Origin of the sequence: Ferrovibrio xuzhouensis, assembly GCF_042648965.1 — a bacterium.
GTDB classification, from domain to species: domain Bacteria; phylum Pseudomonadota; class Alphaproteobacteria; order Ferrovibrionales; family Ferrovibrionaceae; genus Ferrovibrio; species Ferrovibrio xuzhouensis.
Map to the genome: position 1 here is coordinate 57,129 of NZ_JBHRYJ010000009.1, position 52,153 is coordinate 109,281.

Below are 52,153 nucleotides of genomic sequence, written 5' to 3' on the forward strand. Positions count from 1 at the left end.
CCCTTCCCATCGAAGGCATTCAGACTACCCCGCCGCCTTTCAGTTGCTCAATGGCCGCCTTGTCATATCCGAGCTCCATCAGTATCTCATCGGTATGCTGCCCCTTGGCGGGTGTGGGGGTCTCTATGGCGCTCTTGGAGCGAGACATGATAATGGGCTGCCCGACCAGATGTATCTCGCCAAGATCAGGGTGCATGACCGGCTGCGCAAGCTTGAGGTGCTGTACCTGCGGGTCGGCGAAGACTTCGTCTACAGCGTAAATGGGACCGCTAGGCACACCCGCCGCCGCAAATATTTTCATCCAATCCGCTGAAGACTTACCCTTCGTCTGCTCGCTTATAGCATCGTTCAGCGCCTTGCGGTTTTCCGACCGCGATTTGCTATCGGAAAACCTCGGCTCTTCGGCCAGGTGCTTAGCATCAATTGCCTTGCAGAACTTCTTCCACATCGGCTGGCCCGCCACAGCGATATTGATGTAGCCGTTTGCCGTCTGGAAGACGCCCGTCGGAATAGCAGTCGGATGGTCGTTTCCGGCCTGTTGCGGGACCTCCTTGTCCATCAGCCAGCGGGTCGCCTGGAAATCCAGCAGCGCCACCTGTGCCTGAAGCAAAGACGTCTGCACCCACTGGCCTTCACCCGACACTTCTCGCTCCAGAAGCGCCGTCAAAATGCCAAGGGCGCAATACAGTCCCGCCCCCAGGTCGGCGATCGGAATGCCAACCCGGACCGGCCCCTGACCCGGAAGGCCGGTTACCGACATAAGCCCGCCCATGCCCTGAGCGACCTGGTCGAAACCCGGAAGCTTCGCGTAAGGACCAGTTTGCCCGAAACCGGAGATGCTCGCATAGACAAGGCGGGGATTTATCGCTCGTGCCGCCTCATATCCGATACCAAGGCGCTCCTTCACGTCCGGCCGGAAATTCTCGACGAGAACATCGGCCTTTTCGATCAGGCGCCGCATGATGTCAGCTGCCTTCGGGTCCTTCAGATTGAGGGTCAGGCTCCGCTTGTTCCGGTGCAGGTTCTGGAAATCCGAGCTAACCCGGGACCCGAACATCCCGTCCTCTTCAATCGCCTCGACCTTGATAACTTTGGCGCCCCAATCCGCCAGCTGCCGTACAGCCGTCGGCCCTGACCGAATCCGACTCAGGTCGATAACGGTAAAACGCTCCAGAGCTTTTGCATGCATTCTGCTCACCCAATCAATTCGGAATTGGCACAATTCTGCTCGGCTGGATTGCCAGCCAGACAGATTCATTGACATTGAAGACTTTGACGGCCGGGGCCGACACCCTCAGCTTCAGACAGCTTCCCCTGGGCTTGATGACATAGTCCCAGCTCTCACCAAGGAAGCAGCGGCTGATAACATCGCTCTCAAGAACAAGGTCCCCGGTTCCGGTTGGGGCCGCCTTCATGACATCGATATTCTGCGGCCGCAGAGATGCTGTGAATTCCACGGCGACAGGCCGGTCGGCAAGTGCGCAGACCGGCAACGAAAAGCCGTCAAATGTCGCCTGTTCCCCCTCGAGCCGCCCGTCGACCATGTTTGTTCGACCAATGAAATTGGCCACGAACTTGGTCTGTGGTTTCGTATAAACCGTAAACGGATCGGCTACCTGCTCAATGCGCCCCTGGTTCATCACGGCCACCCTGTCGGAAATTGCCATCGCCTCCGACTGGTCATGAGTGACATAGACGGTGGTCATATGGAATTCGTCGTGCAGGCGGCGAATCTCATTCCGCATCTCCTCCCGGAGATTCGCATCAAGATTGGACAGTGGCTCATCCAGAAGCAGGACCTCCGGCTCCACGACGATAGAGCGGGCGAGCGCAACCCGCTGCTGCTGGCCACCCGAAAGCTCGTTCGGATACCGGTCCGCCAGCTTCTCCAGATGCACAATATCAAGGATTTTCCCGATCCGGCCCTTCATCGAAGTGGCGTCAATCTTTCGCATCTTCAAGCCGAAGGCGACATTCTCGTAAACCGTCATATTCGGCCAGATGGCATAGCTCTGGAATATCATCGACATGCCACGATGTTCAGGCGGCACAATTTTGCTACCTGCCGACAAGACGCGGCCGTTCATGACAATCTCACCAGCCGTCGGCTCGATGAACCCCGCAATCATCCGGAGCGTCGTCGTCTTGCCACAGCCGGAAGGCCCCAGTAATGAGACGAACTCGCCCTTTTGCAGATGAAGGTCTATGCCATTTACTGCCGTGAACGAAGCGTACGACTTCGTCAGCTTGTTCAGCGCAAGCTTTTCCATCAGTTTCTCCGAAGCATAAAATCACGGCCCAGCAGCTTCATACCCACACCAACGACAGCGGTAGTGACAATCAGCAGGACGACACCCATCGCCGCCAGAATTTCGTAGTGACCTTGTTCGCTGAGGTCGAGGGTGAGTACCGAGATGACCCGGCTCTCTGGACCAGACAGGAATATCGCCGTCGATAGCTCGCGGGTGCAGATTATGAAGACAAGAATCCAGGCCCCCAGAAGCGTCTTTTTCAGTAGCGGCAGAACCACCTTGGTAACAACGGTAAACCGGCCACCACCGAGAATTCGGACGGCTTCTTCAAGCTCCGGGTGCAGGCCCCGCACGCCAGATGCCGCGGTCGCGAATGCAATCGGCATGAAGCGGGTGATAAACGCCACAACGATAAGCGTTCCCGTCCCGTAGAGCTGAAATGGCGGCCCCGCATATGCGGCGTAGAAGCAGATGGCCAGAACAATGCCGGGGACTGCAAATGGCGCCATCGTCAGGCCTGTCAGGATTGCCCCACCCGGCAACAGGCGGCGATGGACGATGTATGCGATGGAGAAGCCGAGCGCGCAGCACGCCGTCGCAGTCACGCCCGAGTAGCTGAAGGTGTTCCAGATGGACTGCCTGACAGTCATCTGCTCGAACAGGATGTAGTGAAAATTCGCCAGCGTCAGGTTGTCCAGGGACAAGCCCTGGCCCCAGGCCCGTGCAAACGATGTCTGGACGAGGACGAATAGCGGCAGGATGACCGAGACAAGGGATATGAAGGACGCATACGCGAATATCGGCCAGCGCCAGAAGCCGAGGCGAACCCGGCGCCGCTCTCCGCCTTTGCCGCTGACGGAGACATATCCGCGGCGTGCCAGCATGAGACGCTGAAGCACAAGAAGAACCACCGTGATGCCGACCAGTGGCATTGAGAACGCGGCAGCGACCTCAATGCGGAGCGGGTATTGGAAGAATACGCTGAGCTGGGTTGTGACTACGTTGAAGCGGGCCGGAATGGCAATCAGCGCGGGCGTCCCGTAGAGCGCCATCGCCTCCAGAAACACGATAATCAGCGCGCCGAGTATTGCGGGAAGAGCCAAAGGCAACGTCACCTGGAGGGTTGTGCGCAAGGTCCCGGCGCCGTGGATGGCAGCGGCTTCTTCCATCTCTGAAGAAATGAGGTCCAACGCCGACGACGTGAAAATGTAGACCAGCGGATAAACATAGATGGCAATAACGAATGCGAGACCCCAGAAGCTGAAGACATTGAAGGGACCGGCATCCATTCCGGTGACCAGCATCCACGCTCGGTTCAGCCAGCCCGCGTTAGGCCCGGCAAGCAAAATCCAGCCGATGGCGCCGAGAAACGGGGGAATGATGAAGGCCGCCAGGACATTCACATGCATGAAGCCACGCCATGGCATGTCCGTTCGGGAAACCGCCCAAGCCAAGGGCACCCCCATTGCGCCGGAGATTACCGCGACCGCCGTGGCGAGCTGAAGTGTGTTGGTGAACGCCTGGATATGCCGCGCCCGCCCGAAAGCGGCGACGAAATTGGCGAATGTCCACCCACCGGTCCGGGGAACCTGGAAACTGTCGATTAAAAGTCGCGCCAGGGGATTTGCAACGAGCGCGACCAGGACGACCGCAACGGCAATCCACACCAGGACCATCGGGTCCAGGAAGAAGCGCCGCGCTTTGGGCGCGGCGCTTCTCATACCATCTACGCCAAGTTCGGTGGCCATTTGGCGATCTCAGATGCCGAACAGGTCGCGCCAGTCTTCGGTGACCTCCGGAATGCCGGTAACCACCTCCTCAACTGAAGGTCGAATGGTCTTCATCTGGTCGAGCGGCAGGACACCTGGCCGTACCTTCGTGTCGGGCCGTAGCGGCGTTCCGAATTCGGCAGCTGTGATGTCTGCCACTTCTGAACCCCACAGGAATTCCAGAAACAGCTTTGATGCGTTGGGATGCGGCGCGTTCGCCATGATGGACGACGGCGATGCCATCAGGACGGACCCTTCGGACGGGTACGAGACTCCAATCGGATTCCCTCGGGAGGCCTGATATTGCGCCAAAGCGCCCGGACCTGCCGCAACGCTACGCTCACCGGAGGCGGTGGCCGTGACCGTATCGATGATGGATCGGCCAACCTGCGGTTTGATGGCCGCCAGCTTCTTGAAATAATCCCAGCCGTAGAGCTTCTTCATCTGCACGACCCAGGTGCCGACGAAGCCGGAGAAGCCGGGATGGCCGACCGACACCTGATTGGTCCATTTCGGATCGATCAGTTCCTTCCACGACTTCGGGGCGTCTGCAGCCTTCACTTTATCGGTGTTGTAGAGGATCGCGATGAAGGTTGCGGATGTAATGATAAACTGGTTGTCCGGATCCACATTCCGGAACCGCGGATCGATTTCGCTGGCGTTCGATGGCTCGTAGGACATCAGAAGCTTGCGCTTCTTCAGATCGACATAGTGCCCCAAGTCTGTTGACGCAAAGACGTCGCAGTTCGCCACCTTCGACTGCAGGTCCTGGTTTAGGCGCTGGAAGGCCACCTGCGCCGTGGTCCGGACAACATTCACCTTCACGCCCGGGTATTTCTCGGTAAAGGCCCTTCCAATTTTCTCGGCGGTCTCCGAGGTGATGTGAACGATGTACCAGGTCAGCTCACCTTCCTTTTTTGCGGCTTCATAGAGCACGCCGGAAGCTTTGCCTTGCGCAAGCGCCAGGCTCGGCAGGAAAATGCCGACGGCGGTCGTCCCCAGGAACTGGCGGCGGTCGAGTTTCATTGTGTTTCCTCCATTTATCCGGCGACCTTTTGTGGCCACTCGGTGATTTTTATCGTCCGGTAAAAGTCGGTTTCCGCTTGTCGAAGAAGGCCGACACCCCCTCCTTGATGTCTTCACTGGTCAGGCTGAGACGGAACCTCTCGGCCACCGCTGCGAGCTCGGTCGCATCGCGCGCAATTTCGTTGACGCTTTTCTTCATGTTCTGGGTTGCCACCGGCGCCTGAGCCACCAGGATTTTGCTGAGCTCGGAAACCCTGGTATCCAGCTGGTCCGGAGCGACGACATCGGTCAGGTATCCGATGCGCAACATCTCGTCGGATTTGATGGTTTGCGCGGTGAGAAACAGCTTCTTCGCGGCATTGACGCCAAGTCGGGTTACGTAACGCACCATGCCGGACGGGTAATAATGCAGGCCAAGGCGGCTGGCGGGCATGAACATCTCGCAGCCATCGGTCCCGATGCGGAAATCACAGCACAGCGCGAGGTCGGTCGCACCGCCATATACCGGCCCGTTCAGTCGACAGATTGTCGGGCGGGACAGGTTCTCAAGCCGATTGGTCAGTTGCTCAAAGGGGCTCTGGTCTTCGACGCCGGGGGCACCCTTGCCGCGGCGGCCTGCCGCAATGTCTCCAAGATTGTACCCGGCACTGAAGACCCGGCCGGTGCCGGTCAGGACAGCAACCCGAACGCTCTGGTCGGCTTCCGCCCGGTCGAGATAGCCCAGCAAGATTTCCAGATCGTCCGCCTGGATACGGTTCAGGTGCTTTGGACGGTTCAACCTGATCGTCGCGCAGCCATCATTGACCGTATAGAGGGGCTCGGTCCCCAGATCGTCGACATCAGCAGGCTTCGCAGCCTTCACCGCGGCATCGCTCATTCGTTTCTCTCCCGAACCGGAGACGTAAGGGCTTGACCTTCGTTCCGTATTGTGGAACATTAAGTTCCGTATAGTGGTCCATGCTATCTGCATATCGCATGGGCTGTAAACCCGTTTTTGGGGTCCCGGCCGTGGAAAGCGTCAAAACTGCCCTGCGTGTTCTGGAAGCTGTCGTTGAGAGCCAGCTGATTGGCGTCAGCGAGCTTGCTCGCAAACTGCAGGAGCCGAAAACCACAATTCAACGATGCCTGACGACGCTGCACGATGCCGGATATGTCCGCCCGGTGGACGGCACTCGCCGTCGATGGGCCGTCACAAATCGTCTGCTGCTCCTCAGCAAGTCCGCAGATCCGGAGCCGCGGCTACGCGAGATTGCCCTGCCGGTCATGCGATGGCTGCGCGACGAAACGCGCGAGACCATTCATCTCATGGTGCCGGAAGGCGGTGAGGTCGTTCTCATCGACCGCCTTGATTCACCTCAGCCGGTTCGAACCGTTCGCCAGCTGGGCGCGCATGCGCCGCTGCATGTCGCATCCAACGGCAAGGCTGCGCTGGCGGCCATGAACGAGGCTGAGCGCGAAGCATATATCCGCAATCCGCTGGTCTCTTGGACCAAGCGAACCATCACAGACGCCGACCGCCTGCGGCAGGAAATCGCCAAAGTCAGGGAACTCGGATATGCGGTCAGTTTTGGCGAACTGGATCCGGAAGTTCATGCCGTTGCGGCGGCCATTCTGAATTCCGAAGGCAAACCGATAGCCACGATGTCGGTATCCTGCCCTGCGTCCCGGCTGCCGATTGAGCTGATTCCGAAATACGGAGTGATGGTCGCCAAGGCAGCCGCCGAAATCAGCCGCAACCTGAAGTCAGCCAATGCCGAGGTCTCACAGGCAGCGGCATAGCTGACCCGCAACACACTCAGACAATCGGCGACTGGCCAGCGATAAGACCAGGGCCTGCAGTGTCCCTGGGGAGGGACTATGACAATTGTTCTCTACCACTCACCAAAATCGAGTGCGTCGCGTCGCGTCCGCCTCTTTCTCGAAGAGAAAGGCCTGACCTACGAGGCTCACGAGCTAGACCTGTCACGACAACAGCAGCACCAGCCAGAGTATCTCGCCATCAACCCGCTGGGCGTGGTTCCGACAATCCTGCATGACGGGCGGCCGTTGCATGAGAGCGGCACCATTTGCGAATACCTCGACGCCATCTACCCGGAGCCTCAGCTCTGCCCGGACAACCCTTACGATCTCGCCTTGATGCGCAACTGGGTTCGCCATGTCGATGGTCTCATCGGCAACCTCATCCGTTTCAACTGGCGGCATCATCTCCAGAAGAAGGCTGAGAAGATGTCGGAAGACGAACTTCAGGCCATGTTGACGAAGATTCCAAGCGCGGAACGCCGGGAAGCCTGGATGCGAGTGGCCCGAAATCCATATACCGAGGAGGAACTCAGCGAGTCCCGGTCCAAGCTCATTGGCCTTCTCGATCAGATGGAAAGCATGATCTCCAACGGCTGGCTAATCGGCGGCTGCTATTCACTGGCCGATATCGCGGTCGCGCCGTTCGTGCGGCGCATTGACGAAGAAATCGCACCTGACGCCCTGTCGCCGGTTCAACGGCCAAAAGTTGCCGCCTGGTGGACTGCCCTTCAGGCACGCCCTGCATATGCACGGGCCGACTTCGGAGCCTTCATGGATGCTTAGTCGGCAACCCAGAGGCTTGGCTGAACGCTGTTTCCTGTCGCACCTGTCGTCGGTATTACGCATATTTGCGATCGAAGAGCGGGGATTAACCTGATCACCGCTTGGCCTTGTCGGGAACGACCTCTATCACGGTCGGCTTACGCGCGCTGGTGACGAACGCTGGAACATTCCAATGGAGATCCGCCTGTTCCGCCCGCGGAGCCGCCAAGACACGATGGCGGAGCGATTCTGGGCGTACCTGATTGAGCAGAATCGGCAAAACCAGTAAGTTCAGGGACCCGCTTTGCTGAGCATTGAAGACGCGAAGCACCCCCGACCCAAGGGATGGAAGCGATGAATCCTATTATCACCGCCTTCGAACGATCGCCAGACGGCGGCAAGGGGCTGGCACGCGATACGCGTGTACGCTGGGCATTGGAAGAAGTGGGGCAACCGTATGATGTCCGCCTCGTCTCGTTCCAAGCATTGAAAGAGCCCGCACATCTTGCTCTTACCCCCTTCGGTCAGATTCCGACCTTCGAGAACGGCAATTTCACACTGTTTGAATCCGGCGCCATCGTGCTCCACATCGCGGAACATTATGAAGGGCTGTTGCCGAAAGACTCTGTTGCGCGGACGCGGGCGATTACGTGGATGTTCGCTGCGCTCAATACGGTCGAACCACCCATCCTTGACCTCGTGACCGCAAATATATTCGAGGGAGATAAGCCCTGGGCTCAGGAACGCACCCCGCTGGTCAAAGACCGCATTCGCGTCCGGTTGAGGCAATTGTCCTCTTACCTGGAAGGCGCCGACTGGCTCGATGGAGCGTTCAGCGCAGGTGATCTGATGATGGTGTCGGTGCTGCTCCGGTTGCGGATGTCCGGCATGCTAGATGAGTACCCAAGCCTGGCTGCCTATGTCTCCCGCGGCGAGGCACGACCGGCATATCGCCGAGCGTTCGCAGCGCAATTGGCAGTCAATGCGCCAGCCAGCTGAAGGTTGGCCCGTCAGCCGGTCCCGTCATAACTCATGGAACAGCGTAAAGTGAGTCAGAATCTACCCATCAGGGCGGGCTTGCCGAAGATAATGAGATTGCCACTGGATTTCGCGAAATAGGACTGCCAAAAAGTCTCCAGGGCATCCATGGTCTTCGGATCTCTATATGTCTCGATCTGCTTCTTGCCAGACACTGATATGGTTCCCGCGCCCGCAACATAGATGCTGGCCCCTCCAAAGTCCCCAAAGCCATCGACTTTGGCCAGCTCGGCCGTCGGGTCAACACGCCGCACGGCGTTCTTGGCATAGAACGACGTAATGCTGGAGTTCTCCAACATGTCGGAAATGAGCAATACGTCCTTCTGACTAGCCGGAGATATCTTTACGACGTTGACCGACACATCCTTCAGGGTGCTGAAAATGTCGGACCGAGCAATATCCTGATTCGGATTCCCAAAGCCTTCGGTCATAACTTTGGTGACATACATCCGGCCATACTGAGCTTGCTCAGTCAGGCATCGGTCCAGGTCGCGCAATTTCCGCTTGGGCAAATCATCCCGTTCGTCCTGAGTGGGAGCTCGATCCAGTACGCCCGAGAACTGCAGGCTCGCGTAATGATTGCTGATGAAGGCCGAAAAAGTCATCACGGTGATGGCCGTCCCACCGGTGAATTTCTTGACGACATCCTCGGTCAGGCTTGCCTTTCGTTCATCATCGACGGCCGTCGTCTGGTCGATCAGGACGAATACCTCCCGCTTCAAACCACCTTTCGGCTTTTCTAGCGTCAGTTTGTCGTAACAGCTGGGAATCATGTCGCGCTGACCAGCAAAGGCAGAACCCGCCGCCATCAACCCGAGATAGGCGATTCCAACAAGCTTCCCGGCCACCAAGCACATCGAGCGAGCATCAGGCATTGCCAGAGGTCCGTTCCGCGAGAATCTTGGCACGAATGGCATCTTCCCGCTCTTTCCGGCGTTGCTCGGCGTCCACCCCTTTCTTCCGCTCTTCCTCGACCAATTCCGCACGGATGCGGGCTTCCATTTGCTCTTCAGTCTCCTCGATTCCCGCAGCCTCGGCAGCAGGTGCTGGAGCCTGCACAGGTGCCGGTGCAGGTCGGGCGGGTTCCCTGGCAGCCTGGCGATGAGCGGTGCGAGAAGCCTCACGCGACCTCTCTAGGGCATCGACGCCATCTTGCCGCTTCAGATGCCGTTCCAGAAACGTGTAGATGTCACGACCTTCAGAGGAATCGGCAGCCGTCCGTTGTGCAGCTTCGGATCCATGCTTCTGGACCGTCTGCGTCAGCCGTCGCTGCAGCTCGATGAGCCGACGACTACCCATGGCCAGAATATGCGCCTTGATAGCTTTATATGCCGCTTCATACTCGGCCCGCGTTTTATACTTGAAGACCGTCTCGTACGCTTTCTGACTCTCGCGTCCGGCAAGCCCATACATGAAGCCGAACAAAACGCCGAGGATCTGCAGGAAGACGAAGATGATGGCGAGGACGATGAAAGTGCCCCAGCCGCCCTTACGGTCAAGGTCGGCACCTTCCTCGATGCTCTTGGCGTCAGCCTTTGCCTGCGGCTCGGTCAATGTCGTGGGGAAAAAGGAATTTGTGCTTCCCTGCTGAACTTGCTCGATAGCGCCTGTGGTTTCCGCGCGGAGTTCACGTTCCAACACGATGCCGCGGACCACCGTTGCAAGGATGGCAACCGTGATGACGAAGACTATCGTGCCGCCGGTGATAAAATGGCTCTTCTCCACATTCCCTTTGAACGCGACCCGATTGATGATTTGCCGATACTTCGGCTCAGCATCATCCGCGTTGTTGGTTTCAATCCTGATTTCGTGATCGCTACCGGCGAGCGGCTTGCCGTCGTTGGCATTCTTCCAGATAGCGCGCACTTTGCCGACCAGCGAGTTGATATACAGCTCATGGCCAGTCAAGTGGGTAAACCAGACGAGCAACATGGCTATCAGGAACGAGATGCCTACGGCTCCAATCTTCAGAAGATTCTCGCTGGCACCAGGAATGGTGAAGCCCGCGAGCACATACGAGAAGCCCATCGCCTCTACGGCCATCATGAGGAAAATCAGGAACCACATGAGCGGAGTGAGGGGCTTCCGCCCGGTGTCCCACGCTCGCGCAAGATAGGACGAGCATTTGTCGTAATACTCCGGGTCAAAGTGTTCTCTCTGGTAATAGCTGAGGTAAGCGTCCGCTAGCGTTTCCTCGGAGCCAAAGCACTTGGAGTGAGTATTGTAGTCGATATTCTTCGACAGTCGACGAATCTTGCCAATCAGCGGCAGGCCATACCACAGGTCCATGAGCCAGAAGCTAATCGTGTCCCAGTACGTCTTGATGACGACTACCGACAGGAACAGGGCGACGCCGAGGGCTATCAGTTCCCGGTAGGTGTGAAGAATGTCCATTGCGGTCTCGAGCATGGAGCCCCCGTTACTTGTCTTTTGCTGGGATTGGTTTGAAGTCGGCAGCGAAATCGTGGCCGACGTGTTCGTAATAGACCTTGCCGTATTTTGCGCCGAAAGGCGGTGCATTCGGGAACACGAGGTCAATGCACTTGATTGGCGCTTCGCCCTTATCAATGAACACCCGGTACAGCAACGCATCGTTACCTGGGTAGACATTGACCAGCGTATCGAGGCTGACGTCCGGCGCCTTGTTTCGGTCTGTTGGCTTGTAACGCTTATAGACCACGACTTTCGGCTTGCCGACGGGGGTGGTCTCGTTCTTGAGCACCGCGACGTGCGACAGCCCGATCAGATGCCCATTTGCCATACCGCCATATGAGGTGTCGTATAGGCCTGGAGCATAGTCAGTCGTCTTGTAATCGAACTCCTTGCCGTCGGAGAGGCGCTTGACCTCTCCACTGACGCGCGGCTTGTCAGCCAGACATGAGGCCTGAAACACGCTGTCGCTTGCGAAAGCGGATGAAATTCCAAGATTGCTGGCGATGGACTGGGTGAAGCCTTTGTGCTGCCCACCCAGCATTGCCACAGTGACGCCCGCTGATTGATCGGCGGCGACGCCGCCGAAGTCGATTTCATAGGCCTTTGGTCGGGCGACCGGCTTGGACGGCAATTCCACCTGTGTGACCGGCTTGAGCGGAGCAGCTTCTGGCTTCTCGTCACCCTTGCTCGCTGAGCCCGGGATGGCGCCGGTCTGGGCGGATGCGGTCTCGATGGAGTTGTCCACCCGGTAGAAATCGGCATTGGGCTTGCGGTTCTGCAGATAGGTGGAGAGATCTGCCTCACTCTGGATTTCCACGATCTCGACGCGCCGGTTCTTGGCACGGCCATCGTCGGTCCTGTTGTCGGCGATTGGGTATTTTTCTCCGGCCCCCTGATAGTAGAGGCGGTTCGGATTGAACCCCTGGCGACGGAAGACCTCACCAACAGCGCGGGCGCGGGCTTCGGACAGCTCTGCGTTCGCTTCGGACGAGCCGGTATCATCTGAATGGCCAACGAGCAGAATGCGCTGGTCGCGATGCTGCTCCATCCATTTCTGCCTGTCCTGGGGGGACAGGTTTTGCGGAGGATTGGTATTGACGTAGGTTTCGGCGACTGCCCGGAAGTATTGCTCGGCCTGCGGGGTCAGCTTGGCTGAACCAGGTTCGAAGTGCTCCACGCCCTCCCAAGTCGAAACCTGGCCGATACGGACATTCTGTTCCTGACCCTGGCTGTTTGTTGACTGGACAACGACATCGTCGAATTTGACGGTGACCCTATTTGCCTGAGCAATTTTCCATTGCTGGCAGCGGCGATCATCTATGTCTTTGCCAATGACATAGCCTGCCGCGCCGCCGCCTACCGCAGCCACCGCTGCCGGGGCTGCCTTACGACCGCTCAAGAAGTACGCCAACGTGCCGACCGCAATGGCACCGACGGCCGCTCCGATGTATTTGCTGCTGGATACTGAGCAGGGGTTGTCGTCACCGCCGTCGGCCGATGAAGTGCCATTTCCCGTCGTCACGCACCCGGAAACGGTTCCAGCGATCGCCAGCGCCGCGACCAGCCCGTAGCCACGGCTTCGCTTCGCGCGGTAAGTCACGCTAATTCCAAGAATATCGGCCAACTTATTCCCCCAAATAGATACCCGCCCATGACAACTATACCGCTTTTCGTTATCCCCTCAACTGCATACATATGTATTAGAGGTGGTACTCAGTTGGGCCCCGGTAATTTGCCCTTGCCGCCAAGCGGTCAATTTTTCTCAATAAATTAAGCGTTTACGCGGTCGTATATCCCGCGCGGCCTAAGTGAAGAGCGCCCTAGGAATAAGAACAAATAGAAAACACATAGCTTTCGCACTAAGAGTCAGGCCAGTTGCAGAGAGAGACGTTCAATCTTGTCCGCCTACGCCGAACTCCATGCCTTCAGCAACTTCACCTTCCTGGAGGGTGCGAGCCATGCCGAGGAACTGGTCCAGCAGGCCGCTTTCCTGGGCCTGAAGGCCATCGCAATCACCGACCGCAACACGTTCGCCGGTGTGGTCCGCGCCCATGTGGCTGCCAGGAATGCCGCCATCCAGATCATCATTGGCGCCCGGCTGGATTTCCGCGATGCCCCGAGCGTCATCTGCCTGCCAACGAATCTGGCCGCCTATAGCCGCCTCAGCCAGCTCATCTCGCTCAGCCGTCGTCGCGCCCCCAAGGGCGAGGCCGAGCTCTACTGGGCCGACCTGGTCGAGCGGCTGGACGGCCAGCAGATCATCCTGCTGGCCTCCAAACGGCTGGAGCAGGCCTTCATCAGCCAGATCGAAGCCCTGCGCGACCTGATTGGCGACAGCCTGTCTCTTGGGGTCTCCAACCTGATGCGCGGCCGCGACCGCCAGCGCATTGACCGCTGGGCCAAGGTGGCGGCCAAGGCTGGCGTCGCCATGGTCGCCGTCAATGATGTCATCTACCATCACCCGAGCCGCGCCCGCCTGCAGGATGTGCTCACGGCGACCCGGCACAGATGCACGGTCGACGAACTGGGCCTGCGCGCCGAGCCCAATGCCGAGCGATACCTGAAATCGTCTGCGCAGATGGCCAAGCTGTTCCGGGACTATCCAGAGGCACTGGCCCGCAGTGTCGAAATCGCCAGCCGCTGTCAGTTCTCCCTGTCCGAGCTCGCTTACGTCTACCCCGAGGAAAGCCGGGGCGAGAGCGCGACACCCCAGGCGGAACTCGAGCGTCTGACCTGGCTGGGCGCCAAGACCCGCTACCCGGATGGCGTACCGGCCAAGGTGCAGGCCCAGCTCGAGCATGAACTGCGGCTCATCGAACAGCTCAACTACCCGGCCTATTTCCTGACCGTCCACGAGATGGTCAAGTTCGCCCGCGACCGGGGCATCCTGTGCCAGGGGCGTGGCTCGGCCGCCAACTCAGCCGTCTGCTTCTGCCTTGGCGTCACCTCGGTCGACCCGGCCACACAGGACGTGCTGTTCGAGCGCTTCATCTCGGCCGAGCGAGCCGAGCCGCCCGACATCGACGTCGACTTCGAGCATGAGCGCCGCGAGGAGGTCATCCAGCATATCTATGAGAAGTACGGCCGCGACCGGGCGGGCATTGCCGCCACCGTCATCAGCTTTCGCTCCAAGCTCGCCATCCGCACCGTCGGCCGGGCGCTCGGCCTGTCCATGGATTCCATCAGCCGCATCTCCCGGACCATGCACTGGTGGTCCAAGGAGCGGTATTCGGCGGACTCGCTGCGGGATGCCGGTATCGACCCGGATTCCGCGCTCATCCGGACCGTGGTCGAGCTCGCCAACGAGCTGATCGGCTTCCCGCGCCATATCAGCCAGCATGTCGGCGGCTTCGTCATCACCAACGGGCCGCTGGCCGACCTGGTGCCGGTCGAGAATGCCCGCATGGCCGACCGGACCATCGTCCAGTGGGACAAGGATGACCTGGATGCGCTCGGGCTCCTGAAGATCGACGTGCTGGCGCTTGGGATGCTGACCTGCATCGCCAAATGCTTCGGCCTGCTGGAGCGGCATTACGGCAAGGCCTACGACCTGGCCTCTATCCCGCAGGACGACCCGGCCACCTATGACATGATCTGCCAGGCCGACACGGTGGGGGTTTTCCAGATCGAAAGCCGGGCGCAGATGACCATGCTGCCACGGCTGAAGCCCCGGACCTTCTATGACCTGGTCATCGAGGTCGCCATAGTCCGGCCCGGCCCCATCCAAGGCGGCATGGTGCATCCGTTCCTGAAGCGCCGTCAGGGGCTGGAGCCGGTATCCTACCCATCGGAAGCCCTGAGAGAGGTGCTCGGCAAGACCATGGGCGTGCCGCTCTTCCAGGAGCAGGCCATGAAGATTGCCATGGTCAGCGCAGGCTTCAGCGCCGGTGAGGCCGACCAGCTGCGGCGCGCCATGGCAACCTTCAAACGGACCGGCACCATCGGCAATTTCCGGGACAAGCTCATCAACGGCATGACCGAGCGTGGCTACCGGACCGAGTTCGCCGAGCAGGTCTTCAGCCAGATCGAGGGCTTCGGCGAATACGGCTTCCCGGAAAGCCATGCCGCCAGCTTTGCCCTGCTGGCCTATGCATCGAGCTGGCTGAAATGCCATTACCCGGCTGCCTTCACCGCTGCCATCCTGAATGCCCAGCCGATGGGCTTCTATTCGCCCAGCCGCCTGGTCATCGATGCCAGGGACCATGGCGTCGAAGTGCGGCCCATCGACGTCAACTACAGCTGTTGGGACAACACCCTGGAGCCGACCGCCGGGCGCCATGGGCATGCCCTGCGGCTCGGCTTCCGCCAGATCAAGGGCTTCCGGCAGGACGATGCCGAGCGGCTGACCGATGCCCGCAATGATGGCTACAGCGCCATCCGGGACATCTGGCGGCAGGCGGGCCTGATACCGGCCGTGCTGGAGCGGCTGGCCCGGGCAGACGCCTTCGGTTCGCTGGGCCTCGACCGCCGGTCGGCGCTCTGGGCCATCAAGGGCCTGAGCGATGCCCCTCTGCCACTGTTCGACTTCGCAGAGACCGTCATCCCGGCCAGCAGCAACCTGCCGCCGGTCGAGACCGGGCCAGAGCCGGAGATCCAGCTGCCGCGGCTGACTACCGGCGAGAATGTCATCCAGGATTACCGCGAGACGTCGCTAACGCTCCGGCCGCATCCGCTCGGCCTGCTACGGCCTCAGCTGAAGGAGCAGAAGCTCGCTCAGGCGCGCGACCTGATGACTTTGCCCGACGGCAAGAAGGTCCGCGTCGGCGGCCTGGTGCTGGTACGTCAGCGGCCAGGCACGGCATCCGGCGTCATCTTCGCCACCATCGAAGACGAGACCGGCACGGCCAATATCATCATCTGGCCGCGGACCTTTGAGGCCTACCGCAAGCAGGTTTTGGCGGCCCGGCTGATGATTGTCGAGGGCAAGCTGCAGCGTGAAGGCATCGTCATCCATGTCGTGGCCGACAGAATTATGGACGGGACGAAGCTGCTCAGCGGGCTCGGCGACATTGACCTGGATGAGGATTTCAATGGTGTGCTGTCGCGGGCGGATGAGATGAAGAACCCATCGAGAGAGCTGAAGCCGGTGAAAGATGTGGCGGGGAGCTTTCCAGAAGGACGGAATTTTAGGTAATAAAGAGCACCCCACTTAGGAAAACGCCCGTCAAAAAACAAATCCGACGGTCAAAAATACTCCTATCTATGAAATCTTGGCGTCCACTTATCAATCAGCTCGTCTTCATCATCTTCGCCTTCATCTTCTCGCCCAATCGCCGCTGACGAAAGAACTGTGAGGGTTTTGCCGTAGCGCCCCAAGCCCACTACTTCTTCGGTCACAATTGCAGATCGCTGACCACCCAACCAATCCAACACATCGATTTCAATGGTGGCACGGTCTCCAATCAAAATCCGACTAGGGTCTGCATTAAAACGGGCCGTTTCCGTATTTCGCGGAACCGGCGCACCCTTTTTCAACCACGATAGCTGAGGCAACGACTTCATCGTGTCGGACATAAAGCAAAAATCAATCAACTGGCCAGTGCTAATAATAACAGCAACGGCATATTCCGTTAGATCAGCATATCGAATAGCAGCCGCCGTCAATGACGTTTTACACTGAGCCCCTGCATTCTCGATAACCGATAAGCCCGGGTCTCGCCCCTTAATAATCTGCTTGAAGAGCCTTTCTGGCATTAGTAGGCCAGCCGCAAAATGGTCCGCTTCCATTTCATATGGGTCATTGGAAACATACCCTGCTTGGGAAAGGCGAACTCCGGACCATGAGAGATACATGGCTCGGTCTCCAGGGAGATCAGGTAGGCATGGAGGTTCGATCGCTGATGACCGAGGTGTTCCACGAGGTGGAGGCCCGCAGAGCAGTTGGCAATTTGATGGCCGCGTAGGTGTTACGGGCCCGAAAAAATGGCAGAATTCCAATAGCTTGTGAGAGTCCCTCATTTCTTCTGGGAAACAGCGAGCTTTCCCTCATTTCTTTCGACACTCCCCCTCACTTCTTCTGGAAATCCGTCTAGGATGCTGTCAAACTTTTCAATGAGTTACGGCAGCATAGTCCCTCACTTTTTGTGGGAATTCCCATCCATCCGGGGCTAAGCTGCCAACCGCACAACGAAAAAACAGCCGTCTCCGATGCACCCCGATTCCCGTCCCGCCGCCCGAAGTTCCCGTTCTGTTTCACGTGAAACACCCCTGCCGCCGACGCGGCGGGAGGTGCAGCCATGATGGGGCTGCTGGATTATGTCGGCCGCCATGCCACCAAGTTCCTGTTCGGCGGCGTGCTGGTCGGCCTGGCCGTGCCGCCGCTGGCCGCCCTGCTGCGGCCGGGCCTCGTGGTCTTCCTGCTGCTGCCGCTGACCCTGGCGCTGATGCGGCTCGACTGGAGCGCCTTCCACGCCTATGCGAAACGCCCGCTGCTGACCCTGCCCGCCGTCGCCTTCCTGCTGCTGGTCTGCCCGCTGCTGGTCTTTGCCATCCTGCTGCCGGTGAACCTGTATCTCGGCTTCCCCCGGCCGCTGACCGAGGCGATCGTGCTGATGGCCGCCGGCCCGCCGATCACCGGCACGGTGGCGATCGCGCTGATCCTCGGGCTCGATGCCGCGCTCGCCGTCATCGTTATGGTGATCGCCACCGCCATCGTGCCGTTTACCCTGCCGCCGCTGGCACTCTGGCTGCTCGACATCCAGGTCGACATGTCGCTGCTGGAATTCATGGGCCGGCTGGCGCTGATGGTCGGCGTTGCCTTCGGCGGCGCCATCCTGGCGCAGAAGCTGTCGCCGCCGGGCTGGCTGAAAAAGAACAGCCGGCTGGTCGACGGCGCCTCGGTCGTCGCCCTGGTGCTGTTCGCCATCGCCATCATGGATGGCGTCGAGGCCAAGTTGGTGGCGCAGCCGGGCTACGTCATGCTCGCCACTGCCTCGGCCTTCGTCGCCAACCTGCTGTTGCAGGTGCTGGGCTACGCGGTTGGCCGCTGGATCTTCCGGCTCGGCCAGCCGGCGGCGCTGACCATGGGGATTCTGACCGGCAACTGCAACATGGGCCTGATCATGGTGGCGCTGGCCGACCGGGCGGTGTTTGATATGGTGATCTTCTTCGCCATGGGGCAGCTGCCGATGTACATGCTGCCCGGCCTGCTGCAGCCGCTGTATCGCCGCATGGCGGCCCGGCCGGCCTGACAACAAAAAACGGGGGAATGCATGCCGACCCTGCTGATCACCGGCGCCAACCGCGGCATCGGCTTCGAACTCACCAAGCGCTATCTGGCCGATGGCTGGGACGTGATCGCCTGCTGCCGCGATCCGAAGGCGGCGACCGCGCTGGCAGCGCTGAAGGGCAACATCACGCTGGAGGCACTGGAGGTCACCGACGATGCCGCCATCGATACGCTGGCGGCAAAATACCGCGACCGGCCGATCGACCTGCTGCTCAACAATGCCGGCATCTACGGCAATCGCGACGGTGCGAAGACGATCAGCGCTTTCGACAGCTTCCGGCAGGTGCTTGCCGTCAACACCGTGGCGCCGATGAAAATGGCGCTGGCCTTCCTGCCCAGCCTGCAGAAAGCCAAGGCCGCCAAGATCGCCACCATCTCGAGCCGTATGGGCTCGATTTCCGAAGGCCCCGGCGGTTCCTACGTCTACCGCACGTCGAAGGCGGCGGTGAATGCCGCCATGCACAACCTCGCCATGGACATCAAGGGCGACGGCATCACGGTCATCGTGCTGCATCCGGGCTGGGTGCAGACCGACATGGGCGGACCGTCGGCCGCCATCGACGTCGCCACCAGCGGCGCCGGCCTGAAAAAGGTGATCGACGGCGTGACCATCAAGGATACCGGCGGCTTCTTCAACTACGACGGCGGGACCATCCCATGGTGAAACATATCCTGGTCACCGGCGGCAGCCGCGGCATCGGCCGCGCCGTCGCCATCCTCGCCGGCGAGCATGGCTGGTCGGTCGGTGTCAACTATGCCGGCAACGACAAGGCGGCGGCCGAAACCGTGGCCGCGGTGAAGGCCGCCGGCGGCAACGCCATCGCCATCCGGGGCGACGTGGCGAAAGAGGCCGACGTGATTGCCATGTTCGATGCGACGCAGCAGGCCTTCGGTCCGCTCGACGGGCTGGTCAACAATGCCGGCGTGGTGGCGCCGACCGCCGACCTCGCCGACATGTCGCTGGAGCGCCTGAAAACGGTGTTCGACACCAATATCCTCGGCAGCGTGCTGTGCGCCCGCGAGGCGGCGCGGCGCATGTCGACCCGGCGCGGCGGCCAGTATGAAGGCCGGGGCGGCGCCATCGTCAACCTGTCCTCGGCGGCGGCGCGGCTGGGTTCGCCCAACCTGTTCGTCGATTATGCCACCTCGAAAGGCGCCATCGACGTGCTGACCCTCGGCCTGTCGAAGGAACTCGGCCCCGAGGGCATCCGCGTCAATGCCGTGCGGCCGGGCATCATCGAAACCGACATCCATGCCAGTGCCGGCGAGCCGGATCGTGCCGCCCGCCTCGGCCCGACCGTACCGCTGGGCCGTTCGGGCACAGCCACGGAGGTGGCGGAAGCGATTATCTGGCTGCTGGGCGACGAGGCATCCTACGTCACCGGCGCCCTGCTGGATGTCGCCGGCGGGCGGTGAACCCTCCGGAGGCTGCCCTGAACGCGGATCAAAGCATGCCCCGTCATCCCGGCCAAGCGGCGTTGTTCACGCCGCGCGAGCCGGGATCCCATTAAGGCTGCTGAAACGGGGCCCCGGCTCTCAGCCGGCGAAAAGCCGGGCTCGGCCGGGGTGACGAATGGCCGGAAGAACCACCAGCGCTTCCATGTGAAGCGCAAACTCCCCGGCTATTTCAGCTCCAGCTTCATGCCGAGATGGCTGCCCTTGAAGCCGAGCTTCTCATAGAAGCGATGGGCGTCGGTACGCGCCTTGTCGGAGGTCAGCTGCACCACGCCGCAGCCCTTGTCCTTCGCCCGCGCCACCGCCCAGCGGATCATCTCGCTGCCGAGCCCACTGCCACGCAACGGTGAATCGACGCGGACCGCCTCGATGATCGCGCGCTTCATGCCGATCTTGGAAATGCCGGGGATATAGCTCAGCTGCATCGAGCCGATGATGACGCCATCGCGTTCGGCGACGATCTGCTCGGTGCCGGTCATGGCTTCTATTTCAGCGAAGGCATCGTAATAGGCCTGCGGCAGCGGGTCGGCATAGGCCTCGCGGCCGGCGCCCAGAATGTCATCGGCCAGCATGCGCACGATGGCAGGCACATCGGCGCGGGTGGCGACGCGGATGGTCAGGGTCATGGATGTCTGCATCCTTGCAGGGGTTATTCGGCGGCCTCGGCATCGGCCGCGGCCTTGGCCGGATCATAGGCGAGGTTGGGCGCAAGCCAGCGCTCCATCCGGGCCAGATCCATGTCCTTGCGGCGGGCATAATCGGCAACCTGGTCGCGCTGGATACGGCCGATGCCGAAATACTGCGCCTCCGGATGGCTGAAATACCAGCCCGACACCGCCGCCGAGGGCCACATGGCGAAACTCTCGGTCAGCGTGATGCCGGCCTTGTTGGTGGCGTCCAACAGGCTGAACAGCGTCGCCTTTTCGGTATGGTCCGGGCAGGCCGGATAGCCGGGCGCGGGGCGGATGCCGCGGTATGTCTCGGCGATCAGCTCGTCGTTCGACAGCGTCTCGCCGGCGGCATAGCCCCAGAACTCCTTGCGCACGCGCTCGTGCATATGCTCGGCGAAGGCCTCGGCGAGACGGTCAGCCAGCGCCTGGGCAAGGATGCCCGAATAATCGTCGTGCTTCGCGGTGAACTCGCGCTTGATCCACTCGTCCAGCCCGATGCCAGCGGTGACCGCGAAGGCGCCGATATAGTCCGGCGGACCGCCGGCCGGGGCGGTGAAATCAGCCAGGCAGTAATTGGCGCGGTCGTTGCTGCGCTTCATCTGCTGGCGCAGCATATGCAGCCGCGTGGCTTCGGTCTTGCGGCTCTCGTCGGCATAGACGGCGATATCGTCGTCACCGACCTGGGCGGCCGGCCAGAAGCCGATCACCGCCGAGGCCCGCACCGGCTTTTCCTCGATCATGCGCTTCAGCATGGCCTGGGCGTCGCGGAACAGGTTGCTGGCCGCCTCGCCGACCACCGGATCGGTCAGGATGGCGGGATACTTGCCGCGCAGCTCCCAGGACTGGAAGAACGGCGTCCAGTCGATGCGCTCGACCACCTTCTCCAGCGGATAATCCTCGAACACCTTCAGGCCGAGGAATTTCGGCTGCGGCGGCTGGTAGCCGGCCCAGTCGATCTTCGCCTTGTTGGCGCGCGCTTCGGCAATGCTCTGGCGCGGCCCGGTGTTGCGCTCGCGGGAATGGATCTCGCGGATGTTTTCGTATTCCTGCGCAACCTCCGCCGTATAGACCGGGTTGTCGTTGCTGGAGACCAGCTTGCCGGCCACGCCGACGGCGCGCGAAGCATCGGTGACATAGACCACCGGTCCCTTGTAGTTCGGCGCGATCTTGACCGCGGTATGCACCTTGGACGTGGTGGCGCCACCGATCAGCAGCGGCAGCGCAAAGCCCTCGCGCTGCATCTCGGAGGCGACATAGCACATCTCGTCGAGGCTCGGCGTGATCAGGCCCGAAAGACCGATGATGTCGACCTTCTGCTTCTTCGCCTCCTCGAGGATACGGGCGCAGGGCACCATGACGCCGAGGTCGATCACCTCGTAGTTGTTGCACTGGAGCACGACGCCAACGATGTTCTTGCCGATATCGTGCACGTCGCCCTTCACCGTGGCCATCAGGATCTTGCCGTTGGTCTGCACCGGGCCGCCGGCCTTCTCGGCCTCGATGAAGGGCAGCAGGTAGGCGACCGCCTTTTTCATCACGCGGGCGGATTTCACCACCTGGGGCAGGAACATCTTGCCCGAACCGAACAGGTCGCCGACCACATTCATGCCGTCCATCAGCGGGCCTTCGATCACCTCGAGCGGCTTGGCGGCTTGCAGCCGCGCCTCCTCGGTATCGGCGTCGATATAGTCGGTGATGCCATGCACCAGCGCATGGGCGAGGCGCTCGTTGACCGGCTTTTCGCGCCAGCGCAGGTCCTGTTCCTGCACCCTACCCTTACCGCGAAAGCGCTCGGCGATTTCCAGCATGCGCTCGGTGGCATCCTCGCGGCGGTTCAGCAGCACGTCCTCGACGCGCTCGCGCAGGTCCGGGTCGATATCCTCGTAGACCGGCAGCTGGCCGGCATTGACGATGCCCATATCCATGCCGGCCTTCATGCCGTGATACAGGAAGGCCGCGTGCATCGCCTCGCGCACCGGCTCGTTGCCGCGGAACGAGAAGGAGACGTTGGAGACGCCACCCGAGATATGGCAGTGCGGCAGGTTCTCGCGGATCATCCGCGCACCCTCGAAGAACTCGACGGCGTAGTTGTTGTGTTCCTCGATACCGGTCGCCACCGCGAAGATGTTGGGATCGAAGATGATGTCTTCCGGCGGGAAGCCGATCTTCTCGGTCAGCAGCCTGTAGGCGCGGGCGCAGATTTCGTATTTCCGGGCGGCGGTATCAGCCTGGCCCTGCTCGTCGAAGGCCATCACCACCGCGGCGGCACCGTAGCGGCGCACCTTGCGGGCCTGCTGCAGGAAAGCCTCCTCGCCCTCCTTCATGCTGATCGAATTGACGATCGCCTTGCCCTGCACGCATTTCAGGCCGGCCTCGATCACCTCCCACTTGGAGGAATCGATCATGATCGGCACCCTGGCGATGTCGGGCTCGGACGCGATCAGGTTGAGGAACTTCACCATCGCCGCCTTGGAGTCGAGCATGCCCTCGTCCATGTTGACGTCGATCACCTGGGCGCCGTTCTCGACCTGCTGGCGCGCGACGGCCAGCGCCGCCTCGTAATCGCCGTTGACGATCAGCTTGCGGAACCTGGCCGAGCCGGTGACGTTGGTGCGTTCGCCGATGTTGATGAAGACCGGGCCGTTGAAGCCGCGGCCGGCGGTGCCGGGAATGTCGTCTTGCTGGGTCATGCTGCGGGTACTGCAAAGGGTTCGAGGCCGCTGAGCCGGAGCTGCGGCGGGATAACGGGGACCTTGCGCGGCTTCACGCCACGCACGCTGTCGGCAATCGCCCGGATATGGTCCGGCGTGGTACCACAGCAGCCGCCGACGATGTTGACGAGGCCGGCCTCGGCCCATTCGCGCAGGTGGGCCGCGGTGGTATGCGGTTCCTCGTCATATTCGCCGAACTGGTTGGGCAGGCCGGCATTGGGATAGGCGCTGACCGGCACATCGGCGACGCGGCTCAGCTCCGCCACATAGGGGCGCAGCTGCTGGGCGCCGAAAGCGCAGTTGAGCCCGACCGAAAACGGCTTGGCATGGCGCAGGCTGTTCCAGAAGGCTTCGGTGGTCTGGCCCGACAGGGTGCGGCCCGACAGGTCGGTGATGGTGCCCGAGATCATCAGCGGCAACTCGTCGCCGATCTCGTCGAACAGCTCATAGACGCCGAACACCGCGGCCTTGGCGTTCAGCGTATCGAAGATGGTCTCGATCAGCAGCAGGTCGGCACCGCCCTCGACCAGGCCGCGCGCCTGTTCCTTGTAGGCATCCTTCAGCTCGTCGAAGCTGATGTTGCGGAAATCCGGCCGGTTGACGTCGGGCGACAGCGAGGCCGTGCGGTTGGTCGGGCCGAGCGCACCGGCGACGAAGCGCGGCTTCGACGGGTCCTTCGCGGTGTATTCGTCGGCCGCCTCGCGGGCGAGCTTCGCACCCTGCAGGTTGATATCATGCACGGCAGCCTCGAGATGATAGTCCGACTGGCTGATCCAGGTGCCGCTGAAGGTGTTGGTCTCGATGATGTCGGCGCCGGCCTCGAGATACTCGCGATGCACGTCGCGGATCACGTCCGGCCGGGTGATATTGAGGATGTCGTGGTTACCCTTCAGGTCGCTGTTGGCGCCCTTGAAGCGGTCGCCGCGGTAGTCCGCCTCGACCAGCTTGCGCCGCTGCAGCATGGTGCCCATGGCGCCGTCGAGCACGAGGATATGATCCTTCGCCGCGGCATAGAGCGCGGCACGGCGCGCCTTGCGCGCCGCCGAGTCGTTCTGTGTCTGGTCGGTCATGGCGTCACTCCTTACGCGGCCGCCTCGCCGGCGATGACCGGCTTGGGGCGCACGCCGAGCACATGGCAGATCGCATAGGTCAGATCCGCGCGGTTCAGCGTGTAGAAATGGAACTCGTCGATGCCGGCGGCCTGCAGGCGGCGGCATTGCTCGGCGGCGACATGGGCAGCGACCATGCGCCGGGTATCGGGGTCGTCGTCCAGCCCCTCGAACACATCGGCCAGCCAGGTCGGCACGCCAGCGCCGCAGGCCGCCGAGAATTTGACCACCTGCCTGAAGTTGGTCACCGGCAGGATGCCCGGCACGATCGGCACGGTGATGCCAGCCGAACGGGCGCGGTCGAGAAAGCGGAAATAGACGTCGGTGTCGAAGAAATACTGGGTGATGCAGCGCGTGGCGCCGGCATCGACCTTGCGTTTCAGGTGTTCGAGTTCGGTACGCGGCGAGCCGCTGTCCGGATGGCCTTCCGGGTAGCAGCCGACGCTGATCTCGAAATCGCCGATCTTCTTCAGGCCGGCGATCAGGTCGGTGGAATTGGCATAGCCCTCGGGATGGGCGACGAAACCGCCGCTGCCTTCCGGCGCATCGCCGCGGAGCGCAACGATATGGCGGATGCCGGCCGCCCAGTAATGCTGGGCGACGTCATCGACTTCGGCCCTGGCCGCGCCGACGCAGGTCAGGTGGGCGGCCGGCTTCAGCCCGGTCTCGTTCAGGATGCGCACCACGGTGTTATGGGTGCGCTCGCGGGTCGAGCCGCCGGCGCCGTAGGTGACCGAGACGAAGCGCGGCGCCAGCGGCGCGAGGCGGGTGACGCTGCGCCACAGGCTCTCCTCCATCTCGGCGCTCTTCGGCGGGAAGAACTCGAAGGAGACCTTCAGCGGGCCCGGGCGGCGGGCGGCATAGGCAGTGGCGTCTGGCAGGGCGGTCATGCGGCGGCACTCTTGTCGGAACGGGTCAGGGCGGCGATGGCGGCGCCCGGCTTGCGGGCGCGCCAGATATGCACGGTCAGCGGCTGGCCGGGCAGCGCGATCACCGGATCGGGCTGCAGGCCGGCGGCCTCGCACCACACGCGCAGCTCGGCATCGGCAAAGCCAAGCCGGCGGTGGGCATGGCGGGCGCGCAGGTCTTCGAGATCATGCGGCGCGAAATCGACGATGACGATCTGGCCGCCGGGCCGCACCACGCGGGCGGCCTCCAGGATGACTTTCTGCGGCTGGTCGGCGAAATGCAGCACCTGGTGGATCACCGCGGCATCGACGCTGGCAGCATCGAGCGGCAGGGCATACATGTCGGCCTGGCGGACCTGGCAATGGCGGATGCCGGCGCGTTCCAGGTTGGTGCGCGCGACGCTCAGCATGTCGCGGCTGAGATCGACGCCGATGCCGCGCGTGGTCTGCGGCGCCAGCACCTCGAGCAGCCGGCCGGTGCCGGTGCCGATATCGAGCAGGTCGCCGGCCGGGCCTTCGGCGATCAGCCGTGCCACGACGGTTTCGACCTGGGTTTCGTCGACATGCAGCGAACGGATCGCCGACCATTGCGCGGCATTGTCGCGGAAATACTGTTCGGCCGTCTCGGCGCGGCTGCGCTTGACGGCAACCAGCCGTTCGCCGTCGCGGGCCAGCGTCGCATCCTCGGCCGGCAGCAGGCCGGACAGCGCATGCACCAGCGGCGCCCCGGCCAGCCGGTCGCCGACGCGGTAGAAGGCCCAGGTGCCCTCGGGGACGCGCTCGAGCAGGCCGGCCTCGCAGAGCAACTTCAAGTGCCGCGAGACACGGGGCTGGCTCTGGCCGAGGATCTGGGTAAGCTCGGTGACCGTCAGTTCCGCCTGGGCGCAGAGCGCCAGCAGCCGCAGCCGGGTCGGCTCGGCGGCCGCCCGCAGGGCAGCCATCAGGGTATCGAGGGTCAGGGCGGGATTCGGGCTCATTCTGTGAATTATATAAACATATCTTTATGTATTTGTATAGAGCCCAAAGACCGTCCCTTTGCTGTGATGATGGTGGCCAGCCGCAAAAGAATCATGGTCTGACAGCCGCCGGCGCGGTATTTTCTGCGCCGGCCGGGTTTCGCACCTTGCCCAAAAAGTCTTGCCTATCCATATCTTACCTGTCTTGTCCGTGTGTCGCTGCCTTCTACCGCCCCCGCTTGCCAGACTGGATCCCCATGTTTTCGCATCTGCCTGCCCGTCGCCCCCTCCTTGCCGGTTTCGCCGCGCTCTGCCTCGCCCTGGTGGCCGGCCTCGCCGCCCTGCCCGCCCGCGCCGACGGGGCCACGCCGGACGACTTCATCCGCAAGGTCGGCGGCCAGACCCTCAGCGCGCTGAGCGACCGCAAACTGACTGCCGAGAAGCGCGAAGACCTGGTGCGCGACCTGCTGACCAATTACCTCGACCTCGACGCGGTCGGCCGCTTCTGCCTCGGCCGCTACAGCCGCAGCCTGAACGACAGCCAGAAGCAGGAATACGGCAAGCTGTTCGAGGATTACCTGGTCAAGGTCTATGCCCAGTTGCTGTCGCAGTATAACGGCGAGACCATGACCGTGCGCGATGGCAGCCGCCCGGCCGGCAACGACATGCTGGTCGACTCGCAGATCAACCGGCAGGACGGGCCGCCGATCCGCGTCGAATGGAAGCTGCATGACAAGAATGGCAAGCCGCTGCTGACCGATGTGATCGTCGAGGGCGTGTCGATGGCCTTCACCCAGCGTCAGCAGTTCGAATCGGTGATCCAGAACAATGGCGGCAAGGTCGATGCCCTGCTGGCGGCGATGAAAAAGCAGATCAGCAAGCGCTGAGCGCGCGGACCTGCCAAGCATCACTCACGACAAAGCCGGCCGCGTTTCCGCGGCCGGCTTTTTTCATGGCTTGCCGGGCCGGCGGCTCAGGCGTTGGTCAGCGCGCCGGCCGGGGTCAATTCCAGCGCATAGCCGGCCGAGCGCACGGTGCGGATGATGTCGTTCTCGCCGGCGCCGTTCAGCGCCTTGCGCAGGCGGCGGATATGCACGTCGACGGTGCGCTGCTCGACATAGATGTCGCGGCCCCAGACCGCATCGAGCAGCTGGTCGCGCGACAGCACGCGGCCGGGATGCTCGAGGAAATACCGCAGCAGGCGGAATTCGGTCGGGCCGAGATGCACGTCGCGGCCGTTGCGGGTGACCTTGTGGGTGGCGATGTCCATCACCAGGCCGCCGTAGGTCAGCACCTCTTCGGCCAGCGCCGGCCGGATGCGACGCAGCACGGCACGGATGCGGGCCAGCAGTTCGCCCGGGCTGAACGGCTTGGCGATATAGTCGTCGGCGCCGGCATCGAGACCACGCACGCGGTCGGCTTCCTCGCCACGCGCCGTCAGCATGATGATCGGCACGTTGCGCGCATTGGGATCGCGGCGCAGCTGACGGCAGACCTCGAGGCCGGACAGCCGCGGCAGCATCCAGTCGAGCAGGATCAGGTCGGGCAGATGCTCGGCCACCTTGAGCAGGGCCTGCTCGCCGTCCATCGCCTCGTCGACGATGTAGTTTTCCTTCTCGAGATTATAGCGCAGCAGCGCCAGCAGGGCCGCCTCGTCCTCGATCACGAGGACGCGCGGCTTGACGGCAACATTCATTGCTTGCCTCCCGGTGCCGCCACGATCGCATAGGCGGTGTCGTCACCTTTCGGACGGTCCTCGGCCGGCATCTCGCCCTTCACCGTGTAGTGGATCAGCTCGGCCACATTGGTGGCGTGGTCGCCGATGCGCTCGATGTTCTTGGCGATGAACAGCAGATGCGTGCAGGCGGTGATCGAGCGCGGATCCTCCATCATGTAGGTCAGCAGCTCGCGGAACAGGCTGGTATACAGCTCGTCGACTTCCTCGTCGCGGTCGCGCACCGCATCGGCCTTGGCGGCGTCGCCGGTGATATAGGCGTCGAGCACGTCCTTGATCAGGGCCTGCACCATGGCCGCCATGCGCGGCACCGCATGCACCGGGCGCACCATCGGCGCCTGGTTGAGCGCGACGCTGCGTTTCGCCACATTGGCGGCATAGTCGCCGATGCGTTCGATTTCCGAGGAAATGCGCAGCGCCGAGACGATCAACCGCAGGTCGTTGGCCATCGGCTGGCGGCGGGCCAGCAGCTCGATCGCCAGATCGTCGACCTGGTTGCGGATGGCGTCGATCTTGGCGTCGCTCTGCACGATCTCGCCGGCGAGGTCGCTGTCGCGCTTGACCACCGCCTCGACGGCGCCGGCCAGTTGCGATTCGGCGATGCCGCCCATCTGGACGATCAGGGTCGACAGCTTCTTCAGCTCTTCGTCGTAGCTCTGGACGATATGTTGTGTCGGCATCGGTCGATCCTCGCTCAGCTCAGCCGAAGCGGCCGGTGATGTAGTCCTGGGTCTGCTGCTTCTCGGGATGCGTGAAAAGCCGCTTGGTCTCGCCGTATTCGATCAACTCACCCAGATACATGAAGGCGGTGAAATCCGAGGTCCGGGCCGCCTGCTGCATGTTGTGGGTGACGATGGCGATGGTGTAGTCGTTCTTCAGCTCATCGATCAGTTCCTCGATCTTGGCGGTCGAGATCGGATCGAGCGCCGAGCAGGGCTCGTCGAGCAGGATGATTTCCGGCCGCACCGCCACGGTGCGGGCGATGCACAGGCGCTGCTGCTGGCCGCCGGACAGGCCGAGGCCGGAGGTATGCAGCTTGTTCTTCACCTCTTCCCAGAGCGCGGCGCGGCGCAGCGCGCTTTCGACGCGCTCGTCCATCTCTTCCTTCGAGATGCGCTCGTAGAGCCGCACGCCGAAGGCGATGTTCTCGTAGATCGACATCGGGAACGGCGTTGGCTTCTGGAACACCATGCCGATCTTGGCGCGCAGCAGGTTGATGTCCTGGCGCGCGTCGAGGATGTTCTCGCCGTCGACCATGACGCGACCCTCGGCACGCTGCTTCGGGTACATCTCGTAGATGCGGTTGAGAATGCGCAGCAGGGTCGACTTGCCGCAGCCCGACGGGCCGATGAAGGCCGTGACCTTGCGGTCATGCAGCGGCAGAGTGATATCCTTCAGCGCCTTGGTATCGCCGTAGAAGAACGCCAGATTCTCGATCGAGACCTTCGGCTTCTGCATATCGGTAACGGTCACGGGACGTTCTGCGGTTGCGACGATCATTTGCTGGGCTGCCTTCCTGCCAAAGCGCGGGCACCGATGTTGAGAGCGAGAATGGCAAGCGTGATGACCAGGGCGCCAACCCAAGCCAGCTGCTGCCATTCCTTGTAGGGACTGAGGGCGAACTGGAAAATGACGACCGGAAGATTGGCCATCGGTGCATTGAGGTCGTTGCTGTAGAACTGGTTGTTCAGCGCGGTGAACAGCAGCGGTGCGGTCTCGCCGCTGACCCGGGCCACTGCCAGCAGGATGCCGGTCAGCACGCCGTTGCGGGCGGCACGATAGGCAACCCGGCGGATCACGAAGTAGCGCGGCGCACCCAGTGCGGTGGCCGCCTCGCGCAGGCCGTTCGGCACCAGGTTCAGCATGTCCTCGGTGGTGCGCAGCACCACCGGGATGACGATGATCGCCAGCGCCACGGCTCCGGCCCAGGCCGAGAAGTGGCCCATGCGGATCACCATCACCTCGTAGACGAACAGGCCGATGATGATCGACGGCGCGCTGAGCAGCACGTCGTTGATGAACCGCACCACCATCGCGAGCTTGGTGGACCGGCCATATTCGGCCAGATAGGTACCACCGAGAATGCCGACCGGCGTGCCGATCGCCACGCCGATCCCCGTCATCAGCAGGCTGCCGACAATGGCATTGCGCAGGCCGCCGGCCGCGCCGGGCGGCGGCGTCATCTCGGTGAAGACATCGAACGACAGGCCGCCAAAGCCCTCATACAGCAGGGTGCCAAGGATCAGCACCAGCACGAAGATACCGACCGCGGCGGCGAAAATCGACAGAGCAACGACGGCGCGACTGCGCAGGCGGCGGCGGGTGTAAAGGTCGATCATGACGTCAGCCCCCCTTCACGTTCATGCGCAGCAGCATGATTCGCGCTGCCGCCAGCACAATGAAGGTGATGACGAACAGGATGAAACCGAGCGCCACCAGCGACGAGGTGTACATGTCGCCGACCGCCTCGGTGAATTCGTTGGCAATGGTGGCCGAGATCGTCGTGCCCGGCCCGAGGATCGAGGCATTGATATGATGCGCATTGCCGATCACGAAGGTGACCGCCATGGTCTCGCCAAGCGCGCGGCCAAGACCGAGCATGATGCCGCCGACCACGCCGACCCGCGTATAGGGCAGCATGACGTTGCGGGCGACTTCCCAGGTGGTGCAGCCGAGGCCGTAAGCTGCCTCTTTCAGGACCGGCGGCACCGTCTCGAAGACGTCGCGCGTGATCGCGGTGATGAAGGGCAGCACCATGATGGCGAGGATCAGGCTGGAGGTCAGAATGCCGATGCCGTAGGGCGGGCCGGAGAACAGGTCCGACAGCAGCGGGATATGGCCGAAGATCGCGATCAGCGCCGGCTGCACATGCTGCTGCATGAAGGGCGCGAAGACGAACAGGCCCCAGATGCCGTAGATGATGCTGGGGATGCCGGCCAGCAGTTCGATGGCGATGCCGATCGGGCGGCGCAGCCACATCGGGCAGATTTCGGTCAGGAAGATGGCGATGCCGATGCTGATCGGCACGCCGATCAGCATGGCGATGAAGCTCGTCACCAGGGTGCCGTAGATCGGCGCCAGGGCGCCGAACTTCTCGGTCACCGGGTTCCAGGACTCGGTGACCAGGAAACCGAGGCCGAATTTCGCAAAGGCCGGCCAGGCGCCCTCGATCAGGGCGACGATGACGCCGCCGAGCAGCACCAGCACCAGCAGGGCCGCGGCCAGGGTCAGGCCGTGGAACAGTTTGTCGGACGGGGTGAACCAGCGCGACGCGCTGGCGCGGTCGTTTGCCGCAACGGGGGTCGATACAGCCATGTCGGTCATTCTCCGCCCCCTAGCTTATCAGTCCGGGCGGCGCCTGACAGCGGTCCGCGGGTGTTCCGGTTACGCATCTGCCAGTGATCCATTTGCCAGTAAGGCATTTGACCGTCCATCGCTTGACCGCCTGTCGATCGTTCCGCGGCAACCGGCCGCCCCTAACTTTGTATCTTGTCGCTGCTTCGGGCGGCTGACCCGGGCAGACGGAAGACCGGGCGAACCCGGCCTTCCCTGCCCGTGCCAGACGGTACGCTTACTTGTTCTTGATCTGCTCGGCCCAGGTGCCTTCGACCATCTTGACCACCGACTCCGGCATCGGGATGTAGTCGAGTTCCTGCGCCATCTTGTCGCCATGCTTATAGGCCCAGTCGAAGAACTTCAGCGCCGCGGTCGACGCGGCCTTATCCGCCGGCTGCTTGTACATCAGGATGAAGGTCGCCGAGGTGATCGGCCAGGTCTTGTCGCCCGGCTGGTCGTTCAGGATCACGGCATAACCCGGGGTGCCCTTCCAGTCGGCATTGGCAGCCGCGGCAGCAAAAGCTTCCGAGGTCGGCGCGACGACCTTGCCGGCCTTGTTGGCCATCTTGGTGTAGGTCAGCTTGTTCTGCTTGGCATAGGCATACTCGACATAGCCGAGCGCGCCACCGGTCTGGGACGTCATGTTGGCGACGCCTTCGTTGCCCTTGGCGCCGATGCCGACCGGCCACTGCACCGCGGTGCTGGTGCCGACGTCGGCGGCCCACTTCTTGCTGACCTTGGACAGATAGTCAGCAAAGTTGAAAGTGGTGCCCGACCCGTCCGAACGATGCACGACGGCAATCGCGGTCGAGGGCAGGTTGACGCCGGGGTTCAGCTTCTTGATCGCCGGATCATTCCAGGCCTTGATCTCGCCCAGGAACATCTTGGCGAGGGTATCGCCGTCGAGGGCGAGCTCGCCCGGCTTGATGCCCGGCAGATTGACCACCGGCACGATGCCGCCCATGACCATCGGGAACTGCACCAGACCGGCCTCTTCGAGCTCGGCAGCCTTCAGCGGCGCATCCGAGGCGCCGAAGGTGACGGTCTTGGCCTTGATCTGCTTGATGCCGCCGCCCGAACCGATCGACTGGTAGTTCAGGCCGATGCCCGTGTCTTTCTTATAGGCGTCGGCCCACTTGGCGTAGATCGGATAGGGGAAGGTGGCGCCGGCGCCGGAGATGTCGGCGGCCTGCGCGGTGCCAAAGCCGAGCGTCGCCGCCAGGACGGCGGCCGCAGCCTTGAGCATGGTGGGCTTGATATGGAGCACGGGTCTCTCCCTCTGCTTGAGACGTATAGGTCACGGTCGACTGACCGGCCGGCGCGGAAGATAGACACGTGATATGACGTATAGTTTGCAGGAATATGACAGTTGTAAGAATCGTTAGGACTTAAGGGTTTATCCACATCCGAATGGAATAATAACGGCGGATCATCCGGAATATTACGAATCCTATTCTGAAGTATAATTCCAGCATATTGATGAAAAAATCAGTCTGTTTTAAATTGTAATATATCTTAATATTAAGAATTTCTGTGGAAATACTTTTCCTATACTGGCGTGAAACGACAGATACGCTTCGTAAGAATGTAGATTTTCTTTAATTTTCGCCACTGCAATACATTACAGTGGTGCCAACCTCTGTCACATTTGTCTCCGGTTCGCCCGGCCGGGCGGCCGGAAATCAGCCCCGGCCGGTCAGCGGCAGCCGCACCGCAAAGGTGCTGCCCTGCCCAGGCTCCGAGTCGATCACCAGCCGGCCGCGATGGCGGTTGATGATGTGCTTGACGATGGCGAGCCCCAGCCCGGTGCCGCCGAGGTCGCGGCTGCGGGCGGAATCGACCCGGTAAAAGCGCTCGGTCAGGCGCGGCAGGTGCTCGCGCGGGATGCCCTCGCCATGGTCGCGGATCGCTACTTCCAGCCAGTCCGGCCCGATGCGGCTGAGCCGGACCTCCACCGGGCTGTCGGCGCGGCCGTATTTCAGGCCGTTGTCGATCAGGTTCTGGAACACCTGCATCAGCTCGTCACGGGCGCCGCGCACCGGCGGCAGGCTGTCATCGAGCTGCAGGTCGATCCGCATGTTGCGCGCCTTAGCCTGGGGCTCCAGCGCGGCCGCCGTGTCGCGCAGCAGCGGTCCCAGCGCCACCGGGTCGGCCGGATGGTCGTGTTCGCGCATCTCGATCTGCGACAACGACAGCAAGTCGTGGATCAGCCGCGACATGCGGGCGGCCTGCTCGCGCATGATGCCGAGAAACCGGGTGCGGGCCGGCTCGTCGTCGCGCGCCGGCCCCAGCAGCGTCTCGATGAAGCCGACCAGTGAGGCAAGCGGCGTGCGCAGCTCGTGGCTGGCATTGGCGACGAAATCGGCCCGCATTTTCTCGGCCCGGCGCAACGCGGTGACGTCATGCAGCGCCAGCACGGCGGCCATGTCCTCGCGCGCCGCCGGCAGGGCCACCACGCGCAGCGAAAAGCTGCGGCCATCGGGCACCGGCAGGCTGAAATCGGCGGCCACCAGCCCGGTCTCGCCGGCCAGCACAGCATCGGCGGCATCCAGCACCGCCGGATGGCGCAGGGCGGCCGAGAGGTCGCGGCCGATCATATCGTTGCCGAAGAATTTCCGCGCCGAGAAATTCGCCCGCGCGATCTGGCGCCGCGAATCCAGCAGCAGGATCGAGTCGGGCAGCGCGTTGAGGATGGCGTCCGCCGTGGTGCTCTGCAGCGCCACCTGGCCCTTCTCGTCCAGCAGGGTCTGGCGCAGCCGCTCCACCGTGGCACCCAGTTCGCCCAGCATGGTCAGCGCGTCCCAGTCAGCACCGACGCGATGCTCGCGGCCGAGGATCTCGTCGGTCCGCCGCAGCACGCCCCAGGCGACATGGGTATGCCAGAGCGTGAACAGGCCGATCACGCCAAGCAGGGCCGCGCCCAATCCCCAGGCCACCGGCGGCGCGATGTAGTCGCCGAGACAGGCCAGCCAGACCACCAGCGCGACCGGCACGCCGATGATCAGGAACAGCGCCAGCCAGCGGGAAAACGGAATGCGACGCCGCTCGTCCATGGTGATACCGGCGCTCAGGCCGGACGCCAGGACAGCAGGCCGTCGACCAGCCGCTTCAGCAGGGCGACCAGCGGGGCGGCCTTGCCGGCGTCCCAGTGCGGCAGGTCGCCTTCGTCCATGTAGCAGTCGCGCGCCATCTCGAGCTGCAGGGCGTGAAAGCCTTCCCCGGGCCGGCCGTAGGTCCGGGTGATATAGCCGCCCTTGAAGCGGCCGTTGTAGATATGGCTGAAGCGGTCGCTGGCCGACAGGATGCCGTAGGCCAGCGTGCCGAGCTCCGGCGCACAGCTGCGGCCGTCGTTGCTGCCGAGATTGAGATCGGGCAGCCGGCCTTCGAAAAACCGCGGCACTTCGGCAGCGATGCTGTGGCCGTCGAGCAGGATGGCATAGCCGTGGCGGGCTTGGATCGCCGCCAGCTCGGCCGCCAGCCGCTCGTGATAGGGCCGCCAGTACCCGGCCACCCGCTGCGCCACCTCGGCGGCGTCGGGCGTTTCGCCGTCGCGGTAGAGCGGCGCATTGTCGAAGCCGCGGGTCGGGCAGATCTCGGTATTGTCGGCGCCGGGATACAGCGCCTTGCCGGCCGGGTCGCGGTTGAGGTCGACCACATAGCGCGAATGGCTGGCCACCATCAGGCCGACGCCGCTCTCGGCGGCGAAGGCATACAGCTTTTCGACATGCCAGTCGGTATCGGTCAGCCGCCGTCCGCCGTCGGTCAGCCGCGCCTCCAGGCCCGGCGACAGGCCGAGGCCGGCATGCGGCACGTCGATCAGCAGCGGGGTGCGGCCGGGCGTCAGGGTGAACAGCGGTGCGGGAGCGGTCACAGGGGCGATCTCATGCAGGATAGCGGAATGGCGGCGGAAGGCAGATAGGTAGCAAAGCGGACGGGCAACGCCAAGCCAAGGCCGGCAGCGACCCGGGAATTTCACATTCGGATTTCACACCCGGCCGCGGCGATCCGGCAGCAGGGCAAATTTAGTCCGGCCCGAAGGTATAAGCCGGCGGAGGCTTCCCGTAGGCTGCAGGGAATCGTCCCCTGCCCTCCGGCTTCCCGCACTATATTCCCTTTCCATGGACATTTCGCTCTTCGGCTACACGGCGACCGCCGCCCAGCTCTCCGCCTTCCTGCAGGTGATCCTGATCGACGTGATCCTGTCGGGCGACAATGCCGTGGTAATCGGCATGGCGGTGGCCGGCCTGCCGGCGGCGCGGCGCAACCGCATCATCCTGATCGGCATCATGGCCGCGACGGTGCTGCGCATTCTGTTTGCCGGCATTGCCGTCGAGATGCTGCAGGTGATCGGCCTGACCCTGGCCGGCGGCATCCTGCTGCTGTGGGTGGCCTGGAAGATGTGGCGCGAGCTGCGCGAACAGGCCAAGGCGGCGAAAAACGGCGACGACGGCGATACCGGCCGGCCGGCGCCGAAGACCCAGCGCGCCGCGGTGATGCAGATCGTGGTGGCCGACCTGTCGATGTCGCTCGACAACGTGCTGGCGGTGGCCGGCGCGGCGCGCGAACACCCCTATATCCTCGCCTTTGGTCTGGTACTGTCGATCGCGCTGATGGGCATCGCGTCGAAGTTCATCGCCCGCCTGCTCGACCGCTTCCACTGGATCGCCTACATCGGCCTGCTGATCATCGGCTATGTCGCCATCCACATGATCTGGGACGGCAGCCTGCAGGTCGCGCCGGTGGTGGCGCCTGCCGTCGACAGCGTCATCAACCAGTAGGCCTCAGCCTTTCCAGAAGGCCGCGATGGCATCGGCGAGGTCCTCGCCGAACAGATCCTTGAAGAAATGGTCGGCGCCCTCGACCGTCATCGCATGGAACTGCGCCGGTTTGGCCGCGGTGGCCAGCCGCTGCGGCAGGTCGGCGACGATCTCGTCGCTGCCGGCGATCGCCAGCAGCACCGGCCGGCGGATCGCCGCAAGCTGGCTCGGCGCGTCATTGCGGCCGTCATCGGCATAGGTATCGACGAAGCTCGCCGCCGCGACCGATGCCTGCGGGCAATAAAGGAAATCCGTCCTGGTCAGCAGTGTATCCCCCTGCCCCACCGCCACCAGGGCCTGCGCCTTCTGCAGCGGCACGGCCAGATCGGTGCCGTAGCGCTTGTGATAGTCGGCGGCGGCCCTGGCCATGTCGAAGGTGCCCGGCGCCACCAGCACGATGCGGGTCAGCGCCGCCGGCAGCCGGTCGCCGGCCTGCGCCGCATACAGCGCCACCTGCGCGCCGCCGCGCGAATGCCCGAGCAGGCCGATCTTCGCCGCGCCCTGCTGCTGCGCCCAGCCGATCCAGGCGGCGATTTCACCGGCTGCCTGGGCGTTGCTGGACCGATGCGGCACGGCGCAGTCATACATGCCGCGACGGTCGGACACGCCGAGCGACAGGGTGACGGCCAGGGTCGAGATGCCGCGCGCGCCCAGTGTCTCCTGCAGCATCTGCATGATCTCCATGCGATTGTGGGCGAGTGTGCCATGCACCAGCACCATCACGCCGTCATGGATCGCCTTGCCGGATGCGAGATGCAGCTCGCCGTCCAGCCCGCGACCGTCCACCACCAGACGCACCGGATCGGCGGCGGCGGAAGGCGGCAGCAGAAACGGCGGCAGCAGCAGGCAGGCGGACAGGACGAGGCAGCCGGTCAGCCGGCGCAGCATTTTGGTCATTGGATGTTTCCTCCGCGGGAAGAGTATTGATTGCCTACCGGCGATCAAATAACATTTCAATATGATGGTTTTTCGCATTGCACAATCTGTATGTGTTTTTGCGCTGCTGCTGTTCATGACGGCCGGGCAGCCGGCCCGGGCTAGCGAGCCTGCGACTGCTGCAGCGCCCCAGCTCGTCATGGCCGAACGGCTCGACTGTCCGTGGTGCATGGCCTGGCATCGCGAGATCGGCCCCGGCTATCCGCTGTCCGACGAAGGCAGGCTGGCGCCGCTGCGCCGGGTCGATCTCGACAAGGCCTGGCCGGCCGGACTGCCAAAAGCGGGCGGTGTCATCTATACACCGACTTTCCTGCTGGTGGCCTGCGGCCGGGAAATCGGCCGAATCACCGGCTATCCGGGAGCGGGCTTTTTCTACCCCAAGCTCGACCACCTGCTGGAGCAGCTTGGACAGGCAAAAAATCCAGACGGCTCATGCAGTTAAGTAATATTCCCAAAATCACCACTTGCCAAATGTGGAATGACTTTGTTATGGACATCGATACGAGCAGCGATAAAAGCTGCACGGCCCCGCTCCATCGGGGCCCAACGACCAGGGGAGGAACAATGCGCCAGACTCGCAGCATGACCGGCCGTCTTGCCGCCAGCGCCAGCCGGATCACTGCCAAACAGGCCGCCATGGCCGCAGGTGTCGCCGCCCTGCTGGCCGTTGCCGCCCCGGCGCGGGCCCAGGAGGTCCACGACCACAATCTGGCGCCCTACACGATCAAGGATTACGCCATCGACAAGTCGCTGACCGGCAAGCCGGGCGACCCCGCCGAGGGCCGCAAATGGGCGATCACCAGCGGCCAGGGCAACTGCGTGATCTGCCACCGCCTGCCGATCCCCGAGGTCGCCTTCCGCATCGGCAATATCGGTCCGGATCTCAGCGAAGTGGGCGGCCGGCTCAGCGCGGCCGATATCCGCATGCGCATCGTGAACCCGAAGGTGGTCAATCCCGACACCATCATGCCGGCCTATTACCGCATCGACGGCCTCAACCGCGTGCAGAAGAAATTCGAGGGCAAGCCGATCCTGACCGCCCAGCAGGTCGAGGATCTGGTCGCCTATCTGTCCTCGCTCAAGTGACATCATCCGCTGCCTACCGACCAGGAGACCCTGTCATGACCAGCCTCACCCCCGCCGGGATCAGCCGCCGCCAGGCCGTGGCCGCCCTCGGCCTCGGCAGCTTCGCCGTCACCCTGGTGCCGCTCAGCGCCGAGGCGACTCCGGACAGCGCCAAGAAACTGCTCGGCGAGCTCGTCAAGGCCGCGCCGAAGGCCGGCAAGATCGAGATCAAGACCCAGGAAATCGCCGAGAACGGCAACACCGTGCCGGTGCGCATCAGCGTCGACAGCCCGATGACCGACAAGGATTACGTCAAGGAGATCCATGTCGTCTCCGACCAAAATCCGTCGCCCGGCGTCGCCAGCTTCCTGCTGACGCCGGCCAGCGGCAAGGCCGACGTCGAATTCCGCATGCGCATGGCCGAGACCCAGAACGTCATCGCCGTGGCGGTGATGAGCGACGGCAGCGCCTGGACCGCGGCCCGCGAGGTCAAGGTCACCATCGGCGGCTGCGGCGGCTGACGCCGGCTTCCGCAACACAGGCATTTGGAAAAGGAACCGACCCATGGCTGACATCAAGCCGAAGATCCGCATTCCCAAGGACGCCAAGAAGGGCGAAGTCGTCGAGATCAAGACGCTCGTGCCGCACCCGATGGAATCGGGCCAGCGCAAGGATTCGAAGGGCCAGATCATCCCGCGCAAGATCATCAACAAGATGACCGTCACCTTCAACGGCAAGCCGGTGTTCGAGGCGAAGCTGGAACCCGCCATCTCGGCCAACCCATTCATCAGCTTCTTCTACAAGTGCAGCGAAAACGGCACGATGGACTTTGCCTGGACCGACGATGACGGCAGCGTCTACAAGGCCAGCGAACAGCTGACCGTCAGCTGAATGATCTGGCAGCTGACCGATGCGGCGCCGGCAAAAGATATAAAGGGGGGAAAATGACCAGGACCAGCAAGCTCCTTACCGCTGCGGCCTCTCTGGCCATCATCGCCGGCCTTGCGGCCTGCGGTGCCGAAAAATCCAAGGACACGTCGTCCTCGGCCGACGCCAGCGACGTGATCGCCAAGTACAAGGCCAATCCGAAATTCGCCGGCCACATCGTCGGCGACAAGATTTCCGGCTATGTCTTCGCCTCGCCCGAGACCCAGGCGATGCAGGACGACGATTTCGAAAATCCCGGCATGCTGGCCGTGCAGGATGGCGAAAGCGAATGGGCCAAGGTCGAAGGCGCGGCGGGCAAGTCCTGCGCCTCCTGCCACGGCGATGCCGAAAAGAGCATGAAGGGCGTTTCGGTCAGCTATCCGAAATACGAGCCCAAGCTCGGCAAGCTCGCCTCGATCGAGCACCGCATCAATCTGTGCCGGACCGAATACATGAAGGCGCCGGCGCTGAAGTGGGATTCCAAGCCGCTGCTGGGGCTGACCTCCTATGTCGCGCTGCAGTCGCGCGGCATGCCGGTCAGCGTGAAGGTCGACGGCCCGGCGGCGCCCTATTTCGCCAAGGGCAAGGAGTTCTACTACACCCGTCGCGGCCAGATGGACATTGCCTGTGCCCAGTGCCACGAGCAGAATGCCGGCAACAGCATCGGTGTCGAGAATCTCAGCCAGGGCCGCTCGAACGGCTATCCGGCCTATCGCCTGAAATGGCAGTCCTTCGGCTCGCTGCACCGCCGCTTCGAAGGCTGCAACCAGGAAGTCCGCGCCCAGCCTTATCCGCGCGGCTCCGACGAATACACCGACCTCGAACTCTTCGTCGCCTGGCGCAGCAACGGACTCGCGTCCGAAGCGCCCGGCGTCCGCCGCTAAGCCACCAGACCGGCCGCCCCTCTCTCTTGGGGCGGTCGTGTTTTCAGTTTGTACATTTTTTTTATGGTGAACCTGTCATGCTGAGCCGCCGCGACATCCTGCAGGCAACCGCCGCCGCCGCCGTCATCATGGGCGGCATGCCCCGGCTGGGCGCCGCCGCCGCCAGCCAGAAGATCAGTCAGGCCGACCTGCTACGCTTCCAGCCGCTCGGCCAGGTCACGCTGCTGCATTTCACCGACATCCACGCCCAGCTGGTACCGCTGTATTTCCGCGAGCCCGGTGTCAACATCGGCGTCGGCGAGGTGCTCGGCCTGCCGCCGCATCTGGTCGGCAGCTACCTGCTCAAGCAGTACGGCATCCGCGCCGACACGCCGGAAGCCTATGCCCTGACCTGCAACGACTTCGTGCAGCTCGCCCAGGATTACGGCCGGCTCGGCGGCGTCGCCCATATGGCCACGCTGATCAAGGCGATCCGGGCCGAACGGCCGAACAACACCCTGCTGCTCGATGGCGGCGACACCTGGCAGGGCAGCTACAGCTCGCTGGCCACCAGGGGCGCCGACATGGTGCAGGTGATGCAGGCGCTCGGCGTCGAGGCGATGACGGCGCACTGGGAATTCACCTACGGCGCCGACCGCGTCAAGGAACTGACGGAATCGATGAAGATCCCGTTCCTCTGCGGCAACGTGAAGGATACCGGCTTCGGCGATCCGGTCTTCGAATCGACCAAGTTCTTCGAGCGCGGCGGCGTGAAGATCGCGGTGATCGGCCAGGCCTTCCCCTACACGCCGATCGCCAACCCGCGCTACATGATTCCCGACTGGTCGTTCGGCATCGACGAGGAGAAGGTGCAGCAGAATGTCGACGCGGCCCGCGCCAAGGGCGCCGATCTCGTCGTGCTGCTGAGCCACAACGGCTTCGACGTCGACCGCAAGCTGGCGGCCCGCGTCAAGGGCATCGACGTCATCCTGACCGGCCATACCCATGACGCGATCCCCGAGCCGGTCAAGGTCGGGACCACGCTGCTGGTCGCGCCGGGCAGCCACGGCAAGTTCCTCGCCCGCCTCGACCTCGACGTGAAGGACAAGAAGGTCGCCGGCTTCCGCTTCCGCCTGATCCCGGTTTTTTCGGATGCGATCACGCCCGACCCGGAGATGGCCAAGCTGATCGACGAGGTGCGCGCGCCACACAAGGCCGTCATCGACAAGGTCTATGGCACGGCGGATTCGCTGCTGTACCGGCGCGGCAATTTCAACGGCACTTTCGACGACCTGATCTGCCAGGCGATCATGGCCGAACGCGAGGCCGAGATCGCGCTGTCGCCGGGCTTCCGCTGGGGCGCCAGCCTGCTGCCCGGCCAGCCGATCACCGGCGACACGCTGTATTCGCAGACCGCGATCACCTATCCGAACGTCTATCGCAACACGATGACCGGCGAATACCTCAAGACCGTGCTGGAGGATGTCGCCGACAACCTGTTCAACCCCGACCCCTATTACCAGCAGGGCGGCGACATGGTGCGCGTCGGCGGCATGGCCTACAGCATCGACGTCGGCAAGCCGATCGGCCAGCGCATCTCGAACATGACCCTGCTGCGCACCGGCCAGCCGGTCGACCCGGCGAAAAACTATACCGTTGCCGGCTGGGCCTCGATCAACGAGGGCACCGAGGGTCCGCCGGTCTACGACCTGGTCGGCAAATACATCTCTGAGCACAAGAGCATCAAAATTGCCGAGAACCGCAGCGTGACGGTGAAGGGTGCCGACCAGCGCGGCATCGCCGGCTGAGACAGAAGCCACAGTATGGGCGGAGGACAGGACAGATGACGCGTGACAGCAAGACGCCGGCCCCGGGCGGCAGCCCCAGACTGCTGACCCCGTCGCGGCGCACATTCCTCAAGCGCTCGGCGGCAGTCGGCGGCATGACCATGCTGGCCGGCGCCGGCGTCGGCGAGGCGATGGCGGCCGGCGACGACAACCTGCCGCCCAATGTGCCGGAATGGATGAAGACGCTGGGGTCCAGCGTCACCGCGCACCCTTACGGCATGCCGTCGCAATACGAGAAGAACGTGATCCGGCGCAATGTCGGCTGGCTGACCGCCACCGAAGAATCGTCGATCAACTTCACGCCGATCCATGAACTCGACGGCATCATCACGCCGAACGGCGTGTGCTTCGAGCGCCATCACGGCGGCGCGCCGGACATCGACCCCGACCAGCACCGCCTGATGATCCACGGCCTGGTCGACCGGCCGCTGATCTTCACCATGAGCGACCTGATGCGTTTCCCGTCGGTCAGCCGCATCCACTTCATCGAATGCCCGGCCAACGGCGGCATGGAGTGGAAGGGTGCGCAGATGGATGGCGTGCAGTTCAGCCACGGCATGGTGCATTGCTGCGAATGGACTGGCGTCAAGCTGTCCACCCTGCTGGCCGAGGTCGGCCTGCAGAAGTCGGCGAAGTGGCTGCTGGCCGAGGGGGCCGATGCTGCGGCGATGACCCGCAGCATCCCGCTGGACAAGGCACTCGACGACGTGATCGTCTGCTATTCGCAGAACGGCGAGCGCATCCGCGTCGAGAACGGCTATCCGCTGCGCCTGCTGGTGCCGGGCTGGGAAGGCAACGTCAACGTGAAGTGGCTGCGCCGCATCAAGGTGGGCGACCAGCCGTGGCATCACCGCGAGGAAACCTCGAAATACACCGACCTGATGCCGAACGGCATCGCCCGGCAGTTCACCTTCGTGCAGGAGGCGAACTCGGTGATCACCTCGCCCTGCCCGGAAAAGCCGATGAAATTCGGCAAAGGCTTCTACGAGATCCGCGGGCTGGCCTGGTCCGGCCATGGCAGGATCAAGAAGGTCGACATCAGCACCGACGGCGGCAACAACTGGCATACCGCCGACCTGCAGACGCCGGTGCTGTCGCGCGCCCTGACGCGCTTCCGCTTTCCGCTGCAATGGGACGGCCGGCCGATGCTGCTGCAGAGCCGCGCCATGGACGAGAGCGGCTATGTGCAGCCGACCATCGAGGCCCTGCGCGCGGTGCGCGGCCTCAATTCGATCTATCACAAGAACTCCATCCATACCTGGCGGGTGAAGCCCGATGGCGAGGTCGAAAATGTCCAGATCGCTTAATACCCTCGCTGCCCTGTTCGTCATCGCCCTCGCCCTGCCGGCCATCGCCCAGACCAAGCCGGCCGCGCACAAGCCGTTCGGCTTCGGCACGGCGGCCACCAAAGAGCAGATCGCCGGCTGGAACATCGACGTGCGCGGTCCCGACGGCGCCGGGCTGCCACCCGGCAAGGGCACCGTCGCCGACGGCGAACAGCTGTTCATGGATCAATGCTCGGCCTGCCACGGCGAATTCGCCGAGGGCGCCGGGCGCTATCCGGAGTTGATCGGCGGCCGCGGCACGCTGAACTCGAATGACCCGCGCAAGACTGTGGAAAGCTATTGGCCCTATGCGCCGACGCTGTACGACTATATCCGTCGCGCCATGCCGTTCGGCGCACCGCAGAGCTTGACCGACGATCAGGTCTATTCCATCGTTGCCTGGCTGCTCAACCAGGCCAATGTGTGGCCGGAAGACAAGACCCTCGATGCTGCAGGGCTGCGCCAGGTGAAGATGCCGAACCGCGACGGCTTTCTCGCCGGCGACCCGCGGCCGGATGTGAAACCCGACACATGCATGACAAACTGCCGCAAGACGCCGCCGAAAATCACCAGCGATCTGGCCGCGAGGCTGGGCGTGACGCCGACGCAGAAGACCGCGGACTGACGCTGGGCATGCTGCCACGGCGGCTGTTCCTGCTCGCCGCGGCGGCGGTGACCGTACCGGTCGCCGCCGCGCGCGCCATGGTGGTCGACCGCAAGGGCAAGTTCGCCGATCCGCAGCCGACCATCGACGCGCCGCGCAGGATCGTCGTCAGCCTGGCCGAGGATGACCCGAAGCGGATCAACGCGGTGCTCAGCAACATCGTCAACATCCAGAAATTCTACGACGCGGCGCAGGTGAAGCTGGCGGTGATCGCCTACGGGCCCGGTCTGGTCGCCCTGCTGAAGGACCGCAGCCCGGTGGCCCAGCGCATCGAGAGCCTGCAGGCGCTGGAGGTCGAGTTCATCGCCTGCGGCGCCACGCTGGAAACCCTGCACAAGACCGCCGCCGACCTGCTGCCCGATGTCGACGAGGTGCCGAACGGCCTGCCCGAGATCGTCGAGCGCAGCCTGAGCGGCTGGATTCACCTGCGTCCGTAATGCGGACCGGAGGCCTGCCATGACCCGCTTCACCCGCCGCAGCCTGCTCGCCCTGCCCGCCGCACTGGCGCTTGCGCCCGTCCTTGCTCCCGCTGCGGCGCAGGCGGCGAAGCTGAACGACGACGGCCTGCATACCGAGGACTGGTTCCTCGACAGCTTTCTCGATCTCAACCAGGACATCGCCGACGCCGCGGCGAAGGGCAAGCGCGTCGCCGTGGTGTTCGAGCAGCGCGGTTGCATCTACTGCGCCGAGATGCACGAGAAGCAGCTTGCCGATGCCGCCATCGCCGGCTACATCCGCCAGCATTTCGAGGTGATCCAGCTCAACCTGTTCGGCGCCCGCGAGGTCACCGACCTCGACGGCAAGGTGCTGCCGGAGAAGGAGATGGCGCGGCGCTGGACCGTGCAGGTGACACCGACCATCCTGTTCCTGCCCGAAAAGCCCGGCAAGACGCCGCTGAAGGATGCCGCGGTTGCCCGCATGCGCGGCCTGCTGCCGCCGCCGGCTTTCCTGTCGATGTTCCGCTTTGTCGCCGAACGCCAGTACGAGACCATGGAATTCCCGGCCTATTTCGCCAAGCAGGGTGGCAGCGGGTCGGTCAAACCGGCCGGCTCCGCCGTCAACTGACACCGCCTTGAGCGCGCTCCGGCAGGCCGCCTACGGCCTCACCCTCTTCCTCACCTCGGCCGGCGCGCTGGTCGTCGAGATCGTCGCCGGCCGCATGCTGGCGCCCTATGTCGGCATGTCGCTGTATACCTGGACGGCCATCATCGCCGTGGTGCTGGCCGGCCTGTCGGCCGGACACTGGATCGGCGGGCGGCTCGCCGCGCCGGAGATCACCGCGGCGACGGCGCGGCGCGGCATTGCGGTGGCGCTCGGGCTGGCCGGGCTTTTCACCGCCGGCTGCGCGCCGCTGCTGAAAGCGCTGGCCGTCCTGCTGGGCGACACCACGGCGCCGCCCCTGCTGCTGATCACCCTGCTGGCCGGCGGCGTCTTCCTGCTGCCCAGCCTGTTCGTCGGCGTGGTCTCGCCGGTGCTGACCAAGCTGGCCATCGACGATGCACCGCAGCGCCAGGGCCCCGTCCTGGGGCGCATGTTCGCGCTCGGCGCCGCCGGCAGCATCCTCGGCACGCTGACCGCCGGCTACCTGTTCATCTCGTGGATCGGCTCCAGCGGCACCATGCTGGCGGTCGCCGGGCTCTATCTCGCCTTTGCCGTCGCCTACTGGCTGCAGGGCCGCAAGAGCTTCGTCACCGCGCCGGTGCTGGCGCTGATCGTGCTGGCCGGCGTCGGTCTCGGCCAGTTGCCCGGTTATGCCGCGCCCTGCCGGGTCGAGAGCGACTATTACTGCATCCGCGTCGTCGACCTGACGCCGCAGAGCGGCCGGCCGTCGGCCGCCATGGTGCTCGACCATCTGGCGCACAGCCTGAACGACCGCGACGATCCGACGCTGCTGTATAGCCCCTATCTCGATTTCGTCGCGCGGCGCACCGAAAGCCTGCTGGCCGGCCGGCCGCCGCGCGCCTATTTCATCGGCGGCGGCGCCTTCACGTTACCTCGTGCATGGGCCGCGCGCTTTCCGAAGGCCGACCTCGTCGTCGCCGAGATCGACCCGGCGGTCACCCGCGTCGCCGCCGAGGCGATGTGGCTAGATGTCACGGCGCCTGCCCTGCATGTCATCCATGCCGATGCCCGCGCCACGCTGGCCCACCTGCCGCGGGACCAGCGCTTCGACCTGATCCTCGGCGATGCCTTCCACGATTTCTCGATCCCACCGCATCTGGTGACCCGGGAATTCCACCGCCTGGTGCGCGACCGGCTGGCACCGGGCGGTGCCTATGCGATCAACGTGATCGACCAGAGCGAAAATCCGCGCTTCACTTTTGCACTGGTGAAAACGATGCAGCGCGACTTTCCGGCGGTGGAAGTCTGGCTCGACGACGACAGCCGCCGCCAGGGCGGCCGTGTCACCTTCGTGGTGCTGGGCCTGACCGTGCCGAGCGCCAGCTCGGTGCTGCGCGCCGCCGCGCCGTTCCGCCGCACCTGGCTGCGCTGGCCGCCGGACGACCTCGCCGCGCGGATCGCCGCCGCCGATGTGCCGGTGCTGACCGATGATTTCGCGCCGGTCGACCGGCTGATGGTGGGATTCCTGCTGCGCCCCGACGAGTCCCTGCATTGAGGGCCCCGCATTAAGGGCGCTGCACTCGCCGCAGGCTCAGACCGCCGGCAATTCGCCGGTCTGCTGTGCCGCCCGACGGTTGCGGAAGCGGTCGACGGCATTGGCCACCTCGCCGGCCAGCGCCGAGGCATCCCGCTCGGGATTGAACAGCGCCAGCAGCGCATCGGCCAGCGACTTCACCAGGTCGAGGGATTTCACCCAGCTTGCCGACAGCGTGAAATCGACATCCAGTTCGGCCAGCGGCCGCGCCTGCGCCAGCAGCCGGTCGCAGACCTGCACGACATGGCTGAACTCGCTGTCGGCGACGCGCAGGCGGATGTCTTCGGCCGACACGATCAGGTCGGCCAGCAGGGTCAGCGTCGCGGTATCGGGCCGTTCGCCATCCTTGTAGCGCGGCACCACCTGGGCGGCGACGAAAGCGATGCGGAAGGCCGAGGCATGCAGGCGCTGGCGGGTGATGCTGTCGTTGGCCGCCATGATCGCCTGCTGCAGGGCGGCCGCGTCGATCGGCCGGCCGAGCATCTTCTCGCGCAGCGGATTGGGCACTTCGATCAGCGGCACATTGCTGTCGCGCCGCGCTACCGCCTTGCGGCGATCCGGTCCGATATAATCGGAGGTGACGACGAAGGGCTTGCGATGCAGCGCCACCGTCTCGATGCGATCGAGGATGATCCGGGTCGACAGCGGCTTGACCAGCAGGTCGTCGGCACCGGCATCGACGACGCGGCGGACCAGCTGCATGTCGGATTCCCAGCTGGTCAGGATGATCGGCAGATACGGGTTCACACCCAGCCGGCCATGGCGCAGGTCGGAGACCAGGGCCACCGCGTCGCCCTCCGGCATGGCCAGATCCATGAAGACCAGATCCGGACGGGCCACGGTGATCAGGTCGGCGAAGCCTTTGACGCTGTCGAACTCGCGCAGGTCATGATAGCCGGCGGCCATCAGCGCCTGGCGGTAAAGCACGCGGGTACCCTGCCCGGGGTCACCGAACAGGATGCGCACGTCGCCGCGGAATTCGTCGCTGTTCATGACCCGATCCTAAAAGAGCCGGGACCATGCCAACAAGCGGCGGCGCCCCCCTCAAGTCATCATGCCGGCCGAATATTACCGGGGCTTTAAGGCCTAGCCGACCTGCAATGCACCGCTGGCCACCGCTTCCTGGCGGGCCCGGTAGCGGCCGATGGCGGCGGCCACGTCGGCCGCGAGATCCGCGCCGCTGCGTTCCGGATGAAAGGTCTGCAGCAGCACCGCAGCCACCGATTGTATGGTGGCCGCACTGTTCTGGCCGTCGTGCAGCCGGTTGTCGGTCGCGACGACCAGCGGCTGCACGGTCTCGATCAGCCGGTCGCAGAGCGCCAGTTCGGCGCCATGGTCCTGCAGCCCGGACAATCGCCCGCGCATGTCTTCCGCCGAGACCAGCAGGCTGCCCAGCAGCATCAGCCCCGCCTCGCCGGCACCCTGCCGGATCGTTTCCATCTGCGCGGCGACGAAAGCGATGCGGAAGGCGGCGGCCTTCAGGCGCAGACGGCCGATCTGGCTGCGCATGTCTTCGACCTGGCGGCGGAACTCGTCGCCGCCGGTTGGCAGCCCGTCCAGCTTGGCACGCAGCGGGTTGGGCACCGTCAGCAGCGCGGGATCGCCGCCCGACGGCCGGCTGCTGCGCCGGCGGTCGGGACCGATATAGTCGGCAGTGACCACAAACGGCTTGCGGTTGTCGGCCAGCGCCTGGATGCGACCGCTGATCGACTGGGTCGACAGCGGCTTGATCAGCACGTCGTCGGCACCGCAATCGATGATCCGGTGCACCACCGACCGGCTGGCATCCCAGGTGGCAATGATGATCGGCACGAACGGATTGCTGCCCAGGCTGCCGTGCCGCAGGTCATGCACCGTATCGGCCGGATTGCCCTCGGGCATCGCCGCGTCCATGAAGATCAGGTCGGGCTGCACCTTCTGGCACAGCGCCGGAAAATTCTCCAGCGTGTCGAATTCATGCAGTTGCGTGAAGCCCTCGGCGCGCAGGGCCGCACGGTATTGCATACGCATGCCACGGTTCGGGTCTCCGAACAGGATGCTGATCTCTCGGCGGCGCTCGACGCTCATGCGCGGCAATTCTAGAAAGCCGCCCGCACAACAACAAGGGCGCTAACATGGGTGCCCGGCGGCTTTATGGCTCAGCCGCGCGGTCGCGGTTTCGCGCGTGTCGTCGGCTGTGCCGCCAGCGGATCATCCGGCCAGGGATGCTTCGGGTATTGCCCGCGCATTTCCGCACGCACTGCGCGATAGCTTGATTGCCAGAAGCCGGCAAGATCGCTGGTGACCTGCAAGGGTCGCCGTGCCGGCGACAGCAGATGCAGCACCAGTTTCACCCGGCCGCCGGCAATCGCCGGCGTGTCGGCGCAGCCGAACATCTCCTGCAGGCGCACTGCCAGCACCGGCTGGTCGCCCTGATCGTAGGCGATGGTGATGTTCGATCCGGTGGGGACGCGCCAATGGGTCGGCGCTTCGGCATCCAGCAGCTTTTGCTGTGTATAGTCGAGCTGGTGGGTCAATGCCGCATGCAGGTCGATGCCGGCGAGCTGTGACAGCTTGGTGACGCCATCGAGATACGGCGCCAGCCAGTCTTCCAGTCGTGCCGCCAGCGCCGCATCGTCCATCTCGGGCCAGCCGGCCGCCGCCGGCAGATGGCCGCGCAGCAGCCGGACCCTCGCCTGCCACTGCCGCAGACCTGGCGTCCAGGGCAGTGCGTTGGGCCCGCCCTTGCGGATCGCGGCGATGATGGCGGTACGGATGGTCTCCCGCGGCGGATTGCTCAGCGGCTTTTCGCGCAGCACCAGGGCACCGAGCCGGCGCTGGCGGCGCGCCAGCACCGCCTGGCTGCGCTCGTCCCATTCGACGACATCGCGCTCGGCGATGCGGTCGGCGAAATGCGCTTCAAGTTCGGCTTCGGTCAGCGGTGCGGCCAGAAAGACGCGGGCATCGGCCTGGACGCCACCAACCTCGGCGACCGCCAGCCAACTTGCGCGGGCCAGCACGTCCTGCGGATCGAGCCGGGCGCCGCGGCCGTTGCTGAGCAGGAAGCTGCCGGCCGAGCGCTGGCGCGCGATACGGTCGGGATAGGCCAGTGCCACCAGGATGCCGGCCTCGTCGGTGCCGCCGCTATGGCGCTCCGCCCCGATCTGCCGGCGCCAGTCGGCGGCCAGCCGGCGGATCTGTTTCACGGCATTCATGTCGACGCGTAGGCCGTGCGGCGCGCTGTCGCGTTCGCCCTCGCCGATGACGATTTCGAGCCGCCAGCGCAGATCGGCATCGCGCGGCTGGCCGGCACCGCTCCGCGCGATGTCGCGCTCGCCGAGCAGGGCCGCCAGCGCACAGGCCAGCCCGCCGAGGCCAAGCGCATGACCACGGATCACCATATGGGCAAGCCGGGGATGCAGCGGCAGCGCTGCCATCGCCCGACCATGGGCGGTGATCGCGCCGCCCTCATCGATGGCACCGAGGTCCTGCAGCAGCTCGCGGGCGTGACCAAGGGCCGCGGCCGGCGGCGCATCGAGCCACGGCAGGGCGGCGGCATCGCGGGCGCCCCAGGCGGCGAGGTCGAGCGCCAGCGGCGCCAGATCGGCGACGGCGATTTCCGGCGGCGTGAATTTCACCAGGCCGCCATGGGCGGCCTCGGCCCACAGCCGGTAGCAGATGCCGGGTCCGAGGCGGCCGGCGCGGCCGCGCCGCTGGTCGGCCGAGGCCTGGCTGACCCGCACGGTCTCCAGCCGGCTCATGCCGGTGGCCGGCGAGAAGACCGGCTGGCGCATGTAGCCGGCATCGACCACGACGCGCACGCCCTCAATGGTCAGCGAGCTTTCGGCAATCGCCGTCGACAGCACCACCTTGCGGCGGCCGGCCGGCGCCGGCTGCAGGGCGGAATCCTGCTTCTCGCCGGGCAGGTCGCCATAGAGCGGCACGACATCGACTGTGGCCGGCAGCCGGCCGTCAGTCAGCAAGGCCTCGACACGGCGGATCTCGCCGACGCCCGGCAGGAAGACCAGCATGTCGCCCTCGGTCTCGGACAGGCCCGTGTGCACCGCCTCGGCGACGCCGGCCTCGAGCCGGGCCTGCGGCGCCAGCGGCCGCCAGCGCGTCTCGACCGGAAAGCTCTGGCCCTCGCCGGTGACCACCGGGCAACCGCCCATCAGTGCGGCAAACGGCGCGGCATCCAGCGTCGCCGACATCGCCACCAGCCGCAGGTCGGGCCGCAGGGCGGCCTGCGATTCCAGGCAGAGTGCCAGCGCCAGATCGGATTCGAGGCCGCGCTCGTGGCATTCGTCGAACAGCACGGCGACAATGCCCTTCAGCTCCGGGTCGCGCTGCAGCCGGCGCAGGAAGACGCCGTCGGTGTTCAGCTCGATGCGGGTCTTCGGCCCGACCCTGCTGTCGAGCCGCACGCGGTAGCCGACCGTCTCGCCGACGGACTCGCCGAGCAGGTCGGCCATGCGCCGCGCCGCCAGCCGGGCCGCCAGCCGTCGTGGTTCCAGCACGATGATGCGTCCCCCGCCAGCCCAGTCCTGGCCGGGCAGGCCGAGCGGCAGCAAGGTCGTCTTGCCCGAGCCCGGCGGCGCCTGGACGACGAGATTGCTGCCACGCGCCAGCGCCGCCTGCACATCGGGCAGGATCTTTTCGATCGGCAGCGCATGGGAGTGTTGCAGTTTTTGCAATGTTCGCTATTCCCGGACTCTGAAATGGTACGCGCTTGAAGCGCTGACACGGATAATCATGCTCGGACGATTCTTGCCGGCCGCCCTCACCGGGGCTCCTCCCCTGGCCCGGGCAATGGGCATGATGCTTGTGTCATCGCTCAGCTTCATCTGCATGCATGCCTTGGTTGCGCGGGTGTCGCAAGATTTGCCGGCCTTCGAGGTGGCGTTTTTCCGCAACCTGTTCGGCCTGTTCTGGCTGCTGCCGGCGCTGATCCGCGCCCGCTTTGCCCCGCTGAAGACCACCAAGCTGCACCTGCATGCCCTGCGCGGCGTCACCAACAGCATCTCGATGCTGATGTTCTTCAGCGCGCTGGCCTTCACCCCGCTGGCCCAGGCGACCTCGCTGGCCTATACCTCGCCGCTGTTCGTCACCCTCGGCGCCGCCCTGTTCCTCGGCGAGACCTTCCGCATCCGGCGCCTCACCGCGCTCGCCTTCGGCTTCGTGGGCATGCTGATCGTGCTGCGGCCCGGCCTGATCGAGATCGGCACCGGCCCGCTGCTGGTGATCGGCTCGGCAGTGCTGTGGGCGGTGGCGATGATCGACATCAAGATCCTGTCGCGCACCGATTCCAGCCTGACCATCGCCGCCTACATGGTGCTGTTCCTCACCCCGGTCACCTTCATCGCCGCGCTGTTCGTCTGGCAATGGCCGACCCTGTCGCAGCTCGGCTGGCTGGTGCTGGTGGCTGCCTTCGGCACCATCGGCCACCTGCTGTTCAACGAAGCCTTCAAGCATGCCGATGCCACCGTGCTGATGCCGCTGGATTTCACCAAGCTGATCTGGGCGTCGCTGATCGGCTTCTTCGCCTTCGGCCAGATCCCCGACCTGTGGACCTGGGTCGGCGGAGCCGTCATTTTCACCAGTGCCACATATATATCGTACCGCGAGCATCAGATCTCGCGCCGCGCCCGGGACACTGGCGGGGACCCGTCCAAAAAACAGGCAGCCTTGCCGTAAAAAACCAAGCCCTGAAACTATTTACAGTCAGGGCCGAATCCGGTTCCATACGCTCCGCGCCCAGCCTTTCGGGGCCGGGCGCTCGGGAGGCATATAAACCCACATTCTCCAAGTAAGTCGCTGATTTCGCTGTCGTAATCGTGATATTTCGCATATAAATCATGGCGTTGACGGCTGCGAGGGGCGCGTTT

General features: G+C 63.9%; 47 protein-coding genes. 21 read left to right on the forward strand and 26 right to left on the reverse strand.

Annotated features, from left to right (window positions below):
- Positions 1-19 precede the first annotated feature (19 nt).
- Genes ACFOOQ_RS23040 through ACFOOQ_RS23060 form a run of 5 tightly spaced genes read right to left on the reverse strand, consistent with a single transcriptional unit; the run spans position 20 to position 5,924 of the window.
- Positions 20-1,189, reverse strand: coding sequence for a CaiB/BaiF CoA transferase family protein (locus ACFOOQ_RS23040; protein ID WP_379730077.1), 1,170 nt, complete (start codon positions 1,187-1,189; stop codon positions 20-22).
- Between the two features lie 13 nt (positions 1,190-1,202).
- Complete coding sequence (locus ACFOOQ_RS23045) at positions 1,203-2,270, reverse strand: ABC transporter ATP-binding protein (protein WP_379730078.1); 1,068 nt, start codon at positions 2,268-2,270, stop codon at positions 1,203-1,205.
- Complete coding sequence (locus tag ACFOOQ_RS23050) at positions 2,270-4,000, reverse strand: ABC transporter permease (RefSeq protein ID WP_379730080.1); 1,731 nt, start codon at positions 3,998-4,000, stop codon at positions 2,270-2,272. Before ACFOOQ_RS23050 ends, ACFOOQ_RS23045 begins: the two co-directional genes overlap by 1 nt.
- A gap of 9 nt (positions 4,001-4,009) precedes the next feature.
- Positions 4,010-5,047 carry an ABC transporter substrate-binding protein gene (locus tag ACFOOQ_RS23055; protein ID WP_379730081.1) on the reverse strand — a complete coding sequence of 346 codons (1,038 nt, stop codon included), beginning with the start codon at positions 5,045-5,047 and terminating at the stop codon, positions 4,010-4,012.
- 49 nt (positions 5,048-5,096) lie between these two features.
- Positions 5,097-5,924, reverse strand: coding sequence for an enoyl-CoA hydratase/isomerase family protein (locus ACFOOQ_RS23060; protein ID WP_379730083.1), 828 nt, complete (start codon positions 5,922-5,924; stop codon positions 5,097-5,099).
- 131 nt (positions 5,925-6,055) lie between these two features.
- Between ACFOOQ_RS23060 and ACFOOQ_RS23065 the strand changes: the two genes are divergently transcribed.
- From ACFOOQ_RS23065 to ACFOOQ_RS23075, 3 genes are all read left to right on the forward strand, one after another.
- The gene (locus ACFOOQ_RS23065) at positions 6,056-6,826 is read left to right on the forward strand and encodes an IclR family transcriptional regulator (RefSeq protein ID WP_379730084.1); all 771 of its coding nucleotides are present in this window, start codon (positions 6,056-6,058) and stop codon (positions 6,824-6,826) included.
- 78 nt (positions 6,827-6,904) lie between these two features.
- Positions 6,905-7,630, forward strand: coding sequence for a glutathione S-transferase family protein (locus ACFOOQ_RS23070; RefSeq protein WP_379730085.1), 726 nt, complete (start codon positions 6,905-6,907; stop codon positions 7,628-7,630).
- Between the two features lie 333 nt (positions 7,631-7,963).
- Positions 7,964-8,608: a glutathione S-transferase family protein gene (locus tag ACFOOQ_RS23075; RefSeq protein ID WP_379730086.1), complete on the forward strand. Its 645-nt coding sequence runs from the start codon at positions 7,964-7,966 to the stop codon at positions 8,606-8,608.
- Positions 8,609-8,661: 53 nt separating this feature from the next.
- On the opposite strand, the gene ACFOOQ_RS23080 is transcribed toward ACFOOQ_RS23075, so the two are convergent.
- From ACFOOQ_RS23080 to ACFOOQ_RS23090, 3 genes are read right to left on the reverse strand one after another with little or no spacing between them, the layout of a single operon-like run.
- Positions 8,662-9,522, reverse strand: coding sequence for a hypothetical protein (locus tag ACFOOQ_RS23080; RefSeq protein WP_379730087.1), 861 nt, complete (start codon positions 9,520-9,522; stop codon positions 8,662-8,664).
- On the reverse strand, positions 9,515-11,056 hold the full coding sequence (locus tag ACFOOQ_RS23085; RefSeq protein ID WP_379730089.1) for a hypothetical protein: 1,542 nt from the start codon (positions 11,054-11,056) through the stop codon (positions 9,515-9,517). The genes ACFOOQ_RS23080 and ACFOOQ_RS23085 overlap by 8 nt, the downstream gene beginning before the upstream one ends.
- A 10-nt stretch (positions 11,057-11,066) precedes the next feature.
- Entirely contained in the window at positions 11,067-12,704 is a 1,638-nt protein-coding gene (locus ACFOOQ_RS23090) for an OmpA family protein (protein ID WP_379730090.1), read from the reverse strand.
- A 273-nt stretch (positions 12,705-12,977) separates the two neighbouring features.
- On the opposite strand from ACFOOQ_RS23090, the gene ACFOOQ_RS23095 reads away from it, so the two are divergent.
- A complete protein-coding gene (locus tag ACFOOQ_RS23095) occupies positions 12,978-16,214 on the forward strand; it encodes an error-prone DNA polymerase (protein WP_379730091.1) in 3,237 nt (1,078 codons plus the stop codon).
- 62 nt (positions 16,215-16,276) lie between these two features.
- Here the strand turns inward: ACFOOQ_RS23095 and ACFOOQ_RS23100 are convergent, their stop codons facing one another.
- Complete coding sequence (locus ACFOOQ_RS23100) at positions 16,277-16,873, reverse strand: ImmA/IrrE family metallo-endopeptidase (RefSeq protein ID WP_379730092.1); 597 nt, start codon at positions 16,871-16,873, stop codon at positions 16,277-16,279.
- A gap of 443 nt (positions 16,874-17,316) precedes the next feature.
- On the opposite strand from ACFOOQ_RS23100, the gene ACFOOQ_RS23105 reads away from it, so the two are divergent.
- The 3 genes from ACFOOQ_RS23105 to ACFOOQ_RS23115 are packed head-to-tail and all read left to right on the forward strand — an operon-like array spanning position 17,317 to position 19,724.
- Entirely contained in the window at positions 17,317-18,270 is a 954-nt protein-coding gene (locus ACFOOQ_RS23105; protein ID WP_379730093.1) for a hypothetical protein, read from the forward strand.
- A gap of 21 nt (positions 18,271-18,291) precedes the next feature.
- Positions 18,292-18,972, forward strand: a complete 681-nt coding sequence (locus tag ACFOOQ_RS23110; protein WP_379730094.1) for an SDR family oxidoreductase — start codon at positions 18,292-18,294, stop codon at positions 18,970-18,972.
- Entirely contained in the window at positions 18,966-19,724 is a 759-nt protein-coding gene (locus ACFOOQ_RS23115; RefSeq protein ID WP_379730095.1) for an SDR family oxidoreductase, read from the forward strand. Before ACFOOQ_RS23110 ends, ACFOOQ_RS23115 begins: the two co-directional genes overlap by 7 nt.
- Before the next feature lie 206 nt (positions 19,725-19,930).
- Here ACFOOQ_RS23115 and ACFOOQ_RS23120 read toward each other — a convergent pair whose 3' ends face one another.
- From ACFOOQ_RS23120 to ACFOOQ_RS23135, 5 genes are read right to left on the reverse strand one after another with little or no spacing between them, the layout of a single operon-like run.
- Positions 19,931-20,389: a GNAT family N-acetyltransferase gene (locus ACFOOQ_RS23120; RefSeq protein ID WP_379730096.1), complete on the reverse strand. Its 459-nt coding sequence runs from the start codon at positions 20,387-20,389 to the stop codon at positions 19,931-19,933.
- Positions 20,390-20,412: 23 nt separating this feature from the next.
- The gene (metH, locus tag ACFOOQ_RS23125) at positions 20,413-23,124 is read right to left on the reverse strand and encodes a methionine synthase (RefSeq protein WP_449265836.1); all 2,712 of its coding nucleotides are present in this window, start codon (positions 23,122-23,124) and stop codon (positions 20,413-20,415) included.
- Positions 23,121-24,215, reverse strand: a complete 1,095-nt coding sequence (locus tag ACFOOQ_RS23310) for a homocysteine S-methyltransferase family protein (RefSeq protein WP_449265837.1) — start codon at positions 24,213-24,215, stop codon at positions 23,121-23,123. The genes metH and ACFOOQ_RS23310 overlap by 4 nt, the downstream gene beginning before the upstream one ends.
- 11 nt (positions 24,216-24,226) lie before the next feature.
- Positions 24,227-25,144 (reverse strand): methylenetetrahydrofolate reductase [NAD(P)H], encoded by a 918-nt coding sequence (metF, locus tag ACFOOQ_RS23130; protein WP_379730097.1) that lies wholly within the window; start codon positions 25,142-25,144, stop codon positions 24,227-24,229.
- On the reverse strand, positions 25,141-26,139 hold the full coding sequence (locus tag ACFOOQ_RS23135; protein WP_379730098.1) for an ArsR/SmtB family transcription factor: 999 nt from the start codon (positions 26,137-26,139) through the stop codon (positions 25,141-25,143). The genes metF and ACFOOQ_RS23135 overlap by 4 nt, the downstream gene beginning before the upstream one ends.
- A 236-nt stretch (positions 26,140-26,375) precedes the next feature.
- Here ACFOOQ_RS23135 and ACFOOQ_RS23140 point away from each other — a divergent pair, with 236 nt between their 5' ends.
- The gene (locus ACFOOQ_RS23140; RefSeq protein ID WP_379730099.1) at positions 26,376-27,005 is read left to right on the forward strand and encodes an MlaC/ttg2D family ABC transporter substrate-binding protein; all 630 of its coding nucleotides are present in this window, start codon (positions 26,376-26,378) and stop codon (positions 27,003-27,005) included.
- Between the two features lie 86 nt (positions 27,006-27,091).
- On the opposite strand, the gene phoB is transcribed toward ACFOOQ_RS23140, so the two are convergent.
- The 8 genes from phoB to hutG all read right to left on the reverse strand — a co-directional run bounded on the left by phoB (position 27,092) and on the right by hutG (position 35,060).
- A complete protein-coding gene (gene phoB / locus ACFOOQ_RS23145; protein WP_379730101.1) occupies positions 27,092-27,814 on the reverse strand; it encodes a phosphate regulon transcriptional regulator PhoB in 723 nt (240 codons plus the stop codon).
- Positions 27,811-28,533 (reverse strand): phosphate signaling complex protein PhoU, encoded by a 723-nt coding sequence (gene phoU, locus ACFOOQ_RS23150; protein ID WP_379730102.1) that lies wholly within the window; start codon positions 28,531-28,533, stop codon positions 27,811-27,813. The genes phoB and phoU overlap by 4 nt, the downstream gene beginning before the upstream one ends.
- Positions 28,534-28,552: 19 nt before the next feature.
- Complete coding sequence (gene pstB / locus ACFOOQ_RS23155) at positions 28,553-29,326, reverse strand: phosphate ABC transporter ATP-binding protein PstB (RefSeq protein WP_449265838.1); 774 nt, start codon at positions 29,324-29,326, stop codon at positions 28,553-28,555.
- A gap of 23 nt (positions 29,327-29,349) precedes the next feature.
- Positions 29,350-30,192: a phosphate ABC transporter permease PstA gene (gene pstA / locus ACFOOQ_RS23160; protein ID WP_379730104.1), complete on the reverse strand. Its 843-nt coding sequence runs from the start codon at positions 30,190-30,192 to the stop codon at positions 29,350-29,352.
- 4 nt (positions 30,193-30,196) lie between these two features.
- A complete protein-coding gene (gene pstC / locus ACFOOQ_RS23165) occupies positions 30,197-31,168 on the reverse strand; it encodes a phosphate ABC transporter permease subunit PstC (RefSeq protein WP_379730106.1) in 972 nt (323 codons plus the stop codon).
- A gap of 256 nt (positions 31,169-31,424) precedes the next feature.
- Positions 31,425-32,456 (reverse strand): phosphate ABC transporter substrate-binding protein PstS, encoded by a 1,032-nt coding sequence (gene pstS / locus ACFOOQ_RS23170; protein ID WP_379730107.1) that lies wholly within the window; start codon positions 32,454-32,456, stop codon positions 31,425-31,427.
- A 415-nt stretch (positions 32,457-32,871) separates the two neighbouring features.
- On the reverse strand, positions 32,872-34,242 hold the full coding sequence (locus ACFOOQ_RS23175) for an ATP-binding protein (protein WP_379730108.1): 1,371 nt from the start codon (positions 34,240-34,242) through the stop codon (positions 32,872-32,874).
- 14 nt (positions 34,243-34,256) lie between these two features.
- The gene (gene hutG / locus ACFOOQ_RS23180; RefSeq protein ID WP_379730109.1) at positions 34,257-35,060 is read right to left on the reverse strand and encodes an N-formylglutamate deformylase; all 804 of its coding nucleotides are present in this window, start codon (positions 35,058-35,060) and stop codon (positions 34,257-34,259) included.
- A 247-nt stretch (positions 35,061-35,307) separates the two neighbouring features.
- Between hutG and ACFOOQ_RS23185 the strand changes: the two genes are divergently transcribed.
- Positions 35,308-35,967, forward strand: a complete 660-nt coding sequence (locus tag ACFOOQ_RS23185) for a TerC family protein (protein WP_379730110.1) — start codon at positions 35,308-35,310, stop codon at positions 35,965-35,967.
- 3 nt (positions 35,968-35,970) lie between these two features.
- Here ACFOOQ_RS23185 and ACFOOQ_RS23190 read toward each other — a convergent pair whose 3' ends face one another.
- A complete protein-coding gene (locus tag ACFOOQ_RS23190) occupies positions 35,971-36,903 on the reverse strand; it encodes an alpha/beta hydrolase (RefSeq protein ID WP_379730112.1) in 933 nt (310 codons plus the stop codon).
- Between the two features lie 178 nt (positions 36,904-37,081).
- Here ACFOOQ_RS23190 and ACFOOQ_RS23195 point away from each other — a divergent pair, with 178 nt between their 5' ends.
- The 11 genes from ACFOOQ_RS23195 to ACFOOQ_RS23245 all read left to right on the forward strand — a co-directional run bounded on the left by ACFOOQ_RS23195 (position 37,082) and on the right by ACFOOQ_RS23245 (position 46,250).
- The gene (locus tag ACFOOQ_RS23195; RefSeq protein ID WP_379730113.1) at positions 37,082-37,384 is read left to right on the forward strand and encodes a hypothetical protein; all 303 of its coding nucleotides are present in this window, start codon (positions 37,082-37,084) and stop codon (positions 37,382-37,384) included.
- A gap of 122 nt (positions 37,385-37,506) precedes the next feature.
- Positions 37,507-38,028, forward strand: coding sequence for a sulfur oxidation c-type cytochrome SoxX (gene soxX / locus ACFOOQ_RS23200; RefSeq protein ID WP_379730114.1), 522 nt, complete (start codon positions 37,507-37,509; stop codon positions 38,026-38,028).
- 35 nt (positions 38,029-38,063) lie between these two features.
- Positions 38,064-38,528: a thiosulfate oxidation carrier protein SoxY gene (gene soxY, locus ACFOOQ_RS23205; protein WP_379730115.1), complete on the forward strand. Its 465-nt coding sequence runs from the start codon at positions 38,064-38,066 to the stop codon at positions 38,526-38,528.
- 43 nt (positions 38,529-38,571) lie between these two features.
- Positions 38,572-38,898 (forward strand): thiosulfate oxidation carrier complex protein SoxZ, encoded by a 327-nt coding sequence (gene soxZ, locus ACFOOQ_RS23210; RefSeq protein ID WP_379730116.1) that lies wholly within the window; start codon positions 38,572-38,574, stop codon positions 38,896-38,898.
- 53 nt (positions 38,899-38,951) lie between these two features.
- A complete protein-coding gene (gene soxA / locus ACFOOQ_RS23215) occupies positions 38,952-39,818 on the forward strand; it encodes a sulfur oxidation c-type cytochrome SoxA (protein ID WP_379730117.1) in 867 nt (288 codons plus the stop codon).
- A 77-nt stretch (positions 39,819-39,895) separates the two neighbouring features.
- On the forward strand, positions 39,896-41,605 hold the full coding sequence (gene soxB, locus ACFOOQ_RS23220) for a thiosulfohydrolase SoxB (protein WP_379730118.1): 1,710 nt from the start codon (positions 39,896-39,898) through the stop codon (positions 41,603-41,605).
- A 35-nt stretch (positions 41,606-41,640) separates the two neighbouring features.
- Entirely contained in the window at positions 41,641-42,951 is a 1,311-nt protein-coding gene (gene soxC / locus ACFOOQ_RS23225) for a sulfite dehydrogenase (RefSeq protein WP_379730119.1), read from the forward strand.
- Positions 42,935-43,594: a c-type cytochrome gene (locus ACFOOQ_RS23230; RefSeq protein ID WP_379730120.1), complete on the forward strand. Its 660-nt coding sequence runs from the start codon at positions 42,935-42,937 to the stop codon at positions 43,592-43,594. The genes soxC and ACFOOQ_RS23230 overlap by 17 nt, the downstream gene beginning before the upstream one ends.
- A gap of 8 nt (positions 43,595-43,602) precedes the next feature.
- A complete protein-coding gene (locus ACFOOQ_RS23235; RefSeq protein WP_379730121.1) occupies positions 43,603-44,070 on the forward strand; it encodes a DsrE family protein in 468 nt (155 codons plus the stop codon).
- 19 nt (positions 44,071-44,089) lie between these two features.
- Positions 44,090-44,698 carry a thioredoxin family protein gene (locus tag ACFOOQ_RS23240; RefSeq protein WP_379730122.1) on the forward strand — a complete coding sequence of 203 codons (609 nt, stop codon included), beginning with the start codon at positions 44,090-44,092 and terminating at the stop codon, positions 44,696-44,698.
- Between the two features lie 7 nt (positions 44,699-44,705).
- On the forward strand, positions 44,706-46,250 hold the full coding sequence (locus tag ACFOOQ_RS23245; RefSeq protein WP_379730123.1) for a fused MFS/spermidine synthase: 1,545 nt from the start codon (positions 44,706-44,708) through the stop codon (positions 46,248-46,250).
- Positions 46,251-46,286: 36 nt separating this feature from the next.
- Here ACFOOQ_RS23245 and ACFOOQ_RS23250 read toward each other — a convergent pair whose 3' ends face one another.
- The 3 genes from ACFOOQ_RS23250 to hrpB form a co-directional block, all read right to left on the reverse strand.
- Positions 46,287-47,282 (reverse strand): response regulator, encoded by a 996-nt coding sequence (locus tag ACFOOQ_RS23250; protein WP_379730125.1) that lies wholly within the window; start codon positions 47,280-47,282, stop codon positions 46,287-46,289.
- 93 nt (positions 47,283-47,375) lie between these two features.
- A complete protein-coding gene (locus ACFOOQ_RS23255) occupies positions 47,376-48,356 on the reverse strand; it encodes a response regulator transcription factor (RefSeq protein ID WP_379730127.1) in 981 nt (326 codons plus the stop codon).
- 71 nt (positions 48,357-48,427) lie between these two features.
- Positions 48,428-50,962 (reverse strand): ATP-dependent helicase HrpB, encoded by a 2,535-nt coding sequence (hrpB, locus tag ACFOOQ_RS23260; protein ID WP_379730128.1) that lies wholly within the window; start codon positions 50,960-50,962, stop codon positions 48,428-48,430.
- Between the two features lie 121 nt (positions 50,963-51,083).
- Between hrpB and ACFOOQ_RS23265 the strand changes: the two genes are divergently transcribed.
- Entirely contained in the window at positions 51,084-51,962 is an 879-nt protein-coding gene (locus tag ACFOOQ_RS23265; RefSeq protein WP_379730130.1) for a DMT family transporter, read from the forward strand.
- Positions 51,963-52,153 lie beyond the last annotated feature (191 nt).

Coding starts and splice junctions, on each gene's coding strand:
- ACFOOQ_RS23040 (WP_379730077.1), bottom strand. CDS start 1,189: ATGCATGCAAAAGCTCTGGAGCGTTTTACCGTTATCGACCTGAGTCGG.
- ACFOOQ_RS23045 (WP_379730078.1), bottom strand. CDS start 2,270: ATGGAAAAGCTTGCGCTGAACAAGCTGACGAAGTCGTACGCTTCGTTC.
- ACFOOQ_RS23050 (WP_379730080.1), bottom strand. CDS start 4,000: ATGGCCACCGAACTTGGCGTAGATGGTATGAGAAGCGCCGCGCCCAAA.
- ACFOOQ_RS23055 (WP_379730081.1), bottom strand. CDS start 5,047: ATGAAACTCGACCGCCGCCAGTTCCTGGGGACGACCGCCGTCGGCATT.
- ACFOOQ_RS23060 (WP_379730083.1), bottom strand. CDS start 5,924: ATGAGCGATGCCGCGGTGAAGGCTGCGAAGCCTGCTGATGTCGACGAT.
- ACFOOQ_RS23070 (WP_379730085.1), top strand. CDS start 6,905: ATGACAATTGTTCTCTACCACTCACCAAAATCGAGTGCGTCGCGTCGC.
- ACFOOQ_RS23075 (WP_379730086.1), top strand. CDS start 7,964: ATGAATCCTATTATCACCGCCTTCGAACGATCGCCAGACGGCGGCAAG.
- ACFOOQ_RS23080 (WP_379730087.1), bottom strand. CDS start 9,522: ATGCCTGATGCTCGCTCGATGTGCTTGGTGGCCGGGAAGCTTGTTGGA.
- ACFOOQ_RS23085 (WP_379730089.1), bottom strand. CDS start 11,056: ATGCTCGAGACCGCAATGGACATTCTTCACACCTACCGGGAACTGATA.
- ACFOOQ_RS23100 (WP_379730092.1), bottom strand. CDS start 16,873: ATGTATCTCTCATGGTCCGGAGTTCGCCTTTCCCAAGCAGGGTATGTT.
- ACFOOQ_RS23105 (WP_379730093.1), top strand. CDS start 17,317: ATGATGGGGCTGCTGGATTATGTCGGCCGCCATGCCACCAAGTTCCTG.
- ACFOOQ_RS23110 (WP_379730094.1), top strand. CDS start 18,292: ATGCCGACCCTGCTGATCACCGGCGCCAACCGCGGCATCGGCTTCGAA.
- ACFOOQ_RS23115 (WP_379730095.1), top strand. CDS start 18,966: ATGGTGAAACATATCCTGGTCACCGGCGGCAGCCGCGGCATCGGCCGC.
- ACFOOQ_RS23120 (WP_379730096.1), bottom strand. CDS start 20,389: ATGACCCTGACCATCCGCGTCGCCACCCGCGCCGATGTGCCTGCCATC.
- metH (WP_449265836.1), bottom strand. CDS start 23,124: ATGACCCAGCAAGACGACATTCCCGGCACCGCCGGCCGCGGCTTCAAC.
- ACFOOQ_RS23310 (WP_449265837.1), bottom strand. CDS start 24,215: ATGACCGACCAGACACAGAACGACTCGGCGGCGCGCAAGGCGCGCCGT.
- metF (WP_379730097.1), bottom strand. CDS start 25,144: ATGACCGCCCTGCCAGACGCCACTGCCTATGCCGCCCGCCGCCCGGGC.
- ACFOOQ_RS23135 (WP_379730098.1), bottom strand. CDS start 26,139: ATGAGCCCGAATCCCGCCCTGACCCTCGATACCCTGATGGCTGCCCTG.
- ACFOOQ_RS23140 (WP_379730099.1), top strand. CDS start 26,376: ATGTTTTCGCATCTGCCTGCCCGTCGCCCCCTCCTTGCCGGTTTCGCC.
- phoB (WP_379730101.1), bottom strand. CDS start 27,814: ATGAATGTTGCCGTCAAGCCGCGCGTCCTCGTGATCGAGGACGAGGCG.
- phoU (WP_379730102.1), bottom strand. CDS start 28,533: ATGCCGACACAACATATCGTCCAGAGCTACGACGAAGAGCTGAAGAAG.
- pstA (WP_379730104.1), bottom strand. CDS start 30,192: ATGATCGACCTTTACACCCGCCGCCGCCTGCGCAGTCGCGCCGTCGTT.
- pstC (WP_379730106.1), bottom strand. CDS start 31,168: ATGGCTGTATCGACCCCCGTTGCGGCAAACGACCGCGCCAGCGCGTCG.
- ACFOOQ_RS23175 (WP_379730108.1), bottom strand. CDS start 34,242: ATGGACGAGCGGCGTCGCATTCCGTTTTCCCGCTGGCTGGCGCTGTTC.
- ACFOOQ_RS23185 (WP_379730110.1), top strand. CDS start 35,308: ATGGACATTTCGCTCTTCGGCTACACGGCGACCGCCGCCCAGCTCTCC.
- ACFOOQ_RS23190 (WP_379730112.1), bottom strand. CDS start 36,903: ATGACCAAAATGCTGCGCCGGCTGACCGGCTGCCTCGTCCTGTCCGCC.
- ACFOOQ_RS23195 (WP_379730113.1), top strand. CDS start 37,082: ATGGCCGAACGGCTCGACTGTCCGTGGTGCATGGCCTGGCATCGCGAG.
- soxX (WP_379730114.1), top strand. CDS start 37,507: ATGCGCCAGACTCGCAGCATGACCGGCCGTCTTGCCGCCAGCGCCAGC.
- soxY (WP_379730115.1), top strand. CDS start 38,064: ATGACCAGCCTCACCCCCGCCGGGATCAGCCGCCGCCAGGCCGTGGCC.
- soxZ (WP_379730116.1), top strand. CDS start 38,572: ATGGCTGACATCAAGCCGAAGATCCGCATTCCCAAGGACGCCAAGAAG.
- soxA (WP_379730117.1), top strand. CDS start 38,952: ATGACCAGGACCAGCAAGCTCCTTACCGCTGCGGCCTCTCTGGCCATC.
- soxB (WP_379730118.1), top strand. CDS start 39,896: ATGCTGAGCCGCCGCGACATCCTGCAGGCAACCGCCGCCGCCGCCGTC.
- soxC (WP_379730119.1), top strand. CDS start 41,641: ATGACGCGTGACAGCAAGACGCCGGCCCCGGGCGGCAGCCCCAGACTG.
- ACFOOQ_RS23230 (WP_379730120.1), top strand. CDS start 42,935: ATGTCCAGATCGCTTAATACCCTCGCTGCCCTGTTCGTCATCGCCCTC.
- ACFOOQ_RS23235 (WP_379730121.1), top strand. CDS start 43,603: ATGCTGCCACGGCGGCTGTTCCTGCTCGCCGCGGCGGCGGTGACCGTA.
- ACFOOQ_RS23240 (WP_379730122.1), top strand. CDS start 44,090: ATGACCCGCTTCACCCGCCGCAGCCTGCTCGCCCTGCCCGCCGCACTG.
- ACFOOQ_RS23250 (WP_379730125.1), bottom strand. CDS start 47,282: ATGAACAGCGACGAATTCCGCGGCGACGTGCGCATCCTGTTCGGTGAC.
- ACFOOQ_RS23255 (WP_379730127.1), bottom strand. CDS start 48,356: ATGAGCGTCGAGCGCCGCCGAGAGATCAGCATCCTGTTCGGAGACCCG.
- ACFOOQ_RS23265 (WP_379730130.1), top strand. CDS start 51,084: ATGATGCTTGTGTCATCGCTCAGCTTCATCTGCATGCATGCCTTGGTT.